The 57,671-nt window shown below is 59.2% G+C and carries 39 protein-coding genes and 10 pseudogenes (1 of these 49 running past the window's edge); 29 read left to right on the top strand and 20 right to left on the bottom strand.

All coding sequences use genetic code 11. The features are described from left to right. The 10 genes and pseudogenes from NKH41_RS24825 to NKH41_RS24780 form a co-directional block, all read left to right on the top strand. Nucleotides 1-60, top strand: a pseudogene (locus tag NKH41_RS24825) (IS30 family transposase) (its annotated part extends 139 nt beyond the left edge of the window); the annotation flags it as partial. Between the two features lie 193 nt (nucleotides 61-253). Beyond that, nucleotides 254-460: pseudogene (locus tag NKH41_RS24820) on the top strand (tyrosine-type recombinase/integrase); the annotation flags it as partial. 3 nt (nucleotides 461-463) lie between these two features. Further along, a pseudogene (locus NKH41_RS24815) lies at nucleotides 464-709 on the top strand (transposase); the annotation flags it as partial. 202 nt (nucleotides 710-911) lie between these two features. Then, a pseudogene (locus NKH41_RS24810) lies at nucleotides 912-1,914 on the top strand (tyrosine-type recombinase/integrase). A gap of 129 nt (nucleotides 1,915-2,043) precedes the next feature. Further along, nucleotides 2,044-2,202 (top strand): hypothetical protein, encoded by a 159-nt coding sequence (locus NKH41_RS24805; RefSeq protein ID WP_352934467.1) that lies wholly within the window; start codon nucleotides 2,044-2,046, stop codon nucleotides 2,200-2,202. 1,199 nt (nucleotides 2,203-3,401) lie between these two features. After that, nucleotides 3,402-4,604, top strand: a complete 1,203-nt coding sequence (gene repA, locus NKH41_RS24800) for a plasmid partitioning protein RepA (protein ID WP_352934464.1) — start codon at nucleotides 3,402-3,404, stop codon at nucleotides 4,602-4,604. After that, nucleotides 4,604-5,647, top strand: coding sequence for a plasmid partitioning protein RepB (gene repB, locus NKH41_RS24795; RefSeq protein WP_352934461.1), 1,044 nt, complete (start codon nucleotides 4,604-4,606; stop codon nucleotides 5,645-5,647). Before repA ends, repB begins: the two co-directional genes overlap by 1 nt. Before the next feature lie 158 nt (nucleotides 5,648-5,805). Next, nucleotides 5,806-7,011, top strand: a complete 1,206-nt coding sequence (gene repC, locus NKH41_RS24790) for a plasmid replication protein RepC (protein ID WP_352934502.1) — start codon at nucleotides 5,806-5,808, stop codon at nucleotides 7,009-7,011. A gap of 88 nt (nucleotides 7,012-7,099) precedes the next feature. Beyond that, entirely contained in the window at nucleotides 7,100-7,531 is a 432-nt protein-coding gene (locus NKH41_RS24785) for an antitoxin Xre-like helix-turn-helix domain-containing protein (protein ID WP_352934458.1), read from the top strand. Then, nucleotides 7,528-8,010 (top strand): RES family NAD+ phosphorylase, encoded by a 483-nt coding sequence (locus tag NKH41_RS24780; protein WP_352934455.1) that lies wholly within the window; start codon nucleotides 7,528-7,530, stop codon nucleotides 8,008-8,010. The genes NKH41_RS24785 and NKH41_RS24780 overlap by 4 nt, the downstream gene beginning before the upstream one ends. Before the next feature lie 36 nt (nucleotides 8,011-8,046). Here the strand turns inward: NKH41_RS24780 and NKH41_RS24775 are convergent. The 3 genes and pseudogenes from NKH41_RS24775 to NKH41_RS24765 form a co-directional block, all read right to left on the bottom strand. Then, a pseudogene (locus NKH41_RS24775) lies at nucleotides 8,047-8,260 on the bottom strand (integrase); the annotation flags it as partial. 65 nt (nucleotides 8,261-8,325) lie between these two features. Beyond that, complete coding sequence (locus tag NKH41_RS24770; RefSeq protein ID WP_352934452.1) at nucleotides 8,326-9,495, bottom strand: site-specific integrase; 1,170 nt, start codon at nucleotides 9,493-9,495, stop codon at nucleotides 8,326-8,328. A gap of 9 nt (nucleotides 9,496-9,504) precedes the next feature. Beyond that, nucleotides 9,505-10,602: a hypothetical protein gene (locus tag NKH41_RS24765; RefSeq protein ID WP_352934449.1), complete on the bottom strand. Its 1,098-nt coding sequence runs from the start codon at nucleotides 10,600-10,602 to the stop codon at nucleotides 9,505-9,507. 227 nt (nucleotides 10,603-10,829) lie between these two features. On the opposite strand from NKH41_RS24765, the gene NKH41_RS24760 reads away from it, so the two are divergent. The 6 genes from NKH41_RS24760 (at nucleotide 10,830) to NKH41_RS24735 (ending at nucleotide 16,040) form a co-directional block, all read left to right on the top strand. Next, entirely contained in the window at nucleotides 10,830-11,948 is a 1,119-nt protein-coding gene (locus NKH41_RS24760; RefSeq protein ID WP_352934446.1) for an RHE_PE00001 family protein, read from the top strand. Nucleotides 11,949-12,107: 159 nt separating this feature from the next. Continuing rightward, nucleotides 12,108-12,563 (top strand): DUF1403 family protein, encoded by a 456-nt coding sequence (locus NKH41_RS24755; protein WP_352934443.1) that lies wholly within the window; start codon nucleotides 12,108-12,110, stop codon nucleotides 12,561-12,563. After that, nucleotides 12,505-12,792, top strand: a complete 288-nt coding sequence (locus tag NKH41_RS24750) for a DUF1403 family protein (RefSeq protein ID WP_352690472.1) — start codon at nucleotides 12,505-12,507, stop codon at nucleotides 12,790-12,792. Before NKH41_RS24755 ends, NKH41_RS24750 begins: the two co-directional genes overlap by 59 nt. Before the next feature lie 7 nt (nucleotides 12,793-12,799). Next, nucleotides 12,800-12,898 (top strand): hypothetical protein, encoded by a 99-nt coding sequence (locus NKH41_RS24745; RefSeq protein ID WP_352690469.1) that lies wholly within the window; start codon nucleotides 12,800-12,802, stop codon nucleotides 12,896-12,898. Between the two features lie 31 nt (nucleotides 12,899-12,929). Beyond that, on the top strand, nucleotides 12,930-13,679 hold the full coding sequence (gene scpB, locus NKH41_RS24740; protein ID WP_352690510.1) for an SMC-Scp complex subunit ScpB: 750 nt from the start codon (nucleotides 12,930-12,932) through the stop codon (nucleotides 13,677-13,679). 3 nt (nucleotides 13,680-13,682) lie between these two features. Then, complete coding sequence (locus NKH41_RS24735; RefSeq protein ID WP_352690466.1) at nucleotides 13,683-16,040, top strand: type I restriction endonuclease; 2,358 nt, start codon at nucleotides 13,683-13,685, stop codon at nucleotides 16,038-16,040. Nucleotides 16,041-16,319: 279 nt separating this feature from the next. On the opposite strand, the gene NKH41_RS24730 is transcribed toward NKH41_RS24735, so the two are convergent. The 5 genes from NKH41_RS24730 to NKH41_RS24710 all read right to left on the bottom strand — a co-directional run bounded on the left by NKH41_RS24730 (nucleotide 16,320) and on the right by NKH41_RS24710 (nucleotide 26,346). Next, a complete protein-coding gene (locus NKH41_RS24730) occupies nucleotides 16,320-19,868 on the bottom strand; it encodes an ATP-binding protein (protein WP_352934438.1) in 3,549 nt (1,182 codons plus the stop codon). Between the two features lie 185 nt (nucleotides 19,869-20,053). Beyond that, nucleotides 20,054-20,902: a phosphoadenosine phosphosulfate reductase domain-containing protein gene (locus NKH41_RS24725; RefSeq protein WP_352934436.1), complete on the bottom strand. Its 849-nt coding sequence runs from the start codon at nucleotides 20,900-20,902 to the stop codon at nucleotides 20,054-20,056. Further along, entirely contained in the window at nucleotides 20,899-24,240 is a 3,342-nt protein-coding gene (locus tag NKH41_RS24720; RefSeq protein WP_352934433.1) for a hypothetical protein, read from the bottom strand. The genes NKH41_RS24725 and NKH41_RS24720 overlap by 4 nt, the downstream gene beginning before the upstream one ends. Further along, the gene (locus tag NKH41_RS24715) at nucleotides 24,237-25,172 is read right to left on the bottom strand and encodes a DUF4007 family protein (RefSeq protein ID WP_352690451.1); all 936 of its coding nucleotides are present in this window, start codon (nucleotides 25,170-25,172) and stop codon (nucleotides 24,237-24,239) included. Before NKH41_RS24715 ends, NKH41_RS24720 begins: the two co-directional genes overlap by 4 nt. Nucleotides 25,173-25,212: 40 nt before the next feature. Continuing rightward, nucleotides 25,213-26,346: a cysteine desulfurase family protein gene (locus NKH41_RS24710; protein ID WP_352934431.1), complete on the bottom strand. Its 1,134-nt coding sequence runs from the start codon at nucleotides 26,344-26,346 to the stop codon at nucleotides 25,213-25,215. Nucleotides 26,347-26,477: 131 nt separating this feature from the next. Here NKH41_RS24710 and NKH41_RS24705 point away from each other — a divergent pair, with 131 nt between their 5' ends. After that, nucleotides 26,478-26,930 (top strand): hypothetical protein, encoded by a 453-nt coding sequence (locus tag NKH41_RS24705; protein WP_352934428.1) that lies wholly within the window; start codon nucleotides 26,478-26,480, stop codon nucleotides 26,928-26,930. Here NKH41_RS24705 and NKH41_RS24700 read toward each other — a convergent pair. The 4 genes from NKH41_RS24700 to NKH41_RS24685 all read right to left on the bottom strand — a co-directional run bounded on the left by NKH41_RS24700 (nucleotide 26,918) and on the right by NKH41_RS24685 (nucleotide 37,128). Further along, nucleotides 26,918-32,248, bottom strand: a complete 5,331-nt coding sequence (locus tag NKH41_RS24700; protein WP_352934425.1) for an FtsK/SpoIIIE domain-containing protein — start codon at nucleotides 32,246-32,248, stop codon at nucleotides 26,918-26,920. The two genes, NKH41_RS24705 and NKH41_RS24700, sit on opposite strands and share 13 nt — an antisense overlap. Beyond that, nucleotides 32,245-33,789, bottom strand: a complete 1,545-nt coding sequence (locus NKH41_RS24695) for a hypothetical protein (RefSeq protein ID WP_352934422.1) — start codon at nucleotides 33,787-33,789, stop codon at nucleotides 32,245-32,247. The genes NKH41_RS24700 and NKH41_RS24695 overlap by 4 nt, the downstream gene beginning before the upstream one ends. Then, on the bottom strand, nucleotides 33,789-35,603 hold the full coding sequence (locus tag NKH41_RS24690; protein ID WP_352934420.1) for a hypothetical protein: 1,815 nt from the start codon (nucleotides 35,601-35,603) through the stop codon (nucleotides 33,789-33,791). Before NKH41_RS24690 ends, NKH41_RS24695 begins: the two co-directional genes overlap by 1 nt. Before the next feature lie 268 nt (nucleotides 35,604-35,871). Further along, a complete protein-coding gene (locus NKH41_RS24685) occupies nucleotides 35,872-37,128 on the bottom strand; it encodes an endonuclease/exonuclease/phosphatase family protein (RefSeq protein ID WP_352690434.1) in 1,257 nt (418 codons plus the stop codon). A gap of 147 nt (nucleotides 37,129-37,275) precedes the next feature. On the opposite strand from NKH41_RS24685, the gene NKH41_RS24680 reads away from it, so the two are divergent. Both NKH41_RS24680 and NKH41_RS24675 read left to right on the top strand, forming a co-directional pair. Then, nucleotides 37,276-37,737: a lipase family protein gene (locus tag NKH41_RS24680; protein WP_352934417.1), complete on the top strand. Its 462-nt coding sequence runs from the start codon at nucleotides 37,276-37,278 to the stop codon at nucleotides 37,735-37,737. Continuing rightward, on the top strand, nucleotides 37,734-38,603 hold the full coding sequence (locus tag NKH41_RS24675; RefSeq protein WP_352934414.1) for a hypothetical protein: 870 nt from the start codon (nucleotides 37,734-37,736) through the stop codon (nucleotides 38,601-38,603). Before NKH41_RS24680 ends, NKH41_RS24675 begins: the two co-directional genes overlap by 4 nt. 373 nt (nucleotides 38,604-38,976) lie before the next feature. Here the strand turns inward: NKH41_RS24675 and NKH41_RS24670 are convergent, their stop codons facing one another. Then, nucleotides 38,977-39,279, bottom strand: a complete 303-nt coding sequence (locus tag NKH41_RS24670; RefSeq protein WP_352934501.1) for a WGR domain-containing protein — start codon at nucleotides 39,277-39,279, stop codon at nucleotides 38,977-38,979. Here NKH41_RS24670 and NKH41_RS24665 point away from each other — a divergent pair. Then, complete coding sequence (locus tag NKH41_RS24665; RefSeq protein ID WP_352690512.1) at nucleotides 39,175-39,414, top strand: hypothetical protein; 240 nt, start codon at nucleotides 39,175-39,177, stop codon at nucleotides 39,412-39,414. The genes NKH41_RS24670 and NKH41_RS24665 overlap by 105 nt on opposite strands. Nucleotides 39,415-39,430: 16 nt before the next feature. Here NKH41_RS24665 and NKH41_RS24660 read toward each other — a convergent pair. Next, a pseudogene (locus NKH41_RS24660) lies at nucleotides 39,431-39,686 on the bottom strand (HU family DNA-binding protein). A 625-nt stretch (nucleotides 39,687-40,311) separates the two neighbouring features. Next, nucleotides 40,312-42,876 carry a caspase family protein gene (locus NKH41_RS24655; RefSeq protein WP_352934411.1) on the bottom strand — a complete coding sequence of 855 codons (2,565 nt, stop codon included), beginning with the start codon at nucleotides 42,874-42,876 and terminating at the stop codon, nucleotides 40,312-40,314. Between the two features lie 147 nt (nucleotides 42,877-43,023). Here NKH41_RS24655 and NKH41_RS24650 point away from each other — a divergent pair, with 147 nt between their 5' ends. Beyond that, complete coding sequence (locus NKH41_RS24650) at nucleotides 43,024-43,344, top strand: hypothetical protein (RefSeq protein ID WP_352642569.1); 321 nt, start codon at nucleotides 43,024-43,026, stop codon at nucleotides 43,342-43,344. A 218-nt stretch (nucleotides 43,345-43,562) separates the two neighbouring features. On the opposite strand, the gene NKH41_RS24645 is transcribed toward NKH41_RS24650, so the two are convergent. Beyond that, complete coding sequence (locus NKH41_RS24645; protein ID WP_352934408.1) at nucleotides 43,563-45,512, bottom strand: C1 family peptidase; 1,950 nt, start codon at nucleotides 45,510-45,512, stop codon at nucleotides 43,563-43,565. Between the two features lie 581 nt (nucleotides 45,513-46,093). Between NKH41_RS24645 and NKH41_RS24640 the strand changes: the two genes are divergently transcribed. The 6 genes and pseudogenes from NKH41_RS24640 to NKH41_RS24615 form a co-directional block, all read left to right on the top strand. Further along, entirely contained in the window at nucleotides 46,094-46,348 is a 255-nt protein-coding gene (locus NKH41_RS24640) for a hypothetical protein (RefSeq protein WP_352934406.1), read from the top strand. A 122-nt stretch (nucleotides 46,349-46,470) separates the two neighbouring features. Continuing rightward, the gene (locus NKH41_RS24635) at nucleotides 46,471-47,991 is read left to right on the top strand and encodes a hypothetical protein (RefSeq protein WP_352934403.1); all 1,521 of its coding nucleotides are present in this window, start codon (nucleotides 46,471-46,473) and stop codon (nucleotides 47,989-47,991) included. Nucleotides 47,992-48,078: 87 nt separating this feature from the next. Beyond that, the gene (locus tag NKH41_RS24630) at nucleotides 48,079-48,939 is read left to right on the top strand and encodes a matrixin family metalloprotease (RefSeq protein WP_352934401.1); all 861 of its coding nucleotides are present in this window, start codon (nucleotides 48,079-48,081) and stop codon (nucleotides 48,937-48,939) included. 64 nt (nucleotides 48,940-49,003) lie between these two features. Then, nucleotides 49,004-49,180, top strand: a complete 177-nt coding sequence (locus NKH41_RS24625; RefSeq protein WP_352690416.1) for a hypothetical protein — start codon at nucleotides 49,004-49,006, stop codon at nucleotides 49,178-49,180. Between the two features lie 725 nt (nucleotides 49,181-49,905). Then, nucleotides 49,906-50,078 (top strand): annotated as a pseudogene (locus tag NKH41_RS24620) (IS5/IS1182 family transposase); the annotation flags it as partial. Beyond that, nucleotides 50,074-50,708, top strand: a pseudogene (locus tag NKH41_RS24615) (IS110 family RNA-guided transposase); the annotation flags it as partial. The pseudogenes NKH41_RS24620 and NKH41_RS24615, both read left to right, overlap by 5 nt. 558 nt (nucleotides 50,709-51,266) lie before the next feature. On the opposite strand, the pseudogene NKH41_RS24610 reads toward NKH41_RS24615, so the two are convergent. From NKH41_RS24610 to NKH41_RS24595, 4 genes and pseudogenes are all read right to left on the bottom strand, one after another. Beyond that, a pseudogene (locus NKH41_RS24610) lies at nucleotides 51,267-51,461 on the bottom strand (integrase core domain-containing protein); the annotation flags it as partial. Between the two features lie 1,094 nt (nucleotides 51,462-52,555). Beyond that, on the bottom strand, nucleotides 52,556-53,299 hold the full coding sequence (locus NKH41_RS24605; RefSeq protein WP_352934398.1) for a 2OG-Fe dioxygenase family protein: 744 nt from the start codon (nucleotides 53,297-53,299) through the stop codon (nucleotides 52,556-52,558). Continuing rightward, on the bottom strand, nucleotides 53,296-54,537 hold the full coding sequence (locus NKH41_RS24600; RefSeq protein WP_352934395.1) for an argininosuccinate synthase-related protein: 1,242 nt from the start codon (nucleotides 54,535-54,537) through the stop codon (nucleotides 53,296-53,298). Before NKH41_RS24600 ends, NKH41_RS24605 begins: the two co-directional genes overlap by 4 nt. A gap of 3 nt (nucleotides 54,538-54,540) precedes the next feature. Then, on the bottom strand, nucleotides 54,541-55,452 hold the full coding sequence (locus tag NKH41_RS24595; RefSeq protein WP_352934392.1) for a DMT family transporter: 912 nt from the start codon (nucleotides 55,450-55,452) through the stop codon (nucleotides 54,541-54,543). An 834-nt stretch (nucleotides 55,453-56,286) separates the two neighbouring features. On the opposite strand from NKH41_RS24595, the pseudogene NKH41_RS24585 reads away from it, so the two are divergent. Together NKH41_RS24585 and NKH41_RS24580 are read left to right on the top strand one after the other, a co-directional pair. Then, nucleotides 56,287-56,563: pseudogene (locus NKH41_RS24585) on the top strand (transposase); the annotation flags it as partial. Between the two features lie 682 nt (nucleotides 56,564-57,245). Next, complete coding sequence (locus NKH41_RS24580; RefSeq protein ID WP_352934389.1) at nucleotides 57,246-57,506, top strand: DUF982 domain-containing protein; 261 nt, start codon at nucleotides 57,246-57,248, stop codon at nucleotides 57,504-57,506. Nucleotides 57,507-57,671 lie beyond the last annotated feature (165 nt).

Genomic DNA, 57,671 nt, shown 5'->3' with positions numbered 1-57,671 from the left:
CAGATCGCCGGCCACATGCGGCTGGAGCGTCATCCGATTTCCGTCAGCTACGTGGCAATTTCCGGGCTAGTACTACAGTTGCGCATTTGAGCGTCGCTTGTAGTGCGCGATGACGGCGTCGGCCTGATGTTGTCTGCGCCAGAGCGGATTTCCGGCATGGTCGGCACCAAGGCGAGCGTAGTGGTCAGGCGGCGATTGACCCGCTTGGACTCGTTTCGTTCGGCCTGCTCCAGGCGGCGCGGCGCAGGTCGGTTTGAGGCACGCCTTCGCCGTGCATCTGTTGGAGGCCGGTGCCGACGTGCGCACCATTCAACTGCTGCTCGGTCACAGGAGTCTCGCGACCACCGCCCCGTACCTGCGGATTGCCTCCAACAACGCGTGCGCCACGTCGAGCCCCTTCGAGCTCTTGCCGCGTTCGGCGCCCACCGTGCCGCCGCCTGCCAAGCCGCAATACTTCTGAGGGGTTGCCGCCATTGCCTATCAGAACAAGGCACTCGCCTACGGCCTGCTCTTTCGCGCCACCGCGGAGACGTTGCGGACGATCGCCGCGTACCCCGCACATCTCGGCGCCGAGATCGGCTTCTTTGCGGTGCTGCACACCTGGGGCCAGAACCTGCTCCATCATCCTCATCTGCACTGTGTTGTCACCGGCGGAGGCTTGTCCCGCGACGGCCATCGATGGATCGCCTGCAAGCCCGGCGTATCTCTATATGAGAAATGGCCATTTTCATCGGTCGCAAGCTTGGAAATCACGCTCAGCGGAGTTCCGCAACTCCCACAGCAAGGCGGCCGCCGTCGAACTTTCCACCGCGCCGACGCCGGCCGACGATCTGCCCGACATCGTCGATGTCTTGCTCGCTATGGGGCAGCCCGCGGACGATCCCGCAAACGACGAAAAGTCCCCCGCCACGATGCCAACGCTTGGCCTGCCGGCGCACCTGGAAAAACTCACCGACCACGCGCGAAAATCTGTCCAGGCGGCAAGTTCCGCCAACACCCGCCGCGCCTACGCCGCCGACTGGAAGCATTTTGGCGCCTGGTGCCGGCGCCAGTCTCTTGACCCATTGACGCCGGACCCGCAGGTCGTCGGCCTCTACATCACCGCCTGCGCGTCGGGGGCGGTAATGGGGGACAAAAAGCCGAAGTCGGTGTCGACGATCGAGCGCCGGCTTTCGTCGCTCACCTGGAACTTTGCCCAGCGCGGCCAGCCGCTCGACTGCAAGGACCGTCACATCGCCACCGTGCTTGCCGGCATTCGCAACACCGACGCCTCCCCTCCCCTGCAGGAGGCCATTCTGCCCAAGGATCTGATCGCCATGCTGAAAACACTCGATCGCGGCACGCTGCGCCGCCTGCGTGATCGCGCCATGTTGCTTTTGGGCTTCGCCGGTGGGCTGCGTCGCTCCGAAATCGTCGGTTTCGAATGGCCGCGATCAGACCGAAGACGGCCGTGGCTGGATCGAAGTTTTCCCCGACAAGGGCGTTTTGGTGACACTGCGGGGAAAAACCGGCTGGCGCGAGGTTGAGATCGGTCGTAGCTCGTCCGACGCTACCTGCCCGATGGTCGCGTTGCAGACCTAAGCTGAAACTGCCACGGATTGGGCACGAACCGCTATTTCGACGCGTCCCAGCCAAGGCAAGGCTGTCGGCGCCGAGCGATTGAACGACCAGGAGGTGGCGCGGCTGGTCAAGCGAGCGGCGCTCGCTGGCGGCGTGCGCGGCGACCTGTCGGAAGGCGAACGCGGCCGAAAGTTCTCCGGCCATTCGCTGCGCGCTGGCCTCGCCTCCTCGGCCGAGGTCGACGAGCGCTATGTACAAAAGCAGCTCGGCCATGCCTCGGCGGAAATGACCCGTCGTTACCAACGCTGGCGAGACCGTTTTCGGGTCAACCTCACCAAGGCGTCAGGATTGTAGAGGACAAAGTCCCCTCCCCCGCCAATCCGGCATACCTCTCCCAAATTCGGTTGCGTGCCTATAGCTCAACGCTGACCAATTCGCCAGCCCGTCGTTGCAAATCAGGAATTGCACTCCGTAATTGCGAGGATGATCAAGCCCCGCATCGAAACGCAACTCGCCGAACTGATTAGACACCTCCCAGCAGTGGCGCTGATTGGGCCGCGCCAGGTCGGCAAGGCTACCCTTGTGTTCGCAATAGCCGAGACACGGCCGTCGATCGATCTCGATCTCGAATCCGCGGACTGAGCCAAGTTCGTGGGAGGCGGAGCTCTATGTCGCCGAGCATGAGGACGAGTTGGTCATCCTCGATGAGGTCCATCGGCTTATCTTCGTGGTTTGATCGACCGCCGTCGCCGCAACGACAAGAAGACCGGGCGCTTTCTGTCGCTCGGTTCCGCTTCCATCGATCTCCCCAGGTAGACTGGCGAGGCGCTCGCCGGCCGCATCGCCTGTCTTGACATGCATCCAATTGACGGACTGAACAACTGACCCCCCTTTGGGTGCGAGACGGCTTTCCCGACAGCTTTCTGGCGGCGAGCGACCGCGCCGGTCAGCGGTGGCGGCAAGCGAGCGCCCTCCGCTTGCGCATTCGATCCGATCCCGCCGGATCATGGCCTGCTGGATGACGACGTGCGGTGCAGGAGCTGGGAGCGGAGTTCGACAGGATGGGCTGGCTTGCCGAGTCCGCCGAACGGCCAAGGCAATGCGGTAGTATGGCCGGCTCGAAGAAGCAGTCGTCAGATAGCGCACGTGCAGTGTACGCGCGAGGTGGACGAGCATCGCCTTCACGCACTTGCCGTCCGCAATTATGTCCGGCAGGGTGCTCCTGCACCACACTATTGATCTCGTGGGTGGCGCGAGAGAGTACCCGGGCGTCCAATCGTTCGCTGCGCTGACCGCTCAATAGCGCGCAACGACATCGTCGAGCTGTCCCAGGGGGTGTTTCTGCTCCACGCTTTCGCTAAGCGGGACGCCGATAGTCCGGTTTAGCCGGCGAACATCGAACGGAGGCATGCTCGTATTTGGGAGCATTTCGCAGGCGGGGAATTGCTTATGGAGATATGCCGACAAAGTCGGCCATGTCACCCGAGGTCCTCGCAATGGCCAGGACGCTGTTTTTCTAGACGCCCAGACCGCACATAGGATTGGGTCTGACCGCATGCTCCCGGAGATAGGCGTTCAAAACGGGTAAGTTTGATCCTGCGTCGCGGCAAGGAGCGAGACTGCGACACGTATGACAGTCTATGAGTCGGATTAGAGGTGACTAGCGGTTGAGTCTCACCAGGCTAATTGAGGCGGCAAAGTTGACTGCAGTCAACTTTGCCGAGATCTGGGCCTCGTTAAGCTTTCGTTAACATTAAAATTCTTGCCGGATCGAAAGAATCGGAGCTACATGCGGTTAGTGGGCCGGAGTGGGCTTCAAATCGCATGTGCGGGATATTTCGATGAATATGAAGCCGACGCTCCCTGAGGAGATCGCAGAGGTCGATGTGCTGTTGACCGAGCAGGCTCGTGAGTTGTCTGCCATGCTTCACGAGCATCGGCTGGAAATGTTCCCTCCAAACGCCCAGAAAACTCTCCGGCCACTCCAGTTGTCTGAGGCGGCGCAATATCTCGGCGTAACAAGTGGGTACCTGAAAAATTTGTCACTCGAAGGCAAAGGACCACAGCCGATAGTAACACCGTCAGGCCGTCGCTCCTACACGGCCGATCAGCTACTGGAGATGAGGCATTTCCTCGACAAAAACAGTCGGACGATGGCGAAATATGTCCCCCATCGTCGCGGGATCGAACACTTGCAGATAATTGCGGCAGTAAATTTCAAAGGCGGCTCCGCCAAAACGACGACGGCCGCCCACCTGTCGCAGCATCTGGCGCTCACGGGACATCGCGTGCTCGCCGTCGACCTCGATCCTCAAGCCTCGCTCTCTGCCCTGCACGGTTTTCAACCCGAAATCGATCATAACGAATCCCTCTACGAATCCCTCCGCTACGATGACAAACGAAAGCCGCTATCAGCGCTTGTTCAGAAGACGAACTTCCCAGGTCTCGACATTGTTCCCGCGAACCTCGAGCTGCAGGAGTTCGAATACGACACCCCCCTCGCCCTGTCGCAGAAAGATGGGTCCATGGGACGCATCTTCTTTGGGCGGCTCGACGACGCATTGGCTGACGTGGCGGAAAACTATGATGTTGTCATCATTGATTGCCCTCCACAGCTCGGCTACCTGACGCTGACGGCGCTTTCTTCGTCGACGGGCATTCTGATCACCGTGCATCCGCAAATGCTTGATGTGATGTCGATGTGTCAGTTCCTTTTGATGATGGGCGAGGTCATGGGTACCCTGAAGCGGGCTGGTGCGAATATGCGGCTTGATTGGCTGCGGTATCTGGTGACCCGCTACGAGCCGACAGACGGACCTCAGAGCCAGATGGTCGCCTTCATGCGTTCGCTTTTCAAACAGCATGTACTAGTAAACGAGATGCTCAAGAGCACTGCTATTTCCGATGCCGGGATCACAAAGCAATCACTCTACGAGGTCGACCGCGCCCAATTCACCCGTTCAACCTATGACCGTGCAATGGAATCCCTGCATCGGGTGAATACCGAGATCACGGGCCTGATCCACAGGGCATGGGGTCGATAATGTCCAGAAAGAATCTGCTGAGCTCGCTGACGGACCGAAAGTTGACTGCAGTCAACTCGGCTCCCGTCGCAGAAAACTCCGTCACTACAATGTCGCCAGCGCTTGAGCGAAACCGAAGCCGGGGTGCCTTCGGGGCCATTACAAGGTCGATTGACGAGCTGGCCGAGAAGGCACAGGCAGCCAAACGGTTCGAAGCCAGGCTTCTCGAAGGCGAGACCGTTGTCGATCTCGATCCCGACACAATTGATATCTCGTTCGTCGCCGATCGAATAGACGACGACAACGAAGCCTTCGAAGAACTGGTAGAAGCCATCCGCCAACGGGGGCAGGACAGCCCAATCCTAGTGCGACCGCATCCCGGAGTGGACGGCCGTTACATGACTGTTTTCGGCCATCGGCGTACCCGAGCGGCCAAATTACTCGGAAGACCAGTGAGGGCCGTCGTCAAGGAGCTTGGCGATAAAGACCATGTGATCGCACAGGGGCAGGAGAACAGCGCGAGGGCGGATCTCTCGTTCATTGAGAAGGCCGTCTTTGCCAGCAACCTGGAGCGCAATAGGTACGATCGCGACGTCATCATGGCAGCGCTGTCTGTCGACAAGACCGTTGTCTCGAAGATGATATCAGTCACCAAGGACATTCCGGACGAAATCATCAAAGCTGTCGGATCTGCCAAGAACAGCGGCCGAGACCGTTGGTATGACCTCGCCAAGAAAATCAGGGTAAGTGGCGTGTCTGTCAGGGAGCTCATTGGATCTCCCGATTTCAAGGCTGCTACCAGCGACGACAGGCTGGAGATATTGGCTCGACATCTGTCAGCAAAGAGCGCGGGCAAAGAGACGCCGCTTGCTCAAAAGGCGTCGACCAAGTCGTGGGTTCCTGATGACAAATCAATTAACGTTACCCTGAAGAAGACCGCGAAAAAGGCCACTGTCACTTTGGAATCCGCTGACGGCCCGCTTTTCGCCGAGTTCATCGCCGGGCAACTGGACGACCTTTATAAGGCCTTCCGGAAGTCCAACATGGAAGCAGCAGGAGAATAGAGACCGCAAAAGAAAAAGGCCCCCGAACGAAACCGTCGCGGAAGCCCTTCTCGTGTTCTAGCAAGCCGAGAATCTCATTTCCGCGAATCAGTGTCAAGAGTTTTAAGCGTCGATTCGGCGGGCGGATTTCTTTTGCCTAATTGAAGGCGAAGGAAGAAATGGAGACTGGTATTGCAACGACGCCCTTTGGGCGGCGGCCGATGTCGCTTGCCATGCTGGCAGCGCAAAACGACTCACGTGAGATCCCCAAAGACAGGGTCGTCGACAAGTGGCAGGTCTACCGCAACCTCTGCGAGGGCAAAAGCATGATCGGCATCGGCGATCGTGCCCTGGCCGTCCTGAATGCGTTGCTGTCATTCTATCCTGACAGTGAGCTGAGTGAGGAAAACGGCCTCATCGTGTTTCCCTCGAACGCACAGCTGTCGCTCAGGGCGCACGGCATGCCCGATTCCACATTGCGGAGGAACCTGGCGGAACTGGTGGATTGCGGTCTAGTCATCCGTCGGGACAGCCCGAATGGCAAGCGTTATGCACGGAAGGGGAGGGGTGGGGAGATCGAGGAAGCATTTGGCTTCTCGCTGGCGCCGCTGCTGGCCCGTGCTCAAGAATTCGAGGTGGCGGCCGAGCGTGTTCGCGCCGACAACAGGGCGCTCAGGCTTATGCGCGAGCGGATCACCTTGCAACGCCGTGACATCCACAAGCTGGTCGAGGCGGCCGTTGAGGAAGACGTGCCGGGCGACTGGGGAGGCCTGTGGAAGCGTTTCCGCGCCGTTGTGGAGGCAATTCCGCGCCGAGCTCGCATTGCCGAGCTCGAACCTATCGTAGCCGATCTGGCCGCGTTGCGTGATGACGTGGATAAGCTGCTGGAAATCCATACCGAATCTACGAATCCGAGCGGCAATGAGTCCCAAAGCGAGCGGCAGCAATCTGATTCAAATACCGACTCTATTTTTGAATTTGAACCTGCTTTGGAAAAAAGCGGGGCGCCGGCCGAGCCACTAACGAGGACCGCAGAGCCGCCGAAAAGCTATCCGCTGGGGCTAGTGCTGAAGGCCTGCCCCGAAATTGCGGACTACGCCGTTGAGGGGATCGGCAACTGGCGCGATTTCATGATAACCGCCGCCCAGGTGCGGGGATACCTGGGTGTCTCGCCGTCAGCGTATGAGGATGCCTGCCATGTCATGGGTCAGGAAATCGCCGCGGTGGTGATTGCCTGCATTCTGCGGCGGGCACATCAAATCGAATCAGCGGGCGGCTATCTGCGCGTGCTGACCGAGAAGGCGAGGGCAGGGGAGTTTTCGGTCGGGCCGATGCTGATGGCCGCATTGCGAGCGAACGGCGCGACTGCAAAGATGACAGGGTAACCGTTGGCGGATCGGTGGGCGCCGATGCAGGGGCTTGTATGGCGCATCATGTGAGGCTATATATTGCCTCACATGATTGGAGGGTGATATGCTAGCGTTCGGAAATGTCGCCGACGTGTTGGGGCTGCCCGTTAAAGAGGTGGCGGCGCGGTCGCCTTTCGGGCTGATCTCCCGGATCGAGGATGGACTTCCCATTGGGGCACTTGAGCGCGTTGCGCATCTTCTGGCACCTGGCGATGCTCAGTTCAAATACCGGCTGATCCCCAAGGCGACCTACGAGCGGCGCAAGACGGTACATCGCCTTTCGTCGGACGAGGGCACACGATTGGCCCGCGTCGCGCGCGTCTGGGGCCTTGCTGTCGATGTCTGGCAGAACGAAGAGGAAGCGCGCGATTTCTTGTTTCGGCCGCATCCGATGATTGAGGACAAGCGACCGATCGACGTCGTTATTCTGAGCGAGTTCGGCGCCGAAATGGTGGTCGATATCCTCGCAGGTCTGAAGTACGGCAGTGCTGCGTGACGGCGCAGACTCTCGATCGCACGCTATCGTCATTTCGCATCGGCGATCCCGCCGGCACCTACCCGATCTTCGACGCGACCGGCTCGACAATCGCGCCAGGGCGATGGAACACGCCCGGAAGTCCTATCATCTACACCAGCGAGCACTATTCGACGGCCCTGTTGGAAAAGCTGGTGCATGGCAGCGGCAGACTGCCGCCCAACCAGCACTACATCGAAATCACAATCCCGACCGGGCTGAGCTACGAGGTCTTTTCCCAGCCGTCACTGCCCGGCTGGGACACGATGCCTGCGACGGTGAGCAAGGGATTTGGCGAAACCTGGTGTTTAGAACGGCGCAGCGTCATCCTGCTGGTGCCGAGTGTCGTGGCGCGTCTCGATTGCAATGTGCTGATCAATCCGGCGCATCCGGAGTTTTCAAGGATCCAGACAAGTCTGCACCAGCCGGTCTACTGGGACCGGCGGCTGTTTGGCGCGTAACGGGGAGAGGGGAGGGGAGGGGCTTTCTGTCGGCCATAACCCCGAGGCTTTGGTGAGATTGACGCGGAACGGTCACGTCGGCGCTGATATTTGCGTGTCATCTCGGCCGCGGCATGGCCGAGATGCTTTTGCACAGAGCGTTCATCGACCTCGGCCGACGAGGCAAGCCCGGTGCGCAGCGAATGGCCGGAAAACTTTGGCCCGGTTCGCCCTCCGACCGGTCGCCGCGCACGCCGTCGGCAAGCGCGGCTGCCTCGGAACCAATAGTCCTGGAGCTGAGGCCGCAAGCTGTGATGCGTCGGATCGATCTGCGACTCAGACGATGATCCGCGCCGCCCGCCCGAGCGTGCGCTCGGCGTCATTGTAGTAGTTCGACGCCTGTTGCACCGAGCGGTGCTGCGACTGCTGCATGGCTTCGGGAAGCGGAATGCCGCGGCGGGCGGTTTCGGTGAGGTAGCCGGAGCGCAGGCCGTGGGCGGAAAACGCCATCGGATCAAACCCGGCCTCGGCGATGCGGCGCTTGAGGATCAGATTGACCGCCTGCGGCGTCAGGGCTCGCTTCTCCAAATTTCCCCAGCGGTCGATGCCGCGAAACACGGCGCCCTCGCTGATCCCGGCGCGCTCGAGCCAGTCTTTTAGGACCAGCACCGGGCGGCCGACGAGCAGCACAAAAGCGTCGGTGTCGGCCTGTGTCGTCTTGGTGCGGCCAAGCCGGATTTTTAGGCAGGGCAGTTTTGGCCCCTCTGGATCCTTGGGATCGGCGGGCACCGGCTCTTCTTCGATGATCTGCTCGACCCTGAGCGAAGCAATCTCGCTGCGGCGGCGGCCGCCGGAGGCAAAGGCGGTGATGAGAAGGGCGCGGTCGCGCACGTCGACGAGACGGTCGCCGGCGCAGGCTTTTAGGAGCGCGGTCAAAATGTCGGCGGTCACCGCCTTCCTGCTCTTGCGGCCGCGCGGGCGGGCGCTGGCGCGCACCGCCAACTTGATCGCGCTCTGAAGTCCCGGCGCGTTGAATTTTCCTTTAAGACCGCGCCATTTGGTCAGCGTCGACCAGCTGGAGAGACGCCGGCGTACGGTGCTGGGCGCGTGCGGTCCGTCGACGCGCAACAGTTTGGCTGACTTCAGCGCGGCGGTCACGTCTTCCGGCATGCCGTGCGAAATGTCGGTTTCACGCTTTGCAGGATCCCACAGGTGATGGGCGACGAATTTGATCAGCAGTGCCTCCGGCGCCGGCCAGGGCAGCGAAAAACCGGTCGCGGCAAGCGACCAGGCTTCGAGGTAGCCGAGATCCGAGGCCAGCGCCCGCAGCGAATTCTCGCCGATGCCTTCTTTGGCGAGATGGCGCAGCGTTTCTACGTCATCGTCGGTGAGCAGTTCGGCCAAAAAGTCCCTGCGGTCGAACGGCAGCACGGACTCCAGCGCATCGAGCGCCTCCGCACGGCGCAGTTTCTGGTCGGATCCGGGTTTTGGCAGGCGAAGGTCCATGACGGCGCCTCAGAACAGATATTTTCTGTCGGCCCACGCAAGCAGCACGGTGGCGTCACGATCGGCCAGCCGCACGCGCCCGGCGCGCAGGCCGTCGGCGATCGCATCGCCGACGTCCGGATCGACCCAGTGCCCGTGGGTCATCAGAAAGAACCAGGCGAAGGGCAGGCCGATTTCGGTTTCGATCGCCTCGGTCCGCTCCATCAGCCGATGCACCGACACGTCCTCATGGGCGAGCAGCCGCTCGGCCGGAGTCTTCAGCGGCCGCGGAATGAACCCGATCTCGCGTTTTTGGCCGGGACCCTCAAAATCGTGGATGTCGAAGGCCCAGTGGTCAAAGATGCGTACGCTTGCGGCACTTGATCGCGCCCAGTCGGCAAAAAAGCGGTTTTCGCGCGGAAAAAAATCGAACCAGTCCGGATTGGCGTCCAAAAACGCGGTGTCGCGCGTGCCGTCGGAGCCGACCTCGTGGATGACGCGGCTTTCGAGTTCGGGCCGGGTTGCCTCGCGCTGCTCGCGTTCGATGCGGGCCCGGCGCGCCAAGAAACTCCGCATGTGGACGATGCCGCCGCCGGTGCGACCGCGCAGCCGATAGACCGGTCCGGCGAGCTGCCGCGCCGCAACCGCGGACTCGCGAGTAACCCAGGTCGGCTCGAACAGATGGTCGGCACTGTTGGGGCGGTAGTCGCGATCGACCACCGGGCCGACCAGGAACTCGATCTCGCGGCCGAGCGAGAGCTGGACGAAGTCTGCCACGCCCGGCCCGGTCGGCGCAAAGGCGAAGGCGCTGGTGCCGCGCCATTCGGTGAATTTTTCGCCGCTCTCGCGATGCCCATTCCAGAAGGCGGTGAGGTCGCCGCCGACATCGGCCAGCGCGCGCTCGACCCAGGCGCGATGGTCGCCGAGGCGCGTGCCGTCGGCAGCGACGACAGCATGAGGGTTGCACCAGTAGGGGTCGTCGATCCTCGCGACGGTGAAGGCGAAGCCCGGAAAAGCCTTGTTGAGGGCCTGGGCGAGCTCGGCGTCGGCCGACTGCGGCTGCAGAGCTGCGAGCACGGTTTCGACGGAAGCGGGATCGGGCAGGCGGACGGTTTTTTGCTCGGACATGCCGGGTGCTTCTCTATTGGTCTATTGGCCAGAAAAGGCCGCCCAGAACGCCGACCGTACGACGCCGGCGGGTCATCTGCACGATTCTGGCTGATTTGCGGGTCAAAAACAATCACTATCGATAAGAGGTCATTATCGATAGTGATGTTTGTCCGTGAAGAAAGACGACGTAAGTCCAGTGATAGCCTCACTAGCTTGACCAACGCGAATCAGCCATCATGAAAACAATGGCTTACACGCTCGACAAACTGCCCCTGGACACCCTCATCGGGCCAGTTGCCCGCGCGACCGAGGTTTTGGTCCGCCTCGACGAGCGGGTCGCCCGTTCGCCGCTCCGCGACGGCTTCGTCGAGCGCCAGCATTTTGCCGACGCGGCTTCCGCGCTCTGGCTCGGGGGCGAACTCGTCCACCTCGAGGACCTCGTGCTGCACGACGCCCACATGGACATCCGCACCCCGACCCACGAACTCACCCGGGCGCACGCGGTGCTGCGAACCCGCCGGCGGATTTTTGCGCAAAAGCCGGACTGGGCGCTCAGCCGCGACGGTTTTTTGGCGCTGACCGGTCGCGGCGGCGCCATGCCGTCGGCGGGCCAAAAAAGCCGGGACGGGGAGGGGACAGGAACTGCCTCTGTGGAAGCCGACGATCGCGATGACGCCGAGGCCGATCTGCTGGCCGAAGAATTTGCCGAGATCGATGCCGTTCTGGCGCGCTCGTCAAAGATTCTCAGCGGCGCCGACGTGCCGGCGAAAGCGGCGCGCCCGGACGACCGGCCGGATCTGATTTACGATCTCGACTGGAATGAGGAAGAACGGCTGGCCGAATGGCACGCTGTGCTCGCGGAAACGCGGGGGCAACCAGTCGTCCTGCGCGCTGCGGTCCTGCTCGAAGCCTGGTCGGACATCGAGGTGCTGCAGCATGCCACGTGGCTCGGGCCGCTGCTGGTTGCCGCGCTGCTGCGACAGGAAGGACTCGCCGCCCACCATCTCGCTTGCCTTCATCTCGGTGCCAAAAACATTCCGCGGGAGCGGAGGCGGGCGCGCAAGCGCGGCGATCGGCTGCTCGCCTTGCTTGATGCCATTCACGACGCAGCAGTGGCTGGCCTCAAGGAACACGATCGGCTGGTGCTGGCAAAAAGCCAGATGGAGCGGCGGCTCAAACAACGGCGCGCCAGCTCGAAACTGCCCGACTTGGTCGAGCTGGTACTGTCGCGGCCGCTGGTCTCGACGGGCATGATCCAGGAGCGGCTAAAGGTGACAAAACAGGGGGCGCTCAATCTGGTCGGCGAACTTGGCCTGCGCGAGATGACGGGCAGGGGAAGGTTTCGCGCCTGGGGAGTGATCTGAAACGAGCATCGAGAGGTTGCCGCCCTTGTCGTGGGCTATGACAAGAGACTAAGGCACTGATAATGCAACATTATCGTTCGTTTTTTCAACATGACAGGCTGTGCGGAAAATGGTCTATCTGATGGCCGAAAGCGCACAGGCGATTTATCATGATCCGGCGTGATTCGAGCTCCCACCTCGCCTTTTGTCGCCTTGGCTACACCGACTGTGTCCGGCTGGGCGATCCCGCACGGACCAGTCGCGACCGATGCCGCGGCTGCCGTCATGGCAGGCGCGGCCCTCAACGCGCTGGACGTGCTGGTGCGCTCCGATCCGCCAAGGGTGGGCGCCTGGCGACAACGCCTGGCGCTGAGAAACGCAGTCGCGGCGGTGCGGCTCGCTGGCCGCATCGAGGACGAGGCAGCGTTGCGCGACGTCTGGAATTTGCCCCCGCCTGGGGCTGATTTGTCGGCAATCGGTCCCGCAGGTGGTTGGCTGCTTGGCGTCGGCTCGTATCGAGGGTGCCCGAGCTCGATGCCGACATGCTTGCCGGCATCGTCGATTTGTTCGGGTTGCGATGGGGCGAGTTTTTTGCTCTGTTGCCGACCAGGTCGTTCATCTGGTGGTGGACGATGACGGGAGACCGGCGCCGTACTCCGCCGCGGCGATCGTCGCTTACGTTTATCGTGCGCGTCGCGATGCCGAGCCGCTCGGTTGGTGGCTAGCGGACCTGGTGCTGGCGCGAAAGCTGCGTTGGCCAAGGCCGGTTCCGCTTTTGATGGCGCAGGTTTTTACGCCAGCCTTCCAGGCAGAAGGCGGGGCGCGGGATCGCGACGAGAATACGGCCCGGGGAGCAAAACTTTGAGCGGGCTGTGTGCCTGGCGCTGGCGCACGGCGCCACCGAGGCGTGCCGACTGGGAACTGAACTTGGCCGGCGCGCCGATAGGCTGTTGGATCCCAGCAACATCTGAAAGGAGCAGTGACATAAAGGAAAGCCAGCCAATGCTGGTCGACACCGAACTTAAGCATTTGCCGGCGGCGTTGCGATGGCGTGAATGGATGGGTCGCGTCGAAGCGGTGATCTTCGCCGCAAGCGAACCGGTGACGCGAGAGGTCCTGGCGCGCGTCGTCGGCAAGAGCTGCAACATCGATCTGATCATTGACGACATCCGCGACGAATTGCGCGGTCGACCCTACGAACTCGTCTCCGTCGCGGGCGCCTGGCAGCACTGGACGCGGAAAAATTACGCGGACGCCATTCGCGCTGCAACGGGCCAAGGTGCCGGCGGCAGTGCAGGAAGATCCCTGTCGCAGCTGGAAAATCTGGTCCTCATGTGCATTGCCTATTTCCAACCAATCACCCGCGCCGAGCTGTCGTCCTTCTTTGGCAAGGAAGTGAGCCGCGACCTGATCGGTGTGCTGCGTTCGCAAGACTTCATTGCGTCCGGTCCCCGAAGCCCCACCCAAGGGGCACCCTACACCTATGTGACGACCAGGACGTTTATGTCCCACTTCGGGCTCAACACGCTGCGAGACCTGCCGGACTTTGATGCGCTCGAGGATGCCGGATTGCTGTCGAAGGAGAAACTGCTTGCAGGAGAGAGTCCCTTCGGGCTTCTGGGTGCGAGGACCTGTCTGATGGCGAACCTGCCGGGGTTGAGGAAATCGGCCAAACAGAGTGACGGTCTCGGTGGCATTGGCCAGCAGGCCGCTGCCAACGAAGAGTTGTGGGTCGAAGTACCTGGAGTCTAGAAAATGGATGATGGAACCAAACCTCAACAACCCAAATCGGTGAGTGAGGCCACACTGGAGGCGCGTCTTGCGAAGTTCGTCGCCGCGACGTTTCCCGGGCTGGCGATCGACCTTCAGGAAACATTCACAATCCGTCTGGGCCACTCGGATCACGCCATCGGAAGCAAGCAAACCTGGGCCGGGGGGCGGGCCGACATTCTTGTTCGGAACGGCGGCAAGCCTCTCGCGGTCATCGAGCTGAAGGCGCCAGACGAGAGCATCGACAAGGATGCGGTACGCCAGGCGCTGTCCTACGCGCGCTTGGTCGAACCCATGGCTCCGCTGGCAATCGTCACGAACGGTGTCGAGACCTCCATACTGCGAAGCTTCGACGGAGCGGTCGTTGATACCGAAACATTCGACGAGGCGGCGGTTGCGGCAAGGTTCAAAGATGCAAGTCAGCTTGCGGGGGCGATCTACGACGACGCCGTGAGGGACCTGCTGGCCCGTGATGACATCGTCTTTGCCGATCTGCTTCGATCGGCATCGGTGCGCGCTCTTGACCAAATGACCGGCGACGTCAGGGATCTCACGCGGCCTCTATGCAAGGAATTCTCTATACCACGCACGGCCGTTGAGGCCCTTGCAGAATCCGTCCAGGCTGGCAACCGAGTGACGGTGCTTGTCGGTCCGGCGCTTTCCGGGCGCACCAACGTACTCGCTCAGTTGTGCCCGCGCGGCGATCTTACGCCAATCTTTATCGACGCGGTTGCTGCCGACCATGGCCCGATCCGGTTCATGGCAAATGTCATAGCAGCCAAGCTGTTCCGGTCGGCCAGCGAGGACACAGTCCGACACTGGCTTCTGCACCGGCTCCAGCAACCAGCCGCTCATCCAATCGCAATTGTCGTTGACGGCTGGGGCGGTGGATCGGGAGAGCGAACCCGACAGGACGTCTCGGAACTCATTCAACTCTGTGAGGGTAACGGCATTGCAATTGTGACAGCGATTGACGAGGCCTGGTTTGAAAGTCTGGCCATCACCGGGTCGGGGCAGGTATCAGCATTTGGGCGCGAGGCTGTCAGGATCGACCTTGATCCTCTTTCTCAACCCGAGTTCGCCACGGCAGTCCAACTGATGGCCGAGGATTGGAACCTTCATTGCGACCGTGGTTCACAGTTCAACGCAGACTACCGTCAGCCTCGCATTCTCCGTCTCCTGATTGCAAAAAAGCCATTGGGCTCACCGCCAATCATCGACGAGCAACGCATGATGATGACCATTACCCGTGTCCCGACCGTCACTGGCCCAAGCCTTCTTGACGGCGCCTGGGAGAGGATAGCGAATGGCACCATGAGGGATGACTTCCTGCGCTTCGCAAAGGCGTTCATGGAAGACGAATCCGGGCAGCCGGGCGACCCGCGTGCGATCGTGCTCATCAAAGGCCTTGGTGCCATTTCCCTGCAGGGAGCTGAGGCAAAGCTTGGCGAACCAAGGATCAAACGACTCGTCGATAGCGGTTTGGTTTCATACTTGTCGATGCCTGACGGAGACCGTTTTCTGTATCCGCGCGTGCCAGAGATTCTCGCCAAAGCGGCTGCGATTGTCATCGCTCGCGACATTCTAGGGGCCAACATCAACTCGGAGGAAGAAGCGAACGATCTGTACGACATGTTCATAGCGAGCTGCGCTGGCCTGCCACTTCCCGATGTTGTCGGCGCAGCAGTGCTGCGGGAGATTGCTTACCACAATGGCGATCTGCTGCCTTGGTTCATTGAAACAATGCTGGAAGACAGACCAAACGTCACGACAATTGGCGATGGTGCGACGATAATCATTCGAACACCCGATGGCATTTCGGAAGAGTTGGAGGTTCCTTTCGGTGCAGGCGGTCCGGCGATCGGCAATGATCTCCCATTTCTGATCCTGTCTCAGATTCTCGCGCTGCCCATGGCCCGGAATGAAGTTGGAGACATCAATGTCAATCTCGCTCTGGAGATCGGAGCATCCCCAAACTTCCTGCTTCGCGTCGATGAAAGACTTCAGGAATGGCTCGGCCTTGAAACCCATGATTTGCCCGGGGGAGGTTCCGTCATTTGTCCGAACGCTGGCGTGGTCGAGCCAGTGGTGAATTCGATAATCCAATTCGTTCAGGCGCCTCAGCTTCGCAGCAGGGCTCCCATGATGATTGAGCAGATGGCCAACCATGCGGCGGCGGAGCCGCCGCATCCTGCACTCGCCCTGCGCCTATGGACTGCATTCGGGGTGCTTGAAACCTCGATTGAAGAGTCGATCGCAGCTGCCGCAACGAAAGCGCGAGCGGAGTTTTTGAAGCCTTTGTTCGAGAGGCTTGCGTCAGACATCCACCCAAATGATAGGTGACAGCCCCGAAGTATCTGCAGATGTTTCGAGCCGAACGATACTCGATCCCAACTGCAGGCTCGCATCCGTGGCGTCATAGGCAGGGTTGGGAATGGTGTTCTCAAAGCCCAGACGGACTTTGCCAGACTATCGAACCTGACGAGATTTCCCATCATCGACATATTAGTTACAACAGGGGTCCAAACTGGTGACAACAGGCGATTGAGACCATGGTTGTCCCAAAGCGCACGGCAGCTTAGCCACGAGAGAGCGACACCGCCTGGCGCTCGATGGAACCCACTAGCCCGCTGCCTCACCACCAACCTGGGCCGCGACGGCTTCCTCGAAGACGGCAGTCTCCGCTATTGGCGCGGAGACGTTGGCGGCGATGAATATCGAATCGTGCTCCACCGTTATGAGTACTCCGCCGTTCTGGTTATTTTGCTTTGCCTTTGGGTTTCTGGTGATAAAGCCCAAAAGCGGAGGTTTTGTGCCGTCCGCGGGTTTCTCGTGCGAGCGGATCTCGCCATACCCGCCAGCCAGCTTGCTGAGTGGCAGGCCCCTTTGCAGAAGCCGGGGTAAAGTGTCGGTTGTTTTGAGGGCTTTGAGCGGGTCCTTTCCCTTCGGAATGACCTTGTCGTCAGGAATTGCCGCAACCGCGGCCATCAGTTCATCGATAGCGGCTTCAGTCATGACGAGGCGGGCATTCTCGGCATTATCCTCGTCACGTCCGAGGTAGCAGACGGCTCCATCTTGAGCGAGCGTCGGCAGGTTGAGGTTCTGCAGGGTCTTTGTATCGTCGAAATACGAGACGGTGACCGTCACAGGAAACGTCGCCGGCATTTTGGCGGGTAATCCCACCCGACCAAGGCGCGTTAACAGCGATTGTTGCAGGTCGAGCGCATAGTTTTCCCGCATTCGCTGAAACAGGAAATAGGGTCCGTTAGCCGCAAGCAGTTTTCCAATAGCAGCGCGATTCTCGGATCGCAAGTCTTTAGCATCCCATTCCAGTCGAATGGCGCTGCCGTCCTCTAAGCGGCCCAGAGGCGTCGTCAGGGAATTGCCGTAGTCCCACGACGTGTGCGTCAACGGGCTGACGTCGCCGGCAAGCAGCAGAATTCGTTTCGTACCCTCTTCGCGCACGAGATCGCATGCCGGCGTCATCACGATGAATGCGTCGCGAAGGTCTGTTTCCTGGCTGGGCGCGGGATAGTCGCGGCGCAGGAAAACATCGCCGAAAGCAATTGAGGGTTCGAGTTTGTTGGTGGCCACGCCAAGCCGTGCGCGATGCTGCCAGACGGTCTGGTGAACGAGATGCTGGAGGTCACTGGTTCCGGCAATATGGGGAGCGGGATAGAGACTAAGGTCGACCTCCTCGAGTGCGCGGGCCGCCTCGATGGTCGGGCCATCAGCCTCGATCTCAAACTGGAGGGCGCTATCAAACACGTCGACAAGGTAGCTGCCCAGCGGCTGCCCTTCGAAGTTCAAGAGCAACTGACTGATCTCACCATAGTCGGAGAGATCGAGCCGTCTTACGGTCTTGAAGAAACGAGCCGCCGCCTCTTTGAGGCTCCCTTCGTAATTCGATAGGAAAGTTGCGATCTTTACCGCATCAACAAGGTGCGTCGCTAAGCGCTCTAGCGTACGTGGAAGATTGTCCGCCTTAAGCAAATCGTCCTTGCGGTAAAACCTAAACAGGGCGCCAAGGAGCTTCGCTTGGTCCCGGAAGTCGGCTCGCTTGTCATTTAGTAAATGACTGCGTGACATGAGCACCACGGGCGGCGGCGAGGCTTGACGTGCAACCATCAGCTCCTTCACCAGCGTGATTGACTGCGCAATGTCATCAGGCTCCTGCACGCGAATGGGATTTTTGGGCTTGTTGATCTTAAGCAACACGCCATGGCGCGCAAATTGCGCCGCGTGGCCCTCTTGAATGTCGTCGAAGAGCTCTGCGAGATCGAATGTTTCGGAGCGCTGGCGACCGGAAACGCTGAGCTGATCAAGTACGCGAAGCCGCTTGGACACACTTTTCATTTCGGAGCGCAAGGTGTCGAGGCGCGCCTTGAGCTCGGATGGCAGATCTCGGCCTTTTAGGGCCTCCAGAGCTTGTAGTGCGCCCTCGGTTGCGCGCGCGAGCTCATGAGCCACGACCTCGACCATCAGGCCCACGCCGGCCATTTGAATCATTTGCTTGCCATCCGCTTCGACTTCTTCGATGCGTTTCTGAGCTCGTGCTGTGAGATCTTGGAACTCGACGAGTGCATGCTGAAGGTCATCGACGACATCCTGTTCGTCCTTGGGAACCAGCCTCCGAACTCGGGCAACCGCGGCAGAGGCGCGCGATTTCAGCTCGTCGATTTGCGATCTCATGTCGCCGAGCTCAACTGGGGTGAGCTTGTGTCGCCTGTCTACGTCCTTGAAGAAGCCCCAGAGTAGGTCCTTGATGACATGGCCCAGGACTTGAACGAAGGCAGCTTGTTCTGGGTTGACCCGGAGACCTTCGCGATTGGTTTGATCGAGCAGGTGGGGGTTGCCTGCCCGCGTGATCTGAACGTGTCCGACAAACTGGTTTTTGTTCAGGACATATCCGGTGCGGCCGAGCGCGCGCCTGTCTAGTCCGAGCCAGTCATCCTCCTCATCGCCATAGGGAAAAACGCGGAAGCCATCGCGAAAGAGCAGAATTCCACTCCAAGTTTTCTGCAGGTCGCGAACGTCATTGCGAGTACCGATGCCGTCGATTGCGGTGAAGTGACGGCGATTGTACCAGTAACCTTCGAAGTAGAAGGGCCCAACGGAGACAAGCGCAGTCGATGGAATTTCTCCCGAGGTTCCGGTGAGGAGACCCTCAAGATCGGGCTCCGTGAGTGTCAAGACGTCCGACTCTCGCGGATGGGGGTAGCCGAGGTTGACCGCGTCCATTCGGACAAACAGCTCGGGCTTCCCCTCCTTGAGCTCATATCGGCCCGTAAACGAGGCGTGGGCGGCTTCCAGAAGCGTCTTGTCCATAAAGTCGATAGGGATGCGCGTTCCATTCCAGGAAAGGACAATGCGGGGTCGCTTTTTAGGGTCAAGGAAGGGATCAGTAAGTCGCGCGAAGTCGTACCGAGCGAATTGCAGTAGGCGCGCCTCGGTCCAGTCCTCCCGGAGGTCACCAATGGTTAGACGTGTGCCGCTCCAAGCCCCATCCGGCTTAGAGCCGCCAGTACGGGGTTCGAACTTCACGTCCTCGATCATGGCATCAAGATCAGCGAAGGCCTTCCAGTTGATGTCTAGAACGTTGACAGTCCGATCGTCGGATTTCGCAGTCTCAACTCTTAGGCGCTCACCCAGCCGCATGGCGGAAAGACGCCCGATGCCCTTCTCACCCAAATAGGGCGTCGTCGCCCGGCCGGTGGCGATCGAGCTGTCGACCTCGTGTTTGCGCGAAGGGGTTCCGATAGTCAGGTAGTAGCTTTTCAGTTCGTCCATCGACATACCGTCCCCTGTATCGGAGACGGTTATGGTGTTGGCTTCGGCGTAACCGTCATCAAGGTTGGCAATGAAATCTTCGATGGACTTGCTCGCCAGAGCTGGCGCGAATGATGTGCGAGCGTTGGCGGCCGTAGGGTCGAGGCGACTCTCGAGATCGCTGCGAAGGTCACTGAGCGCCTCGGCGCTGCTCGCCTCAAGAGCACGAGCACGGATCTTAAGATAGGAGTTGCGCCGAAGCGGGACATTGAATACCAGCTCCACCCCTTTCCGAGAATGAGCGTCGATGGCATTCTTGATAAGTTCGTAGAAGGCAATGATATCCGAGCTAATTAGCTCGGCGCCCAGCTCCAAGACTGTGCGGGCAGATATTTTGAACAAGTGGCCCCCTCGGTCGGCAATATCCAGGCAGAACTGACTGCTCTAAGTCCCCAGCAGCTTAGCATCAAGCGAAGGTGTCAAGAACCTCCCTCTGACCTCCGGCCCAATGCCGGTGACTTTGCCGTCTACAGCTCTTTTTGGCAGTGGCAATGCAAGGGTTTCCCGGGCGATTACGCGACACCTCGTCACTTGTGGCAGATCACACATCCTGCCGCAGCCTCGTCAATTCCGTAGACGTCATCGATCGTAGGCACAACATTGCCGGCGAGCGGATTCACGCGGCGCCGCGCCAATAGTCGCGCGCGGCGCTGCTCGAACTCCCGCTCGATCTCGTCGACCCGCGCCGGGGCGCTGAGCTCATCTAGGCCCTCTCCCTGGCTCCAGGTGAAGGGTGAGCCGTGATCGCGGGCGGTCTTCTCATATCCCTTGGCCTCGTCGAACGCGTCGGGGTGCTCGCGCATCAATCGCACCCACTCGATTTTTTGCTGGAAGAAACAGAATGTGCAGCCCGAACGAGTCCGCCATCGATAGTACTCGGGTTCGCCTAGGCCGGCGCTCTCGAGCGTTTCGATCACACCGGCCCTACTGATGCCGTCCTCTCTCAGAGGGAAGTGCACCTGCATGTTGCCATGGGTCGCCTGATAGCCCTCGCGACCGGGTTCATCAGCCCGGATGGCCACGTAGGAATGCACGACAACCCCGGCATTGAGGTCCTCACGCAGCCACTGCTCGAGCGGACGGAGCTTGAGCTGCCGCGTGCACCACCGAGTTTTGGGGGAGGGCAGGAAATGATTGTATTCCTTAAGCCAGAAGTCGAAATCCCGGTCCGGATTAAGCCGGGTGATCGGTTTTCCCAGGAACCCCTCAAGCTTGTCGAGGAACGAATACACCTCTTCCAGCTCTTTGCCGGTGTCGGTGAAGAAGTATTCGAGATCGACCTCTGGCCGGGTCTGCCGCATATGGACGGCAAGGGCCGCGCTATCGCGCCCCCCTGATATCCCAAGGATATGACGCTCACGCACCGGAATCGTCATGCTGGCTCCAATCCCTTGCCTTCGGAAAGGCGTTCTACGATGCGCGCGAGAGCGGCAAGCTCTACGGCCGGCCTCATGCCCTTTAGCCGAAGCTGCGCCATCAAGTCGTCTGCCGCTTTGTCTGCAGTCGCAAGCTCCTGTTTCGACACCTGGAAGGTATGGAAGAGTGGCTTCTCCTTGGGGTCCAACCCTACCATGACCGAAATGGCTTGGGAGGTTGGGGAGCGGCCGCGAACCGCGGCGAATGTCTCTGCCTCGCGAAAGCGCAGGCAGAGCTTAGCCATTTCGAACATGGCCTGCTCTTGCTCGCGGTCGGACCAGTTGCGCGGCGGCTTGTGAACGAGCAGGCTCGCCAATCCTTCGATGTCGCCGCTGTTTCCCTCGAAAGCGCCGGCGCGCATGATGAAGGCGTCGACGCGCAACTCTGCTGACACCCCCGACGCCGTAGAGGAGCGCGGCCCAATCCCCTCAAATGTCTTCGTGTCGACCCCAAGATGCTCGGCGAGATTCTTGCGGAGTTCCTCCAGCATTTTCGGATAGGCGGACTCTGCCTTGTTCAGTGCGGCGACCACGCTGACCCCGGGATCGGGTTCTCCCTCAAGCGCGGACGCGAGGTCTGAAAACAGCAGCGCTTCAGGGTCGCTGGCTTTCAACACGATGTCCCTAACGTTACGAACACTTTCGGCCAGCGTCTGAGTGCGCTGCGCCCACAGCGGAAGAGCATGAAAGCGCTGATAGAGCGCCGATGCGACCGGCAACGCCTTCGCTTCAACGGGATTTGCCTCGGTCGAAAGGAGGGCGGCGAGCTGCTGGACGAACGCGTCGTCCCGCTTGGAGCGCGAAATTCGGCGAAACTCGATGGCTGCCGGATCCTGCAGAATGCGGTCGGCGATGATATCGTCGATGGCGGGCTGGAAAGCGCCGTCGACATAAACCGCAACCGCGTTTCTATGCGCCAGCAGATAGGACAATACCAGCACAGGCATGACCCCGCGCTTGATGCCATATGGCCGCGCGGCCCAGGTGTCGAAGAGTTCGGCCAGATTGACCAGCTTCTCACCCAACACCGCCCAGGCAGGCTTGAGTGTCTTGCCCGCCCCGTCATCGGCAGGATCGGCGAAGCGCCACACGCCCTTATCGTCCTGCCGATGCAGCCCCAACGGCCGAACAATCGTCAGATAGAGCCCACGCTCGACCGGGAAGTTCTCAATCCCAAGGTCTGCCACATCCGACTTCGAAACCATGGCATGCATCAAGGTCCTCAGGCCTGCCATGGCGGCAGTCGAGGGCTTGTCCCGATAGAGCAACTCCGATTGGATGGCGGGTGCGCTGCTGAAAGCAGCGCTCGCAAGCGCCGACGCCAAGACGGTCAGTTCCCCGCCATCGAGTTTCTTGCCGGCTGCATCCTTTGCCCTGTCACCGAATGCCCACCACCGGGCCAAAGAGAAGGCCTTCAGCAAGTCGCTGCGAACAATTTCGGCGATCAACGATTTGCGTGCCGACAACTCTCGGCGGGCGATCCGATCACCTTCGAGCTGCGGATGCGTCTCTTCGATGCGGTCTAAGGCATAGAGGTCGCTCGCATGATCCCTTAGCAGATAGACCTGCTCGCTGGCGGCTACACCGGCCAGGACACCCAAGTTTTCCAATTCGAGGCTGAGTTGCTTGGCAGCGACCTTAACCGGCGCCTCGAAGCTTCGCGCATCGGGAAGCAGCATTATGAGAAGACCTGCCGACCGCCGCTTCGTCTTGGCCAGCGACACAGCGGTTCGCTTGGCCCACGCAGCGGGGCTTTGCGGGCTCTCGTCGGCAAACTGAATGACGACATCGAATGTGCGCAGTGCACCGGTCGCGAAGTAGTGGCTCTTGGCTGCGATCGGTCCCACGCCAAGCCGTGAAGGCAAATCAGCCAGGACATCTGCGTCCAGCTTCAGCGCGACCTTGGAGATGGCCTCGTCGAGGTCGAAATCGCTGCCGGCGAAGAGGGCATATCCGCCAAGCCGCGGCTGCCGAATGAGGATAGCCCGGTTGACCAGCTCGTCGATGGCCGCCGCGACGTCGGCCTTCTTCGCTTCTGGTGCGCAAAGGGAAAGGATGTCGTCGGCAACCGCGAGTCCGGAGCCGTTCCTGAACAACTCGACGACCGCTGCGGCCTTGGCGAGCTTGGCAGCCAGCGAGCCGTAGAGTGCAGCCTTCTCCACGGCCTCCATAGCAAGTGTCATCCGATTGCTTTCAGGACCAACAGAAAGCGCGCTGCCGAAATTTGCGACCAGATAGTCCCAAAGCTGATCCGGCCCATACCAAGCGTTTCCGCCGACCTCGGTCCGAGCCAAGTGCGCCTGAAATCCGTTCGGTTCAGATGATGATAGAAAGCCGAAAACGCTTCGCTCGTTTTGTGCGAACCGTTGGCGTGACACGGGCCCCAACAAGAGCGCCGAAACCGGGTGCAATGGCCACGTTTGGGTGAGGATTTCCGTCAGCACCACGACATCGACCGGTCGACGGTGGGAGATCGCCTCCGCCGTCAGTCCAGCGATCGCTTTGGCGCTGGCCGGAGCTTGGTCGCTGCCAATGGCGCGAGCAATGAGCGCCGCGACCTCATCGGCTTGCGCAACGAAGGGCACGTTCTGGTATCGGCCCTGAACCTTTGCCCATTCGTCCCGGCCAGTCCGGCTCAGCCGGTTGGCGTACTGCTCAAACGACTGATGCAGGATGCCGACAACCACCAGCCTACCGTCAGAGCGTGCTGCCCGCTCGGCGAGATCCTGCAAAATATGCACGTCGCCGGCAGAACTCGTCGCATGCTCGAGGAACTTGCCGAGCTCGTCGATGACGATCAGCAAACCGCCCTTTTGACGAGCACGCGCTTCTAATTGGTCGATAAGTGCTCGTTCGTCGCGCGCTGCATCCCGCGCCGCCTGAGTCCACTCGAATTGCTCTGCGGCCGCATCCGCCAACGCGCCCGCCAGGCTCGTGCGCCGGCCGGTCAGTGCAACTACATCCCACGAGCGTCCTCGGCCAGGAAACGCCGAGGAAAACTGCTCCGCCAAATCTTGCCCAACGATCCCTTCGGCGAGAGCACGCTGTTTCTTGTTGCCGGCGACCAGATTAGCAACAAGCAGCGCCGCACAAGATTTGCCGCCGCCATACGGGCCGGTCCACGTGAAGGCGAACTGCGACCCATCGGCGATCCCCGCCAGCATGGCCAATAGCGACTTGCGGACGCTCGCCTGCAACACATACCCGGTGAGCGGCGGTGTTCCATTGAGATCGGTGTCGATCCGAGCGGACAGCGCGAACCGGCGTTCGACCTTGACGATGTCGGCAAGCTTGGTCATGCCGCTCTCCGACCACGGTAACCGGCTTTGACGAGATCGATCTCGTCAATTTCCTCGAGATGGCCAGCCAGAGCGATCTGACGGAGTCCCGCCGTATCGGTCCACACCATTTTCCCGCCGGTGGCGTCCCCGATGCTCATCAGCCGTGCCACTAGGCTATCCTCGTCAAGCTTGAAGACACGCCCGGGAGACCCGGGGTCATACTGCACCTGCTCTACGGAGAGGGTGGGGGACAACGAGTGCTGCCGCTCCCAGAACTGCTTTAACACGAGCGCAAATATGCTGTTGTCCAGTGAAGGCTTCTGCCCACGGACAAATTCGAGTTGGCCTGTCGACCGCTGCTCCCGCAACAGGCCGAGCTCGACTAGCAACGGTTCTGCCGCGTCTTCCCCTGCATCGGAGTGACGGGGCGCATAGCTGCGTACGAACACTTCAACGTCGCGCTTGAGGGTCTCGGCGGTTGCCCTTGCGGTTGCACGGGCTTCGACGATCGCTGCCATGGCCCTAACGAGATCGTCCCTGGTAAAGGCAATCTGATTGAGCAGGTTGAACGCGTAGTAAAATGTCGTTGCGGCGCGCGGCTCACTCACGAGGTGTGCATGCATCAACCACAGAGTGGACGGATGCTCGAGGTATGGGTCGAGCCCGGTGCCGTCGGCGAAGATCAACCGCCCTAGATCAGTGGCGTGAAGATGGGTGGGGCTGTCTCTCAGAATCTTCGTCGCCAACGCCCAATGACGCATGGAGAGCGCCATATTTTTGCCGACGCCGAAGGTGGCGATTGCGTTTTGTTCCTGAAATGTTCTACGATCGACTCCGTCCGGGTCGGATGCGTGGTCGAACGCCTTCTTCAGCCAAAGGAGCCGAAGCGGGAAGGTCTCGTGGCCCGAAACGCGAATCGCGGTCGCCGGATCATGAAGGTCGTTCAACATGGAGGGGATGCTACTGGAGAGTGTCGCCAGTTGGCAATCCCTAGCGCGCCACTATTGCTGATAGCACCGCTGCCGCCTCCATGGCGTCCGCCTCGCTATTGTAGCGAGAGAAGTATAAACGGACAGTTTCGGTAGCCTCTTGGTGAGTAAATTCCATCGCAAGTAGGACGTGCGATGCGGTGATCTGCCCACTCGTGCAAGCTGATCCTTCGGAAATCGAGATACGATCACCGGCCTTCGCTATTATCGACATGGCTTCATTACCGGGAAATCTCAGACTCAAACTTCCGGGTACCCGAATCGGCGCGGAAACATTCTCGATGAATTGCACTTGCCTGCTGCGCAACTCTTCGAGGAACAGAGCCGACAGCCGCCCTGAATGGGCGGCGTCCGCTACGAGCCGTGTCCTGGAGACCTTGGCGGCCGCGCCAAACCCGACCACGAGCGGCGTCGGTACGGTTCCAGGCCGCACGCCAGCCTCCTGACCGCCGCCGAACAACACCGGCAACGGCCGGAGAGAAGCGGCCGATGATATGAACAGCGCACCGATGCCCATTGGGCCGTAAATTTTGTGCGACGAAAGGCTCGCTAAATCGAACTCCGCACAGTCGAGAGGAAGTTTGCCCGCGCCCTGTGCAGCATCGACATGCACGAGCGCCCCCGCCGCACGGGCAATACGAACGACATCGGCAAGCGGTTGGATGGATCCCACCTCGTTGTTGACCGCCATCACCGACACCAAGAGTGTCTCAATGCCGACCAACCGTTCCAGAGCTGAAATATCGATGATGCCGTTCACTTTTACCGGCGCTTCGATGATGCGGAAGCCGGCACTCCGCAGCGAACTCGCGGACGACAGCACACTCTTGTGCTCGATGGCCGATACGACAATGTCACGCCGCCCGATGCCACCTTCAAGCGCGGCGAGAGCAATGCCCCTTATCGCGATGTTGTTTGCCTCGGTCGCCCCCGACGTGAAGACGAGTTCCTGTGGATCCGACCCGAGGAGGGACGCGAGTTCCGAACGCGCAGTTTCAACGGCCTGTGACGCCAGCATCCCACTCAGGTGAGGCGAGTGCGGATTGCCGACCTGAGCATGCCACCAAGGTGCCATTGCTTCCATCGCCTCCGGCGCCAGCGGTGTTGTCGAGTGGCCATCAAGATAGATCGGCATATGCGCATCTGACTCTGTCTTCGGATCAAGCTCAACCTAATCCGGAACGGGGAAAATTCGAAATCGGTTCACGATCGAGGCTCAGCCAATTTGCTGATAGCATGCCTGGGCGAACAGGAGATGCGTATCCCATGACCGAAAGCAACGACGTCAGCGTCAAAGAAATCTACAAGGAGCAATACGCTCACTTCAGAGCGATGAACGACATCCTCTACAAGATTCCCCCGCTGTTCTCAGTGGCAATCGGCGGCTTGTGGTACTTCGCGGCATCCCAACTCAAGAGCGATCGGCTCATCGCCGTCGGCATTTTCCTGTTCGCCGCCGTCGTGAGTGTGGCCAGCGTTTTCATCATGGGTCGCTTCAGCCAGGCTTTCAGCCTCTACATCACCAATTTGAACAAGCTCGACGGCGACTACGCCGTCTCGCTCAAGAACAAGGACAAGAAATGGCCGCCCTCAACGGTAAAGATCATTCAGTTCCTGTTGTGGGTCGCGGCCGCGATGTCGTGCGCCGGGGTCATCTATGCCCTCGTCCTCCTGCTCGGTCCTGCCCCGCCCCCGGTTTTGCCAGCTCAGCCGTCCTGAGCAGCGATAGCCGACACGACGTCTTCTATATCCTCATCGGACAGGAATGGTGCCTGTGCGAAGACGGTCGAGGCCTCGCCGCTCAGCCGCGCGGCCAGGTGCCCGAGGCCGAGCAGGTTTTCTGCGCCCTTCATCCCGAGTGCGATCTCTGAGGTTCCGATGCTCGCGACCTTCAAGATCAGCCGATTACCAAGATTGTCACGCAACTGAACAGGCATGACCCCGGCATCGGGCCGTTGTGCCGCAAAGACGAGGTGAATACCGGCGGCTCGCGCCTTCACCCCCAGCCTCGAAACGATCGAGGTAACGGCACCCTTGTAGTCCTCGGTCAGCATCCATTCTGCGAACTCGTCGTGGATGAGAAACTTCATCGGCAGCCGTGCTTCTGGCGCGGCCTTGATGTTGAACGATCGAATGTCGCGAGCCCCGCTCTGCCTGAACAGCTCGTACCGCCGGTCCATCTCGACGACGAGCCCCTCCATCATTTCGATCGCGGACGCCTGGTCAATGATAATCCCACCCTTCACATGCGGCAACCGCTCGATAGCGGAGTAGTCGACGCCCATTTTCGGATCGATCAGGTGAATGTGTACCAGGGCGCTAGGATTGGTCGCGGCGATGTCGAGGATCAGCGCCTGGATCAGCACCGATTTACCGCTGCCCGTCGCGCCGGCGATGAGCGTGTGCGGGTCGTGTTGTGACACGCCAGCGAACGGCCCACCCAGGTTGAGATAGAGAATTTCGCCGTCGAGCTCGCGCAGACCAAGAAGGAAGCTCGTGTTGAGACCGGCGGCATTGCGGTTCAGGGCACGGCGCTCCCAGAGATCCCACATCGAGACAATCTGCCGCTTTGCTCTTGCCACCCCGACCACGATCTCGCCGGGCAGCGGCGAGATCGAGATCACTCGCAGGCCATGTGTGGTCAGAAGGGCGGACTGTTTAGCTTCGATGTCTTCGACGCGCAGGCGGTCGCTGCCGACAAATCGCACCAGGGCGGCGTTTGGCGTCAATCGCATCCCAGCGATCTTGGCCTGTAGATTGTAACCCATAAGCGCCGTACGCAGCCGGCCGGCCGTCGCTTCGAGCCATTGTTCGTCCTCGCCAGCCGCCGACTGCACCTGCCCCGCTTTTCGAGACACCAAGCCGGCAAAGCTCTCGCTACCCGCTGAGATCGGTTCGGCCCCGTCGTGCTCCTCCCGATCAGGCGCGGCGGGGCGGGCAGTGGCATTAGGCTGAGCCTCGCCGGCATCAGCAACACGCGCTGTTCCCGCGCTCACGTTGGGCTCGGGCGGAAGAGGCATGGGTCTCGGTGGCGGAGGGCTTGGCGGAGCTGCGTCCGGCTCGGGGCCGGCACCACTGGCTGGGCCACTCTTGGTAGTCCACCGAACGCGTGGTGCCGGCGCGCGAAACTCAGATGTTTCCCACGGCCTGCGATCTCCCAGCGCGCTTCTGATCGGCATCAACGGTTCAGAGGCCTCATAGGCCTTGATCAGTAGCCGCAGACCTTCGCGCGTGTAGATCTCCTGCAATCCCCGAACCTCGGTCACTTCGTCCTGATCGCCGGGCGAGCCACCCGCGTGTGCGGGTCCCGAAACGAAAATATGGGAGTAGCCCTTTAGATCGATCTCCACCGTGCCATTTCGGATGCCATTCCTCACCTCCTCGAGCGAAAAGCTCGCGCTTAGAGCCGACGGTTCATCGAGCAGGATGTCGGCAAGACGCGAAAGCCATAGGTCACGGTCAAGCCGCCCCGGATCGCCGAAAAGCGCGTCCTCGATCCGACGCGTTGTCTGTCGCAACTGCTGGCTGGAATGACGTTTGGCTTCCGCCAGACCACTGGCCTCGACATACTTCGCTTCGGTTACAACAGCGCGAAGCCTTGGGTGCCCTTCAGGTCCCGGGTCGACGCTGAGCGCAAGGATGTCGGCAATTCCTTCCTCTCGCTGGCCCAGCCATTGCGCGTAGTCGTCGAGGAGGAACCACGATGCCGGACGCTTCAAAAGCTCCTCAGCAACAAGTGCGCGACTGAGAACCAGGCCTATCAACTCCCCCGCTGATACGCCGCGCTTGGCCGCACGCAATATGACATCGCCAGAGATGGCCGTCGCATCGGCTATCATTCTCTCGGCAAGCGCCGATAGACGGTCGTCGCTAAGCCCGAGGCTGAGTTGATCGAGGCGTCGACGGACAAGCACCGGCAGGACGCGCAGGTCCGAGGTCGAGGACACCACCATGTTGCGGCCGTGAGTGCGTTCGCGCCGATATCGGATGACCTTGATGCCCTGCGCCATGAGCTGCCGCTTGTCGAGGAGGTCGTCATAAGTGGCGACCCACTCCGCCAGGCCGTGAACATCCTTGAACATGGCCTCCAGGCCATGGTCCTGCAGCGAAATCTGACGCGCGGGCAGGTAATGCTCGTTGTCGCGATGCGACTGTTTGCGGATCACGGCCGCTAGTGCGTCGAGATAGGACCAGCCGACCCGAGGTTGGCGGGGCGAAACCAGATAGCTGGTAGCGGTGAGTTGTTCTTCTCCCACGACCCGGCGATACGACCAGCGAGGCGGCACGTGGTCGGCAATTGAAGGGTCCGTGTCGTCGTTGCGCGGGACAGAAAACCAGGCCTCCCTGGCGTGACGCGATACGACATCATGCAGGAACGCGACGTCCACGCTTCGCTCGTCAGGCGCGCGGCGCCCCGTGCTGCCTTCAAGCATCACCCCTATTCTCAGCTTCGACATGAAGTTGAGCGAGGTTTCACTGACGACGATGGCGTCGGGGTCGTTGCCGGATTGATCCAGCAGATCGGTATAGACCTTGTTGAGCTTGGAACGGTCTCGATGGCGGACGAGGACGTTGCAGTGGACCTCTTCTTCGTGGACCGACCCCAACGTGTTGACCGTGGCCAATGGCAGGCCAGCAGCATCGCAGTTGTAGAGCATGATGCTGAGATTGGCGCGCTCATGCGGCTGCAAGTCGAGATAGCGGCCGATCAGCCCGCGGATCTCACGCGCAGCCTCTGCCGGATCCACATCGGTGGACGCTTCCGAGGGATCGCGAACCGGCCGCTCCATGAAGCTGTAGTCGTTGAGCGTGCTCGTCTCCGTCAGGAGAACCGCTTCGCCACCGGTGAAACCCGGTACTGCCTCCGGATAGTAGGGGTGCGCGAGCTCAGATCGGAGATCGGCAAAAAAGAGCCGCTGGTCGCCGAAATTGACTTCCTCCGCCTTGAGCAGGTGATCGATCAGGCCGCAGAGAGATCGCATCTTGACCGCCGTTGCGGCCATTCGCATCGGGTGCCACGGCGCTACGATCGCAGCCGGCGTCGAACCGGCAATCTGAACCGTGCCGATCCTGAGGATCGGTTCCCACAGGTCCCGCCGGTTTAGGTCCCCTGGCGCCGAGCTCCGAAGTTGCTCAAGCAGCCTGGCGTACAACTCGGCCTGTTCCAGCTGGGGTGTTCCCCCCATGCCGTTCGTTCGCCAATCTTCGATGGCAGCCGAGTAGCCCGCGACGAACGCAGTCCATGTCTCTCCAAGGTCCGCACCGGCAGGCGGCATCATGCGACCGCCCGCGACGGCTGCCTTGATGGCCCTGGGCAGGACCTTGCTTAAGTCTTCGACATTGGTTGATCGTGGAACCAACGATCCCGCATCCTGGCGGAACGAGGGCTGCAAAGTGCCTACGTCGGCGAGCGATACCGACTGCATCGCTCCCTTCTTGCTGACCAGCATGCGTGACACTTCGGCAATGCCGAATGGGTTCTTTTCGAGCCGGGCCAAGTCATCGGGCAACGCCAGTCCGATCGCGTTTGGCTCGGCCCGCCAGATCAACTGGACCGTGTTTTTCTCCGCACCTGGGCCGCTTCCCACTGTCAGAGTGAGGTCGAACTTGATCTGAATGTTTGCGCGCGACGTCGAGACGTTCTCGCGGAATTTGCGGCTCTTGCTTGCGGCATCGAGCAGCGCCTCAAACTCGAAAATGTGCGGCGTGTCCCAGCTAACCGCCTGTGGGAGAACTTGACGCAGGGCATTGTATTTGAGGCTGAAGGCGCGGGCCACGTCCGCATTCATGTCCAGCCATTGCGTCTTGGTCCGGCGTGAAGATCGGATCTCGATCCGCCGAGGCATCTTGAGCGTGCCGAGCTGGGCAAAAAGCCGCTCAATGCTGCGGACCAAGCCATCGAGGAAATCCGTGCACTCGATAGGGCGTCCGTAGACGAACTTCTCCCATTTGGCGCGCAACTGTCTGTTGGCCGCCAAATCCTCCCGATGAGCTTCGAAGAACTCGCGATCGTCCTCTCGGGATTCCTTGAGGGATCGACCCTTGAGATCGCCGAGATACGCCTTGTCCGGATCGCTCAGGCGATCGGGACGCTCGTAGTCGAAAAACTGAGCGGTCTCTTCCGGAAGCTTCAGCTTCTTGAGCTTGAGGCCCGAGAAGATCAGAAGAATATTGTCCTGCTCCCACTCGAGGTCAGCGAGCTTTTCGGTCGCTTCGCGCCACCCGGCTGGCGAATCGACGAACGCCTCGATCACCGAGTGCAGCTCGGCGGCGATCTCTTCTCGAACCATCTCGAACTGATCCCGCAGCTCGTCGGCTTCGATCGGCTGGCGATTGGGCCGCTGCTTGGAAAGCAGCGGTCTACGGTCAGTGATGAGTTTGTCGTAAAGGCGTCGCCAGCGGCTTTGCTGCTGCAGATCCTTTGGCCGCTGCGATCGGAAGTATCCTGTGTCGCGCGGCAATTGCAGTGCCGGCAGCGCCCAGCCAAGTGCGTCCGCGACGGGCAGTGACATGCCGTCGATCGCCGCGCGTGTCATGGCAACATAGTTGCTGAGCTGCGCGAGTGGCCAGTCATCGACACTGGACAAGGCCTTGAGGGCTATGTGCCATGGTTCGATGTGCTCTTCCGGAAGCCCGAGTCCATCGGATGCAGGGAGCACCCAATAGGCGGGTCCCTCTTTGAGTTCCTTGGCACCGATCAACGCCACATCGTGCAACGATGCGCCCTGATCATCGTCGGTGTTCGCGATAAGGAGCGCAGGACGGTCGCACTCGGCATGCCGCCACGCCACGGTCCTCTCATCGGTGATCACGGAGTCGGGCAGACCCTGGCCGTCGACAAGCGCGCGGGGCACAGCAATCTTGACCTGGGACTGAATCGAAACGTCGGAAACCAGCTGCCTGACGATCGCGGCAACCTGCGGTCCGGTGAGGCGATCGAGCATGAAACGAGCGGTTCCGCTGTCGGCCCCGAGGCCCTGCAGACGCTCCTGGAGCGCCGCAGCGCCTGCTGTGCCGATCAGATCGAGGGCGTTCATGCTCGCACCTCGCGGCGAAACGGATTTTCCACATAGGCGGCCGAGTCCGACAGCCGGTTGAGGAGGCCGAGGCTAATCAGCCGTTCCTCCAGCCGCCGCGCATTGTCGGAAAAGTCTTCCTGATCGGCTTTTCCGGCGCCGATGATGCTCGCGGCCTGTTGATCTCCGATCACAAAGCCATAGCAGTCGTGTAGCGCGGCGAGGAAGTCCTTGAACTCCATACGCTCGCTCACGCAGCAAACAACCAGCGTCTTGAGCAGCCGGTCGGTCGGTGCGTAGCGCACGCGGCGGCTTGACCGACGCGAGCTCAACCCGATCTGCCGCGCCCAGGTCGAATGCACCTTGCCTACATGTTGCGCGTGTCTGGTTTTCGCCCTGCCGACGAGTTCTTCGATCAGGTCGCCGGGATTGCTCATCCCGGTCGGTAGGTCGTCGGGGTCCGGCCAGTCGAACTGGCGTCCCAATACCTCCGCGGCGCTGAGAACGGCATCGTCCGATTTAACGGCGTGCTGCCACTCATGAGAACATTCGGCACTGCGGACGTAATGCTCAATGGCAAGACCCGGCAGCGCATTGTTCGCCTGAAAGGAGTCCGCCGCAAGGTCACGGATCACGGTCTTTCGTGGCGATACGATCTCGCAGATCATCGTGATGGGCACCGAGTCCAGGAGTTCTCGCGCCCGGTCAAGCTGGTACCGAACAAGATTGAGCCCGGTGATGGTTACGATGTGTGGCAGAGCGTCGAACACCGAAATCGGGCTATCCAGAATAGCGATCCAATCCTCGGCAAGTTGATCGAAGATCGGGTGGGTCGAGCAGGGCAAGTATGAACCCGGCCGATCACGCTCGGCAAGTTGTGGCTCCCCTTGCAGCGCAGCGACCAACCGATCGTAGACGGTTGGTTGCTCAAAGAGCTTTGCGACCAGCCGTTCTTTGAGCTCGGCGGCTCGCTTGGACCGGCAAAGCATCAGGTAGAGAACTTCGCCGGTTCGAGCGAAGAAACGTCTGTCAGTCGAAACACCAGACGCCGTCACAGCGGCATCCTCGTAAAGCGCGCTGGGACCGAAGGGGAAGACGAACTTTGAACTCCAGCGTTTATTGCTGGTGCCTTCGATGGCGGAAGACTGCAAGAACCCCACCACAGAGGCGAAGTCATCGAAGCTGTCGAAGCGGCCACGGAGGTAACTGAAGTCGCGGCTCTCAAGGCCGCCGGCGTTCTGTTCCATCAACTCCAGCCATTTGGTCCAGGCTGCATCGTCGGAAAGCTTTTCGGCCCCGATGGTCAGAAGATACGGATTGTTGAAGATCAGATTGCGCAGTCGCAATTGCGTCTGCGGACGATAGGACAGTGCGTTGAACTCCTCTTCCGCCAAGGCGCGGCCGGCAACGTGCTCCGATCGAAGCACGCCAAGGAATTCAAGCAGAATCAGCCAGGGCGTCTGTTCGTCATGCAGGCGATGCCCCCAGATCGCTTCATCGACCCAGAACGCGGGTCCAGTGCGATCCTCATGGGAAATTGGGCGTTTCAGGATCTCCATCATTAGAGCCTCACCGTCACGCTACGCGATGATGCACGACCATCGGAATTGAGGTCGATGAACTTGAGGACGATCCCGTCACTGCGATCGTCACCGTCAAGGACCCTCCGCCGTTCGACGGCGCTCAGAAGCCGTGCCTTGAACGCAAGAAGGTCCTCGTGGCACTCGAGCGAAAAACTCGTAGGCAATGCGCCCTCGGCCACGCGGCCCAAGAACTCAAAGCGGGTCGTCGACAGTTGCAGCGTGACTTCAGGCGGATCATCACGCGCAAGCCGAACCACCAGCCTCATGCCTCCATCCCCGTCACCGAGCAGCGCCACCTCCTCACCAGCACGACGGGCGACCGACACAAATTCCTCAAGCAGGGGACTGGTTCTCGACTGCGATTGGCTTCCCGAACTTGCAAGCACCAACTCGTCCTGGTTCTGGATCAGCATGCCGGTGAACACCCGATTTAGCCCGCGCACGAGCATGGGCATCACCTGCCGCGGCAATGCTCGTTTCTCGGCAAACGCGCGACTGGTTTCGAGATAGAGCCCGGCGTACCGAAAGACGGTCAGGTCCCAGAGGTCCAACGTGTCTGCCAGGTCGTCTGAGATGGTAAAGAACAACCGCTGACGCTGCCCGCGAAGGAGCCCGAGAAACCGGGCGACAGCGCTCGGATCCTCGCCCTCGAGGTAGGACTGTTGCGCCCGTTTATAGGCTGGCGTCTCGCCGTAAGCCTGATCGGTTTGCACGAGGGCTCGGTAGGTTTCCACCAACGCCGGATCGTCGGCACCGTAGACCAGCATATTGTCGACTTTGTTGCTCGTTTCCGAGCCGATGCCGAACAGGTTGAGCTTGCGAAAGGGTTCGGTTCTCTCTGCGCGGCTTGGTTTCAAATTCCCGCCGAATACATTGCAGTAGGGACTGGCACGCTCCGCCGTTCCCGCGGCTGCCAATTCGGCGACATCGGTGCACGCCATTAGGCCGTCGCGCGCATCGGGATGGCCAAGAATGATGTTCGTGACAAGGGATAGAACCTGCCGGATGGTAAAGTGACCACCATTCTGTTCGCTGGCTTCGACCAAGTTGCCCAGCCGTCGCCGGAAGAGACCGTTGCCGTCGGTCCCGATCAGCCGTTCACGGTTCTCGCGGATCGGACAGGTTGCCCCATTCAGCGCCGGGCAATCCCCGCAGCCGCTCCAACCGGGGTGCAGCGTCACCGCGTCAATGACCTGATCGATCATCACGGCGGCGGCAGACCGGCTGAGATCCCTCAAATCGAGCTTAATCGCAGAGTTCCCACTGCGGCCAACGACCAGGAGATTCTCGACCATCTCGACCAGAGCGCTTGTCGTCTTGTCGCTGCCGGCGGTCTTCATTTTTTCGAGAAGCTGGCCATGATTGGCTGCCATCAGGTAGACCCTGGGGGAATTGGGGTCTGCGACATCCCACGCCATCTGCTCAATCAGCGGCTTACTCTCGTCGGAGCGAAGCTCACTCAGATCCTTGACGACGATGAGTTGGCGAGACCCCAAGCTGAGGCGCTGGATCTTCTCTCCGGCGTTCCAGTCCTCAATCGTGCCTCCGAGCTCAAGCCACACGCGTCGGCAGTGATAGGTCTTTCCGTCGCCGGCGGTGCCCGTGAGGATGATGGACTGGCACTCGTCCGACCTGAAATTATCGACCAGCCACGCAAGATGCTGGGCGGGCAGCTCAATAGGCTGCATCTTCAAGCGAGCCAACGCCCGCTGAATGGTCTCGTCGTACATATTGTCGTTGGTCGGAATGGGCCCGTAGTTCCGAAGAAACCGGATCCAGTTGTTGGTCGGCATGCGCTATCCCCCCACGACTGCCGCCTTGCGCTGACGACCGTCCTGGAATTCCAGCGCAGCCCCATGAAAATCAGTCAGTTGCACACTACTGTAGAACTCGTGAAACGCAACAATACAACACCGAGGGGTCGGCGAACGCCATCTCCTCACCCCTTCGCGGCAGGGTTCCAAAGATTGGGGCCCCGTTAAACGCAGGGGATAAGACGTCCTTATTCATCTGTGCGACCATGAAACCGGCCAAGCGAAGAACGCGCCGAGTCTCTCAGACCTAAAAGCTAAAACTTGCGATCAACGGGCAATGGTCTGCGATGCCGAGCAGCGGCTCGGGATTGTCTTTGTTGGGATGACGACTCCCCCCGAGTCTTCCAATCGAGGTATGCGTCGCATCACCTCGAGGGACAAGGCCCGGTCCCAGCAAGATGTGGTCGAGCCCGATGGGATTTCGGCACCCAAGATAGTTGTGAAACCTCAAGACATCGACTTCTGGCGTATCAAGTGCCCGCGTCTCACCCATCCCGCACAGAAGCTTCCCAACCTCATTGAGAGGACACAGCTCCTTGAGCATCGTGAAGGCGCTCGATGCAGGCTTGCCGTCGATGACTTCCTCAAACAGGGAGCTCACGCGCACGCCGGCGGGGAGTGGGGTTGTAGGGTCGCTGCCATCACTTCGCACCGCTCGGGAGTCCTCAAGCTCGTGCCAGAGGTTGCGATTGAAGTCGCCCAGCAGGATGGTCTTGTCGGTGACCGCCGTCTCTCGGTCGATCCAGGTCTCTAGGGGGACGATCTGGTCGTGCAGGATCTGGCAAGCGGACGCATCTCCAGCCAGTGGGTTTCCACCGATGGGGGAGACGCAGCTCGATTTCAGATGCACATTGAGGACTTGCAGACGCGTTCCGCCGATATCGATGGCCAAGGACAGCCCTGGCCGGGGCTGATCCTTGGGTGGCCTGACATCTTTGAGCGTCAGAGGGTCTTCGGTCGCGCAAGCGATCTGGCTGCCCAGAGACCTCTTCCATGCGATGGCAAGACGTTGGACCTTGAAGGTCGTGAAGGAGCAGACCTCCCAATCGGCAGCGCCGTTTGGCAAAACCTCAAGAACAGCTTCTTTGCCGCTTACTTCCTGAAAGGCGATGATGTCGGCCGGAACGCTGTTCGCGATGAAATTTTGTATTTGGGTGCGGCGTTGCTCGTACGCGGCGAGTGTGACCCGGACGGTGGCAAATCCGACTCCCTGCTTATTGGCTCCGTAGACATCGCAAACAGGAAAGCGGGCGGCATCCCAACCCTCTATATCGAATGCGTTGATGTCCCATCCGAACTGCGCACCGATCTGTGTCGATGGGCGGTATCTTTTTGTGGCCGGGTCCAACTCGTAAGTTGCGGTGCAGGCTTCGATCCAGTCCGTGACTGTCGCGCGATCCATGTGCCAACCCAGATTCCAGGTGGCAATGCTGATATCACGCGCGGCAGCCGCGCCCGCCAGACTCGAAAACAACAGGCTCAGAAGCACAAATAGGCGACGCATCAATGACCCCCTGAATTGGAATGGGCTAGCACCTACGCACAAGTCGGAACGTCTTGCGGCAAAGCGGCGGCAAGCATAGCTTGCGCAACCACAATCCGTTGGCTTCAATCTTATGCAGTTTCCATGACAAATTGACTAGGGGCCACAATGTATCGCGCGCTAAGTGTTGTCTGCCTGTTTCTGATGTTCCAGACGAACGTGTTCAGCGCTGAGATCGACCCAGCGCCCATTCCCTCCGGTCGCCTGATCGTCTTCGTGAACGGGATCAACTCAGACATCGAGGGCACGTTCAAAAATACGATCACCGGCGCCTTCTGGCCCAGCCTCACACGCGATGATGAGGACAACGTCTTCGACCGTGCCGACATTCTGGTTTATCCAATCGTGACGGATTTCGGCGGGGACAGCCCGCGCATCACGGATATCGCTCACAAGCTCGCCACTGACCTGAACGACACGCTCAAGCCGTACACGAGCGTGCTCTTTGTCGCGCATAGCCTGGGTGGCGTGTCCTGCTTAGATACCTTCTGGTCGAAAGCCGGAAGGAAGGCGGGGGCATCACCTCGGACAACCGCATCAAGGGACTCCTGCTCATGGGGACGCCTATGAACGGCGCTGGCATAGCAAACTTGGGAAGCGGCATATTCGCGAGCAAAACCCTTTGGCAATTGGGCGAGAGCGACGATCCGGATTCCTTTCTCGACACGCTGCGCGACGAGTGGATCGATGAGGGAATGGTGGCCCGCATCCCAACAGAGTGCGGCTATGAGACCGTTGGCGTGACCGTCCCATTCCTATGGTGGGAGGTGAGGACAGGCGTCACAGTGGTCACGCCGGACAGCGCATCAACGCTTTGCACGACCGGTGTCACCGGACTTGCGCAACTAGACCATTTCGGCATCGTGAAGCCCGCTAATTTCGAAGCGCAGCCATATGGGTTGGCCGTCCGGTGGTATCAGGAGCTCTTTGACGATCCTGAGGAGAAAATCACCTCCGGCGACGTGGTCGTCGCCAATTGCGAAGTTGATCGCTATGGCAAATTGCTTTTCGATAAGCTGGCAAAGTTGCTCTATGACAACAGCATCAGCATGCGCGTTTCTCTGCGGCTGCCGCAGGACTGGAGCACTGACACGCCGAATTCGTCGATTTGGACCGGGACTGAGCCAAGACTCCTTGTCATCCACTACTCCTGTTTTCAGGACGAGGACGGGGTCGATGATGATGTGCTGGAGGAACGCCGCGTAGATTTCAACGAGCTGTTCGCAAGCCTGGCAAACACCGACGTGAAAATCCTGATATGTTCTCGCGCATTCTGGGACTATCCGACCTTTGTGCAGGAAAACATCACCAGGGCGAACCGCGAGGCATTCAAAGACGGGCGCCTCTTGATGCTGCCCCTGCGGCATGGCGTTTCCATCGGGCCGGACGACATCAAACGGTTTGAACGGTTGGTCGACCAGGCCCTCGCGAACTAAGCCAAAGGTCCGTTTGGCCCCTACAAGATGGGACTTCTCGCCGACATCGACGCCAAGGGCACTTGCGCCCTTGCTAAGCGCTCTCCTGCCAGAGACGCCGTGAGGCGGCGGCGCCATGATTGTGAAGAGAACGGATGGATCAAGTTCGAATGACGATGTCCGACGGGCGCACCGGCGTCGTTCCCCTATGATCGGGCCACCGTCGAACGCTTCCGGAACAGTTTTCCCCGTGCTCGCTGGAGCTATGAACTCAAGGCCTGGTTTGTCCCGGGAAAGATCGCGGCTCGGCGCTTCAATCGTTGGATGGAGCAAGAACTCGCCGGATCGAGCGTGCATGCTGACAGCAGAGGACGCGACGCCTACGCCTTCGATCCTATCGTTTCCAAGTACCTGCTCGTCCAACAGGATCGGCTGGAGGTGCAAACACCATATTCTCGCTCGGTGGTAAAAGTAATGCGCGAAGTGCCGTTTGCGTCCTGGGATCCCGAAAGGCGGGTTTGGACAGTCCCTTAGCCGCGCAGCCGCTTGCCGTGCAACAGCTCGAGGGCCTCCCGCTCATCGTCGAACACGAATGCTGGACGGTGCGGCCGGTCGTTCCGATCCGCCCCCATCGGCGAACCAGGCAGGCGTGGCCGAACAGCGTTTCCTCGATCGACAGCGCGTAGAAGCGGGGCATGTTCCGGCCCACGTCACGGCGTTCGATATAGAGGCGATACTGCTGCGCGATCATGGCAAGCAGAATCGCGCAGCCGGAATCCGGCGTCCAATGATTGGTTTGAATCACCGGACCCGGATCGATTCATTTCTGTGATGTGTCGGCGCGAACGTCAGCCGTTCAGCGCATCCTTAACCGCCTTCGCCGGTGTAAAGGAGAGCTTCTTGGAGGCCGCAATCTTGATCATGGTGCCGGTCGAAGGATTACGGCCCTCGCGCGCCGGCGTGTCCTTCACCTTGAACTTGCCGAAGCCAGCAATGCTGGTCTCCGCACCCGAACGTCTCTGAAATCTCATTGAACACCCTTTCGACGACCGCCTTGGCCTGCGCCTTGGTCAGGTTCTGCTCGGCGGCGATCTTGTCGGCGATTTCATTTGTTGCCGTGTTAGGTTCGACCTTCTCTGTTGATGGGCGGCGAACCTAGAACACTATTGTCAAGCTGACGATACCGACAATCTGCTTCATCGCCATCGTCGATTTCAATACGAGAATCGAGATTGCATTCGTCAGCCGATGGCTACGAAATGCGCTATCGGCAAATCAGAGTTCGATCTCAGCTGGATCCAGCGAGTCGATCATCGCAGGCGGGTCGAATCCCTCCGAAAAAACGGCGATCTCGGAAAGCGTGATCTTGTGGGCGGCAAGGGTCGCGAGCGGGCTAATGCTAGCGGCATGCCTTGTATTCCTCCAACGCCGTCTGAGGCCCGCGGGACAGGTAATGCGTTTCGATGCTCCTGAGCCACTCGTGGTAGGAAGCCCATTTGGGTGTCCGATAGCGATGGAATATCTCGTCTGGACCGACGTGGGTGATCCGCACCCACGCGCTCCATTCTCGAGATGCCGGATAAAGGCCAGAGCCGCCTCAACGTGGCCCTCCGCGACTCTTTTAAAATCTTCGGCTACGCCGCTCGAGGCTATCTGAGCCCACCGAGTTCGAGGAGAAAGCCATGCTAGCTTAATTTAACAGCGTGTCCGAGAAACCGGCAGCAGGCCACTATTCGCAGAAATGATCCAGTTCAAACTGGTAATCGCCAAGCTGCTTGCGCGCGGCCAGGACCGCATCGAGACGCCAGAAACCGGGACCCTCCACGATACGAGCGTCTTTTAGCCCGTCGAGCTTCGTTGCGATCGACAGGGCGCGTAGGAGAACTGCCCGTGCCTGTGTATCCGATTTCGAGTCCTGGAGCGAACGCGCGAGGTCAAGGCCGGTTGGATCGTCCATCTGTCGCAGCTTGTGCGCCAGCGCGCGATAGACGATGTCAAGGCCCGCATAGGAAAAGTGGTTGGACGCGTACCTTTTGAGCAGGTCGATTGTCGCCGACGTGCTGCCGTGATCGCTCTTCAGCGACGCGGACAGCGCCTGCGCTACGGAGACGTCGGTGACTTCGATGATTTGTACGCCTGTCAGTGGATCGGCAGCGCGCGGCGGCGCTATCTGTACGTCGTAGGCGACGCCTCTTTCCAGACCTGAGACCCAGCGATCGGGCATGGGCGCCCAGCATGCAAGGTCGATCATTTCGGATGCATACGCCGCGATATCGCGCTCATCCTTGATGCTATCGTCGAGTCGCGAGACCAGTCGGGCCAATGCCGCGGTGCTGAGGAAGCGACCCTGCGCGGCAAGCACGCGTGCAGCTAAACCAGAATCGAGAGGGAGGCAGCGCGGGTCTTTGCCTGTTGTGTCAAGCGCACAGTTCCACAGCGCAGTGGTCCACTCTTTGCTGAGGGGAACCACGCGCGCAAATCTCGGCAACCAGATGGCGTCTGGATAGAACATCTCGTCATTAAGGACGAACAAGCCAAAACGCCGAATGATCAGGTCGAGGTCTCGTTCGTCGAGTTCGCCGCGGCGAGCAAGCAACAGGAGGGGCGGGAGCGACCATGAACGAGTGGCGTCCCCTTCCGCCGCCTGTCTCTCAGAGTCTTTCGCCATCAGCCACATCATCAAGCCTGCCGCGCTGCCCATGCCGGAGGCTTCCGGGCCCGCGGCAAAATATTCGACAATTTTCATCGACAGTTCACACCAACTCATTCCGCACTTGGCCAGACGCGGAAACACTGCGGTGTTAGGTGCGACGGCAAGCTTGGGGCTTCGTGCCATCTCCTCGACGAATCGCAATAAGGCAAGCCAATCCGCCGATTTGACCGCTCCGCGTTCAGCGCGAACGGAGATCAACAATACTGCCGCTTCCAGTGAGCGTCGCCTCGTGTCCTCATCCCCGAGCTCACGATAGGCCAAGGCAAGGCCCGCCAAATAAGTCCGTATTGCCTGGTCGGAAAGCCCCGAAAGCCCGTAGTCGGCGATCGTCTGCACGTCTTCGACGGCGTAGAGGTCGACGATCTCGGGGCCATTCAAAAGAAAATAAGTAGGGGGGCAGGACCGTGCCCGATCGAGCAACGCAGCTTCGAGTGCAAACTGATATTCGCGGATTCGATCGCGCCGAATGTTTGTCGCCTCGCAGATACTGGTCATGTCAATGCGTGACGAGACGAAATCCATTCGGCGGGCAGCTTCCTTGGATAATTCGGATGTCAGCCGAAACTCCCAGTTTTCTTGATCACCTACCGGGTGATTGACCAGCCCGCCTATGCCGCCGCGCATCAGGGCGGTTCGGGCGTTGATCCGCTCCTCGTCCCAGCGAGGCGAAGCGGGCTCAAGATCGTCGACTGCGACTGCCAACTGGACACCCGATCCTACCGCAACGGGAAGCAACGAGGACATCCAGGCCGGGCCGGGCCGCAACTCGATCCAGCCGTTCGGCTGAACAGCGATGTGGTACTGCAGGAAGTAAAGCAACAGGCCGATTGTAGCGGCGATCGTTACACCCCAGCCAAACACACGTCTGATTCTGCCGGCCAGCGCTCGTCGCGGTTCCGGTGCAGAAGGAGGACCGATTGTTGCATCAGACCAGGAAAGCTCAAGATGGCCAGCGCCATGCAGCTCCGGCGTCTGCATGCAACCGCCCGCAAATAGATAGGCGAGCTGTTCGGTGCGCTCCCTTGCGAACACAAAAAGCCGCGACAGGTCACTCGATAGCGATACGTCAAACGGCGTTGCTATTGTGGATTTGCGCAGTCCGGCGAGCGCGAACAGTCTCTTGTCGACGAGTGCCTCGTGCAGCGCGATCGTGAACAAACCCCTGCCAAGGGCAGGGTGCTCGTAGGCCAGTTGCCGCGTGGATGCGCCAGCAAGGATCAGGACATTTTCGTGGCCAATTTGTTTTGACAAGGACGCCTGAAAATCTTGCGCGACGCCGCCGGCATGGCAGAAGTCAAGTACCGCCGATACCTTGGCCGGTCTGGCAAGCATGACCAGATCGGCAAGATCGCTGCCCGCCAGGTCAATCCCATCAGGACGAGCGTCATAGGTACAGAACCAAGTCTCTTCCCCAGTCTGGTCACCATGACCCGAGAGCACCAGAATGAGTTCGCATGCTTGCTGCCCCTCCCTGGACCCTATGTCTCGAAACATGGTCTCCAGCGACTTGCGCGTAAGATCCTCATCATGGAGACCGGTGGGCGGATCGCTGGAAGAGAGAACGGCAATTGCATTGGCCAAGGAAAAGGCTCCCTCCACAGAATAACGCAGCCGAGACCGCGAACTCATGTAGATGGGACTGGAAAAGCGATCGGCAGCTATACTACAAACATATCTGGACTGGTTGGCAGTCGAACTGGAGGATTGGACATGAGTGGCGGAGTAGCGTTGACCACTGCGCTGAGCGTTTTCCTGGTTGGCCTTTTTGGGGGCTTCGTCGCCGAGCTTGTTCATTGGTATGGCCTGAAGACAAATCCACGGTTTCCAGAGTATCTAAAAAGTGCACCGTACTGGATTATCACAGCGCTGATGATATTTGTCTCGGGTGCTTTTACTTGGTTGAATTTTGGAAGCCAAGCGCAGGCATTGACGGCATTCCAAATTGGACTCTTGACCCCTCTCATACTACAGAAAGTAATCTCTGGCGCTGCCGGCGCGGAGACCGCGCGCTCACCACGGGCCAATCTGATGGATTTCTTTCGCGGTTGAAAGACCCGCCTAGCGGCAAAGCTCAATGTAAGCCGAGGCGGCCCCCCGCTTCTTGCCGATCCATAGTCGACGATCACAGCGAGCGGGAAGCCGCAGGCAGGTGGCCACCAAGTGTTGCGGTTCGTGGAGAGTAAGCTCCGTGAGCTCTGAACTCCGTAACATATCCAGGCGTATCAGCGTAGACGGACTGGCCCACCGGGACTTAGGAAGCATGGGTTTCACTTCGCTGCGGAAGGCTGGCCGAGCTTTTGGTCGAGGGACTGCCTGAATTCTCGCTTTTGTATGTTGGAGCCAGTCGGCCTACGCTTCGCGAGATCCTTGGCTATCTTGGTTACGGAACCATCGAGCACTCGATGCAGCGTTGACAGTAATGTCCCTTCGTCGTTATCGAAATCGCCGTGGTGCCTTGCTTTAGAGGCTTGACCCGGAGCTAAATTCCACTGCTTGGTTGTTCCGTCGAATAGCGTCCCCAGCGCATCTTTGGCAAATCTTTCCATGCCGAGGATAGGGACTCCGTCCTTTAGAGCAGGGATGTGAGGTGTTGTTTCAAACGCGTTGCTGACAAGATAAAGCAGCGACTTATGATAGATGCCGGCGCAATCGTCGTCCTGCTCCGTTGGGTCGTCAAGCGTATAAAGATCGAATTTCTCGATCATTCCCTTCTTGAGCGCTGGCAAATAGGTCTCATTGAAGAGCGCGACTGTGCACGCAGGCGCCCAAAGACTGACAGTTTTTAAGGGGACTTTGGCCTTGGCGAATTTCGAAACGACCGGGGCATGAAATATCGATCCGGCGCTATGTCCGACGAGATGGACCTCATCAATCTCACCGTCCTTGTGGAGCTTGATGAGATGGTCGGTTACCAAGTTCGCCGAGCCAAGTTTCTCTTCCGTCGCCATCCGCGCGTTTTCTTTCATCTCGTCCCACAGCGCTTTACCTCCGAGGTTTCGCGCGCCGACCTCCAGAGTGTCGTCTAGCCTGTCGAGCATGAAATCTTTGGCTTTGTCCAGGAGGCCTTCGTCCCGCCGACGCCCAATTGCGTCCCTCAATATGTTTGACAAAGTCGTCCAAACGTCCGAGCGCCAGATGAATGAGAGAGGATAGACCTGCGATTGAAGCAACGGCGCGAGATTGCTTGAAACCGTTTGCACCGCAGCGTCCTGACCGACCAAACCGCCGTGAGCATAGAGCAGCACACGCTTAGTTTGCCATGAAGACATGGCGCGCGGCATCCGCTCAGTTATCAGAGTTTTCAACCCAGCAGGGGTTAAGCCATAGGTGCCCTTGTCGTCCAAGACACCATTGTTCTTTGATGTGATGATGTATGGACGAAGGTCTGCATAAACCTGGCTTTGGTAGCTGCGCGGAGCGTCCGCTCTCATGTTTGCGGTAGCAAGCGACGAGGTCAGGTCGACGGGTGCGCCGAGTGACGCGACCCATACGTCTGTGCCGTTCGCGAGCCAGTCCGTGTAGGACAGGTTTGCCAGCCCTTTTGCGCCCCACTTTTCCCCCCAGCTGTTTTGAACCCAGAAGCCTCGGCGATTGTAACCTACGATCGCAAAGGCGTGCCCGCCAATCTGCCCGGGACGATATTCAATATTCTCCTGTTCCGGCTTGACCGACTGCCATCCGTCGTGAACGCGCGCCGTGGCATACAAAATGCCGGTTTCGTTAATCGCCGCGTGCATGCCGACGAGGTCTTTGTGATTCACGCGAAAATAAGCGCCGAGCGGACGAGCAAGCGCGTCCGCCGACCGCTTTTCCTCAACAGTGGGATCGGGATCGCGTTCCTTCCAGAGCGCATAAGCGCAAAGACCGTGCTTGAACCATCCCTTCATGGCTCCCCTCGCACTGGATCCCTCGTAATTTTGCCCGGGCCACTCATCATAACGCTTGGCCATCGCGTAAAGCATCCAGGCACTTACTTCGTCGGCCGCCGGATTCCTTTCTCGGACCCTCAGGAGATAGTTTGCGACCGTCGCCAAACCGAAGCCGGTGCATGCGCCTTCTCGGCCCTGATCCAGGACGGGTATGCCAAGGCCATAATAGGCGCTGATATCACTTTCGGGTGCGACACGGATAAGTGTCGGCGTAAAGATTGCATCTCGGAAGTCAATCGTGTCAGGCAGTGCGTCGAAGGTTCTCTTTGTAGCTGCAGCCCTTGCCATTTCCCCACCCATGATCCCGGAACGTAAGTGTGCGTCAGTCGCCGGTCGGCTCCGCAATATTCGGTGAATGCATTGACATTTTCCACATAGATCTGCGCCCGAGGGCCACTCCCGTTGTAGGGGGTAGAATTTTTGGAGGCAGATATCAAAGTCGCACCACTGGCGGTCCCGAGAGAACTGCTCGTCTGGCTTCACTCCTTGCAAGTCGTACTTAAACCTTCTGTAGCCGTTGTAGACCCCGCGGACTATCCGAATGACGCTGAAGCCTACGCGTTTTTATTCGCTTCTTCGATAGGCATCGCAGTGAAATCAGGTCCGAATGCTTGGGTGTTTCTTGGGAAGGCGGTCCGCGGTGCGCCGCAGTAATCGCCGCCTGCGTGAAAAAAACATTAACGTTAGACGATCTCGTGGACCGACATCTCGTCAATCCAGCTAAGCATCTCCTGGCATACGATCGCGCATAAATGCTCGACCCCGTAAGCCTTGCGGTCCGCCACAATACTCACGCCAAACGCAAGGTCTGAACGCAGTTTATTCTGCAGAAAACGTAGCCCTCGAACATAACTAAAGAACGAGTCCCAATGAAAATCAAGACCCAAGCCATCTATGACAACATGAAGACGGTGGTATGGACAGTCGTCGTCGGCAAGGACCGCAACACAACAGCCGCTTCCGAATCCGAGACGGCCTCCACCCGCCTGAGCGTCTGCAGACACGCCGGCTTCAGCTGTTCTCGCGCTACTCCCGGACGTTTGGAGCTCGCTCATCATACATGTCGATTTCAGAGAAAACCCTCGATGACGCTCATTCGCAAATTCATATGGGGTCTTAACTGAATCTAGTGCGCTGATTTGTTCAAGGTGCACCCGCCAACTTCGACATTACGACAAATAGGAGTCGACTCGCCAAGCTTTATTGCTAATATAAGGAAGCGGAAATGAATGGGTGGGGGGCGTCGATGGGTATCAATCTAGATATCCCTGGCATCTGGACGTACCGTAGCTTTCTGAATGTGCCGGGGAATGTTGGCGATTTTGGCAAACTGACAGTCTGGGAAGCCGAACTATCCCTCGAAGTTAGCGAGGACGGGCACATCTATGGTTTATTGGGGGAGCGCCCAGATCTTTGTGTAGGTACCGAACCCTACTTACTCGTTGAAGGCACCGTTATACCTGGCAACCCTGCGGTGATCAGCTGGCGTGCCAAGGGCAAGCCTCAATCCGAGTATGACGGCTGGATCTACGACTACCGGGGCTACCTATCCCCCGAGTGGCCGGACGCACCGCGCAATCGCCCAACGATCGTAGGGACCGTGACGCGCACCGTGGCCCATAATGGAGCGCCGGCGGGTTCAGTGTTCTCTTTTGTCGCGGTCAAGTCGGATTTCCTTGAACCACGCAAAACGATACCCCTAGCGAAAAGCATCATCGACATGATGAGCTCGGCAGAGCATCGCTACCATCATGCGCTTTGGCACGCCTCGCGCGACACATGGGACAACCTGAGCGACCCCAAGAAGGAGGCTGTGCGCGCAACCGGTTGGCAGCCTGGCCCAAAAACCAAAGAGCGAGCAAGTCTGGCGGCCGATCGACTTGCCAACGGTTCGGGCGAAGATTTTTTCTACATGCACCGGCGCATGGTGAAGGAGGTTCGAGCTATGGATCCCTCTGTCGGGACCTGGCGACGTCTGCCGCAGCAGCAGTTCCCCTCGTCGTTTGCGCCCGAAACGAAGGCGTCGCAGATTGGCAATCTCGACGGATACTCCCTGCCGCCAGCGTGGGTCGTGCCGGGTGACCCTGACACGACGAATTGGCTGTTCGAATTGAGGAAAACCTCAACGCTTTATGGCCGATTCCAGGCATGGGAGGCGCTTTATACCTCCGCGGACTACCTCGCCTCCCTGTCGCTCGGCGAGCTTGGTTCACGGATTGAGTTCACCATCCACAATTGGATGCATATGCGGTGGACCTCGGTGACCCGCGACCCTACCGGTGATGTGGCCAGGCGCGGTTTGCCGCTTCCCAACGGCCGCGACGCACTGGACTTCGATGAAAAATGGCTGGATCCCGAGTACGACTATCTAGGCGAGACTTTTTCATCGCATATTAATCCGATTTTTTGGCGGCTGCACGGGTGGGTCGATGACCGCATCAACGACTGGTATCGCGCCCACGAAGCTGTGCGACCTGGAGTGGTCAAGCCAATGACCCTTGACGGTGTGGAATGGTTCGCGGTCGACGGGACTTGGGTGAAGAACGACGAGCCGTGGGAGGGAGCGCGTGCGTCATCATCCCCAACCCATCACGCTGGGCACAATCATGCTGGTCACTCGGGACGGGTCTTGGATGTGCCGACGATGCAAGCGGCCTTAAGGATTATTTACGGCCCCGAACCGGACGCTGCGCCTTCAGCAATGGAAGACCACGGGCAGGCTTTGCCCGGGACGCGGGCAAGCTGGTTTAAGAATGTCCCAGCGTAAAAGGGTTTAGCGGGGCGCTGCAAGTCGGGAACCCGGCAGACCAAGATCGCCGAATGCGTTTCATCACGGATGGGGAGAAACTTTCATATGGCACGGACAAAAGAAAAGACACTATCGCCCGCGAAGTCCACCAAAGCCAGCGTTTCGCCGGAACTCCGGGACGATAAAGCCGCCGAGCGCAATACCAAGCCCCTTGTCCACGTCATCCGCGAGGGTGTCCGCTGCGACACCGAAGAACGCGGGCACAAGACCCCAAAGGGCAAATCCCCGTTAGAAATCGTCGTCGACGCCTCAGAAGGCTTTATTCCTTTGTGGGCAAAAGGAACAACGCTGCGCTGGAAGTTCCGTGAGAGCTCCGTGCAATCGTTTGCAGATCCCGCCAAAGTCAAGGCTCAAGTTGAGGATTTGTTCGCGAAGGCCATTCTTGGTTGGGGCGATGCAGCGCCAATCAAGTTCGCGCAGCGAGACGACGCCTGGGATTTCGAGATTGTGGTGAAACACAGCGACGACTGCGACGTCAACGGTTGCGTACTGGCCAGCGCGTTCTTCCCCGACGGCGGGCGGCACGTCGTGACTATCTATCCCAAGATATTCGAACAAGACCCGACAGAGCAGATTGAGACCTTAGTTCACGAAATCGGTCACATTTTTGGACTTAGGCATTTTTTCGCGCAGGTCAGTGAGACCGCTTGGCCCTCCATCATTTTTGGGACGCATAAGAAGTTCAGCATCATGAACTACGGCGCGGACAGTAAGTTGACCGCAGACGACACTGCCGACCTGAAGAAGCTCTATTCACTGGCTTGGAGCGGCCAGTTAACAGAAATCAACGGAACCCCGATCAAATTTATGACGCCGTTCCACACGAGTGGCGAGCCGACAGAAATCATCTCGGCCATGGAACCTGCGCAAACCTTAGCCAGGGTACAGCAGCTTTTGTCGCCCTGAGATTGATACGGCCAACTTCTATCATTTCGAGAACCTGCGGCCTTAGGTGGATAGGAGCAGTAATATGATTTCGCTCGTCGTCTTTGTCGCATCGGTCGCTTTGGCGGTTGTGATTTTGACGCTCTCACCGATGAAGGTCTTGCAAAAGGCCGTCACAGTCGGAGCGGTGATCTTATTTCTCGGAAATATGTTACCTCCCTGGTGGCGCTTTCGTCAGTCCCTTCGCGCTTCCCTCGAATGAAGCTATCGGTGTGACCAGCGATGTCATCAATCTGGTAGCTGTTCTGATTGGGACCATAGGAGCGGTATCTGGGGAGCGTCTATTTTAAAGGCGGTGGCACCGCAAGATTACCGTTGCGAGTTTCCTGCCTCCGCTTTGCTGCGCCCCGCTAACCCTGATTCCAATTCTTAAACTGATTAGCGGGAAGGACGACTTGACGTTCCTCGGTGTAACGACGCTTGCTGTAACTGCTTATCAAGCGCGATTCTTCTGGGAACGCTTGCTAAAAGATCAGGGAGAGATGGGCGAGGCACCATGATACTGCGGGCAACTGTCCAGTTTTCTGAGGAAGCTCCTGCGCGCGACATTCGACCCTGCGGCCCAACCTCTTCGTATCGTGCTTATTGCAGGGGATAGATCATTGCCCGAATTTTTCGGACGGACAGCAATCGCTTGAGCCAGCTGCGCATGACTTCGTCTTGCTGACGAGTCTATATAAGGACGCGCGGATGGGCTCGATCCCGACACCGGCAATCCGATTGATTCGCCTCTCATTTCCGCCATGCACAGTTCCGTCTGTGAGAGTCTGGCTGGGGGCCCAGGCGAAAAATCTGATTCAGATCGATAGTGTTGAAGAAGTCGGCGATGAAGCCGTGGATCCACTCGCACCGAAGCGTCTTGATTAAGGTCGACGCGACCTCCTCGCCTTAAGTGGCTCGGACGTTTGTTCCGAGGGTGCAAATCTCTTCGTCAATGAGCTGCGCTCGATAAGGGTGACGCCGCACGTGGCGCAGAATATGGGCGTCCGCAGTTCCGCGATCGACGGGCGCACGACGCGGCATGGCGGCTATGCCGTCAGCCAGCGCGTCGCATCGAAGAGGCATTCGGTTGGATCAAGGTCGTGGCCGGCCAGCAATGAAATGCGGACGATCGAAAATGTCGTCAGGGCGATTCTGCGGGAGGCCGGCATCAAGCTCGGCATTCCAGGCCGCGCAGCTTTCGCCCATCGCGTGCGCGAACTGATTGGCGCAGATACGGTTGTCATGCCTCTGGTCGAGCCACTGCTGGTGATCCTGGCCACCATGCTGCGCGAGTTCGGGCGACTGACGAAGCAGGTCCTCATTATCGCCCGCCAGGAGCAAGTCTGCCGGCGACTCATGAGCGTTCCAGGTGTGGGACTCATCACCGCGCTCGCCTTTCGTGCCACGATCGATCAGCCGGACCGCTTTCGTCGCTCGAGGGATGTCGGCGCGCATCTGGGTCTGACCCCGGCACGCTACCAATCTGGCGAAACGGACATTCAGGGTAAGGTGAGCCGATGCGGTGACGAACTCGCCCGCACGGCCCTCTATGAGGCGCTCATTCGCTGCTCGTGCTGAGCAAGAAATGGTCGAGCCTCAGAGCGTGGGGCATGAACGTCGCCAAACGGCGCGGTATGGCTCGAGCCCGAGTTGCTGTTGCCCGCAAGCTCGCTGCCATTCTGCATCGCATGTGGAGTGATGCAACAGAATTCCGCTTCGGCAAGGCACCCGGCCGCGTATCAGCATGAAATGAGGATAACGGACCAACGAAGGAGGAGTTGATTCCGCCCGAAAGGGCGTGATCCGGATCGTTCCCGTGGGGACGATGAGCAAGGTGATCTCGTTAGCAGGCACGATCCTGGGACGAACTTTCCCAAGGTCGTTCAACAGATTGAGACGCCTCGCTCTACTGACCCCATCATGCGGCGGCCTCACGTCGACCGCGAAGAGAAGCGAGTGACCCGCGGGGCGATATGGTTCGGAAAAATATCAGGAGGAGCTTGACCTCAACGACCCCAATCAGAGAGGCCTGCTAGTTTACTTCCCTGCCGAAAACTTCCCTACCTTGGTACATACGGAAAATGAGATCGTCGCCTACCGCGACTAGTCGAGGGAGGCATCGACCCCAAGAATATATCTCAGCACAGTTCGGACAGTCTGGTGAGCGCTATGCGTCCAGCGGATCAGAACGGAATGGCACGGATCGGGTTGGCGCAGGAACTCTGCTCTCCTCTTCGGACTATCGCCGTTGCTCCAAGCTGATCGGCCGGGGCGAGGTGAAGACTGCTTTCATTCTTAGCTAGCCTGTGGAGCCTCAGCAGGTTGTCCCGATCGAAGCCGACGCGGCTGATGGATGGTTTTGATTGTAAGCTGCCATGTGGCCTGTGCCAATTGTAGCGATGAATCCACCATGGCAGTTCGGCGGCGCGTTCATGAGAAGTGTTGTAGGCTCGGGCGTAAGCCCATTCACGCAGGCTCGTCTGGATGAAGCGTGCCTTGCCAAGCCTCTGGACCGCAGCCGAATGATCCCTTCTGGCGCGAAGTTCAAGGCGGTGAGAAACCAGACTTCTATGCGCCAATGTTCACGCTTCGTGCCTCAAAAGTCGCATAAAAGGGCAGTCTGGAAGTTGAAAGTTCAGGACCCAAAAGGCCTCATTTCATTCCATTGAACCGGCCTTGGCCGGATAACCTTTGCGACGTAGCTAAGAAGGCGGCTTCATAGCCGAGCGCGATGGCGAGGATGCGCTAGTCTAAGTCTAGCATGCATCTGTGAATTTTTGCATGCGCATCGCTGCCGACACCGCCTGGCATGATTGTCGTGCTCGAAAACGGCTGCGGCGATCGCGGCAAAGCGATCGCCGCGATGATGGGGATCAACGCCTGGGCGTTGCATCGATGCGCGATACAGAGGCCTCCGCCTGGCATCGAGCAACATGCACGGAGGTACGCAAAGCGCAAATGCATCAAGTATTTGAAAGCTAGAAGCGCGCCGGCAGCCTGGGCGGGGGGCTTGGGGTTAGACTGCCGGCGCACGCCACTCATGAAGAGCGGCCCCTTTTCGCGGTTCGGACACCCATAGTCAACCCGGCAGCGTCTGGATGCCCGCTGTGCTCTTTTCAGAGCGGCGCGCGATGCCGGCCATGTCGGCCGATCCTGCCTAGGATGGTGGGCCACTCTCGTCGGCCGAGTTGATGCTCCAGCCAGTATCGCCTCGCCGACCGGCATGAGTTCGCCGTTAGCAATCCTTCGTCGCGAGCTGATGCTATCGTGCACATGTCGCAGCACTCCGGGCGGCTATATCACCTAAGACAGCATGAAGAAGCGTTCCAAGTTCCTGTTCGGCGAGCCCGTGTGGTGACTCGGACAGTGGACGAATTCTCTTGGCGGTACTGCGCCGGAAGGCACTCGCGTCCAACGGAATCAAGCCTCGAATATAGTCCCAAACTACACATCACAAGAGCGGTCTTCCACCCGTTTGCAGATTATCCGACTGATCAGGCGGCGTTTGATATGTCCGACCCTGCCTCAAGCATTCCCACAGGTATGGACAGCGATCTCGCTATTGGTCGCAACGTGCTTGGGATCAAGACTTGATTCATAGTTTCTCGAAGGCGATGACAAGGACGTCACGATATGAGAACGGCATTTTCGGATTTTCGGTCACGATCGGTGATACATCATGAAACGTCTTGCGATCGTTGCAAATCACGAAATCATTTGGAAGGTTCATTTCGACATCGCCGAGGAACCGCTGCGAGGCATCAGTAATCGTGCTCATACCGCCGGTCACGTTAACCCGCCCGATCATGTAAGAAACGATGAAATCCACCCCGTCCTGATGAAGGCCCTCGGGTGCTGGTTTGCCGTTTACACCGTCGCGTGCAACAATCCGGTAGGGATGAAGCTTAATATTCCAACGATCATGTCCTGTGGTTTCACAAAGAATTCTGCAGAAACCTGTCAGAATCTTGTTTAAGACAGTATGATCTATAAAGGATTGTTCAAAGGGCTCGAAGTAGCGCTTGAAGCCGCCATTCAAGTGGTTGATGGCTTTCGATTGCTCGTAAGGGGCATGCGGCAGGAGCCGAAAAATTCCGTCAACTGCGTCATATTCAAACGCACCATAGCGCCGGTAGCGATAGGTCCCGCCGTCACGCATGTATTCATCGAGAAGCAGTCGATTCCAGTGGTCAGCAAAGTTCTTCCAGCCAGCATCAATTTCGATGCCGAAGCCGGCTTCGGTGCGCTCACCTCTCGAAAACCACCATCCATTCGTCACCAGATGATCAGTGCATTCTTGACTGAGGCTGCATAGCGCCTGGGGTGCGACCTTTTTCATGGGTGTCTCCCGTCTTGGTAATTTGGCGAGGGGGAAGTTTTAAAGGACGCTTGGTGGCTCGCGGCTTGGTGTTCCCAAAGGTGGCGGTCCGTAATGTATTTCGGCGTGCTGGCTATGATGGACCGAGGTAAAAAGCGCGTATTATCGACTATGTAGCTGACGCTCCCGCTGACGCCCTCGAGCGCGGACGCTATGGCCCGTTCGCACATCTTGTGAATAGTACTGCCCCATGCACCTGAAACCGCCTCCTGGGACCAGGCTTGCTCAAGCCCTTCCTTCAACACGATTGATCCGACGCCAAGGGAAGCGGTTTCGAGGTGCCGCAGCGCGTCCATTATGATGGCCGCTGCGGGGGCCTCGCGGACTTCGAGAACCTTTTCACCGGTTGAGATGTGTTCGAGCCCGACAAAGCGGCCGTGTCCGAATTTGCCAACTGTTTTATTCAGGAGCGGAATTGTGTCGGTCAGTGCAACATCACGGTCATCAATTGACACGAGATTTCCGTCGATAAACCCGAGTTTGATCTCTACCGGCTGCTCTGCGGCAGTGTTGCGCGTCCAATCAAATGCCTCTTCCGGGATAGAAAAGTTCTCGGGATCTTCCAAAGGTCCAGACTCGAATTCCCGGCACCAGAGGTTTTCGTCTCCGCTCCAGGTGCGGTCCGTCACAAAAGTCAGCCCGAACTTAGAGAGGGCGGCGGCCTTCTGCTGCCGGGAAATCACCGAGCATTCATACGGACTGCCGAAGTTGCCGGAAAATCCCGAGCGCTTGATGCTATTGTTAAGGCGCGGAAGACTATTTTGCGAAAGACTTGCTGTATGAAGAAGCAGCCGTGAGCCGATTGATGTCGCATGATCAACAATCAACGAGGCGATTACGGGACGGCTCAAGGAACTGCTTAACGGATAGTTACCAAGGTACTTGGCGTGGGCCCGAATGGCGGGTTTCACGCCTTGTTCGACAAAAGCTTCCCGCCCTTCGAGACAGACAAAGCGCGCGCCGAACCCGGCTACCGTCTGTTCCAGCAAAGGCTTATCGATGGAAGTTCCGACATCCACCGCGACAGCTTCAATATTCGCAAAGCCAAGGCTTTGCAGCTTGTAGAGAAGGTAGGTGCTGTCGAGACCACCGCTGAACATGGTTACAACTGGTGCGTTTCGGTCCGGAAAAGCCTCCAGATCTTCGAAACTCAAAATGCCGCCGGTAGATGGTTTGATCGAAGTTGAGACGGGGTTCATTTGTCAGGTCCTGCTCTCAAAAAAGATGCCGGCAAAGGTTCCGGCGAGGATGAGGCCGACACCTGTCAAGCCCGTTGCGGTCAAAGATTCTGTCAGGAGAAGGTGCGCGAGGACGAAACCAAAAAAGGGTTCTGTTCCCATCAGCAAGCCAACCCGTGTCGGCGTGGATTTTCTGACCGCGGCGTTTTGAATGTAGAATGCAGCGATCGTGCAGAAGAGTGAAAGGAAGGCGACGGCGCCCCAAAACTGAAGGGGGGCCTTCACAATAAGGCCGTAGATTCCGAATTGACCCACGGCTAAAACGAAAGTGAGTGTTGCCACCGCCGATCCCTGGATGGCCGTCAGTGCCGCAGACGAAATCTGCCGGCCGGCCAGAAGGCGTTTGGTGGAAACGACCATAATTGCTCGCAGAATCGCAGCCCCCAGCACAAGCGCGTCACCCGGACTGAACTTGCCGATCCCGCCAGTGAGAAGGCCGACACCGATGCAGGATATGGCGGCACTTGCCAATATGCCCGGAGGTGGAAGTCGCCTCGATAGCCCAGAGTCAATGATCGGGGTGAAAATTACACAAAGAGAAATGATCAAGGCCGTATTCATTGCGCTTGTTGATGCAACACCGTAAGTTTCAGCAATAAAAAGTGAAAAAAGTATTGTCCCCAATACGAGGCCACGGATGCAATCGCCCCAAGAGATCGACGCGATCTCATGTCTTGCCACCACTGCCATAAAGATCGTGGTAATCAGGAAACGATAAAGAATGAGGATCAAAACCGGCGCATAGAATAGTGCGCTTTTCGCGACCGGATAGCTCGCGCCCCAAACGAATGCGACACCCAGTACGGCCAGGTCGGCCGAGAAGGATGAGGTCAGTGACCTCCTCGCAGGTATTGAAGCACGTTGGAAAACGTCCACGTTCAAGTATCCTTTGTGCTAGCCATCCATGCTACTGTGCAGAACGAGTCAAAAAAGATTAAGCCGTCCCTGTAACGTTGGTATCGCGGAACTGTCCGGCCTTCCGCGAGGCGCTCATCGATGTCCCACCGCTGGACTTCATTAAGCGGCGGACGATCGAGCGGCTTTTGTCCAGTCGTCGCCCGCGTCGCGAGATTTTGGCGTCCCCACATGCAGTAGGGGGAGTGTTTGGTTACAAGCTCGGCCCATTCCGATTGCAACCGGAGGCGGATTCGCATGCACAAATCTTGCTGTAGTGACTGCCTGAGGCTGTTCATGGAGGAACTCCTGCAGGTTCGTGCCTATTTGTGATTCAGCAAAGCAAATGCCGTGCCAATCCAGAAAACCATTTTTAGACAACATGATCGTTTTGATAGTGCAGTGTTTCATACCCAACATTGTCAGAAGGCCGACAATGAGTCCGACTGCCGGGCATGCCTGACAGGTTTCCCGCTGCAGCCCGGCTTGGCAATTCATCAGGGCCTGTCGCAAATGAGAAGTCGAAGGGCAAGGCGGCTTCGGGCTCGCAGAGCGGTCCGAACGACCTCGGCGCGGTCTCTAAGCCTCGCCCCGATGCAGCTGGGCCTACATACCGACGATCTCGTTGACTACGCCGCGCGCAAGGAAACGCGGCACGCTAGCACCTTGCCGTAGTTGCGGACGCTGTACAGCTTCGTACTTTCTCCGGGCGGTGCGCGCGAACTGAAGGAATGGCTGTTTCGGGAAACCGACTTGCAGTGTCGAACGAGGATATTGTCCGTCGCTTCGTGGCCGACTGCCGTCGCACCCGCACGGTTCCCCGGTATCGGTCCGGTAGGGGTTCTAGCATTGGCTGCATCCGTTGCCGATCCGGGGCAGTTCCGCTCGGGTCGGGAGTTCGCCGCCTGGCTCGGGCCGACACCTTCGCAAAACTCGAGGGACGGCAGCGGATCCTCGGCTTGTCGCGTTGCTCGCCAGGAAACCCGTGCGCTTGGCGAGTGTGGCCATGGCGAACAAAATGGCCCGTGTGGTCTGGGCGATCATGGTACGCGCGAGACCTCAAGCTCGTCATGCCGCGAACCTTGCGGTGTAAGGTTGCGAACAAGATAAATTTTAGGACAGAGAACAGGCGGGCCGATCGATCGGCTACCAGTAGGTTGTGAGAGCGACGCGATGTGATGGCGAGACTGGTCAGGCCGGGAACAGGGACAACCCGTCGAATGTCCGAGCACCATAGCCTGATAGGCAGATTGAGCTCCAGTTCGCCGGTCCCATCAGGGCCAGCAGTCTCGGATGGCTGCATCAACAGGCCGGACAGAAGACACTGCACCCGCCCAACGCGCCGTTACGTCCAATTACCTCTTGCATCGCGGGAGCCATCCACAGAGGACGTTTCTCGGAGAAGGCGACGGCGCTGCATGCGGAGTACCACCGACCGGCGATCTGCCGACCGCCCGCGCTCGTGTCGGTAATGTCGAGGCTTCCTTCAGCGAATAGCGACCAACAGGAGAACTTTGACCGATCGCGGGTGCGAAGCCGCATTGGCATGTGAGCGCCCAAATAGACTGCCAAGCCACGCTCGAGACAGCGTGCAGATCTTTGCCCAATGGCCGAGGTGATGGGCTGCCAAACCGTGACTCTCAAGCTCCCCTCCGAAGACTGCACCAGAGGACGTGAACCGTCATCGCTCTGACAACACATTCTGCAATGCTCGGCGGATGTCGATGAGGCGGCTCATCACGCAAAGTAGGTATTCAGCAGGTCGGGAGGAATGAATGAACCCTGATGCTTTCCGCAGCCCAGTTTTCGTTAAGCGTGCAACGTACATCGTGCAAGAAATTGCCAGCCTGGCCGACGCCATCGATTTCCTCAACGAGTGGCCAGGAGACCGCAGAGACTTGATCCACGAAGCCGCCCTCAAGGCGTGCTATGATGCACATGACGGGCGAATACCTGCAAGCGCAGCGCGCAATGCCTTTTTCGGCTTTGCGAAACGGGCCGCTATATTGCAAGATGCAACCGCCCCGATGCAGTAGCTCGCTGCCTGCAAGTCGGCAGTAGAAAAGTGCAAGTATAGGCGTAGGCGAAATGTGCGAGGCTGGCGCGGGCAGCACGCCTAGAGCGGGATGACTTGAGGCTGAATCGGCGTGGGATTCCCTTGGGCGGGCAAATCTGATTCAACCTTCTTGCTGGGCAAGGAG

This window comes from Mesorhizobium sp. M1169, from assembly GCF_040318345.1.
Taxonomy (GTDB): domain Bacteria; phylum Pseudomonadota; class Alphaproteobacteria; order Rhizobiales; family Rhizobiaceae; genus Mesorhizobium.
Note: the sequence above shows the minus strand (reverse complement) of the source record. Positions and strands in the feature narration are given on the sequence as shown.

What these genes read in the sequence shown, in the direction of transcription:
- NKH41_RS24805 (WP_352934467.1), top strand. Translation starts at nt 2,044, where the DNA reads ATGATCAAGCCCCGCATCGAAACGCAACTCGCCGAACTGATTAGACAC.
- NKH41_RS24670 (WP_352934501.1), bottom strand. Translation starts at nt 39,279, where the DNA reads ATGCCCCGCTTCTACGCGCTGTCGATCGAGGAAACGCTGTTCGGCCAC.
- NKH41_RS24760 (WP_352934446.1), top strand. Translation starts at nt 10,830, where the DNA reads ATGGCTTACACGCTCGACAAACTGCCCCTGGACACCCTCATCGGGCCA.
- NKH41_RS24715 (WP_352690451.1), bottom strand. Translation starts at nt 25,172, where the DNA reads ATGTTGAACGACCTTCATGATCCGGCGACCGCGATTCGCGTTTCGGGC.
- NKH41_RS24700 (WP_352934425.1), bottom strand. Translation starts at nt 32,248, where the DNA reads ATGAACGCCCTCGATCTGATCGGCACAGCAGGCGCTGCGGCGCTCCAG.
- NKH41_RS24640 (WP_352934406.1), top strand. Translation starts at nt 46,094, where the DNA reads ATGAAAATCAAGACCCAAGCCATCTATGACAACATGAAGACGGTGGTA.
- NKH41_RS24685 (WP_352690434.1), bottom strand. Translation starts at nt 37,128, where the DNA reads ATGCGTCGCCTATTTGTGCTTCTGAGCCTGTTGTTTTCGAGTCTGGCG.
- scpB (WP_352690510.1), top strand. Translation starts at nt 12,930, where the DNA reads ATGCTGGTCGACACCGAACTTAAGCATTTGCCGGCGGCGTTGCGATGG.
- NKH41_RS24695 (WP_352934422.1), bottom strand. Translation starts at nt 33,789, where the DNA reads ATGATGGAGATCCTGAAACGCCCAATTTCCCATGAGGATCGCACTGGA.
- NKH41_RS24600 (WP_352934395.1), bottom strand. Translation starts at nt 54,537, where the DNA reads ATGAACCCCGTCTCAACTTCGATCAAACCATCTACCGGCGGCATTTTG.
- NKH41_RS24765 (WP_352934449.1), bottom strand. Translation starts at nt 10,602, where the DNA reads ATGTCCGAGCAAAAAACCGTCCGCCTGCCCGATCCCGCTTCCGTCGAA.
- repC (WP_352934502.1), top strand. Translation starts at nt 5,806, where the DNA reads ATGGAGACTGGTATTGCAACGACGCCCTTTGGGCGGCGGCCGATGTCG.
- NKH41_RS24680 (WP_352934417.1), top strand. Translation starts at nt 37,276, where the DNA reads ATGTATCGCGCGCTAAGTGTTGTCTGCCTGTTTCTGATGTTCCAGACG.
- NKH41_RS24635 (WP_352934403.1), top strand. Translation starts at nt 46,471, where the DNA reads ATGGGTATCAATCTAGATATCCCTGGCATCTGGACGTACCGTAGCTTT.
- NKH41_RS24690 (WP_352934420.1), bottom strand. Translation starts at nt 35,603, where the DNA reads ATGCCGACCAACAACTGGATCCGGTTTCTTCGGAACTACGGGCCCATT.
- NKH41_RS24735 (WP_352690466.1), top strand. Translation starts at nt 13,683, where the DNA reads ATGGATGATGGAACCAAACCTCAACAACCCAAATCGGTGAGTGAGGCC.
- NKH41_RS24750 (WP_352690472.1), top strand. Translation starts at nt 12,505, where the DNA reads ATGGGGCGAGTTTTTTGCTCTGTTGCCGACCAGGTCGTTCATCTGGTG.
- NKH41_RS24725 (WP_352934436.1), bottom strand. Translation starts at nt 20,902, where the DNA reads ATGACGATTCCGGTGCGTGAGCGTCATATCCTTGGGATATCAGGGGGG.
- NKH41_RS24710 (WP_352934431.1), bottom strand. Translation starts at nt 26,346, where the DNA reads ATGCCGATCTATCTTGATGGCCACTCGACAACACCGCTGGCGCCGGAG.
- NKH41_RS24665 (WP_352690512.1), top strand. Translation starts at nt 39,175, where the DNA reads ATGCTGGACGGTGCGGCCGGTCGTTCCGATCCGCCCCCATCGGCGAAC.
- NKH41_RS24705 (WP_352934428.1), top strand. Translation starts at nt 26,478, where the DNA reads ATGACCGAAAGCAACGACGTCAGCGTCAAAGAAATCTACAAGGAGCAA.
- repA (WP_352934464.1), top strand. Translation starts at nt 3,402, where the DNA reads ATGAATATGAAGCCGACGCTCCCTGAGGAGATCGCAGAGGTCGATGTG.
- NKH41_RS24785 (WP_352934458.1), top strand. Translation starts at nt 7,100, where the DNA reads ATGCTAGCGTTCGGAAATGTCGCCGACGTGTTGGGGCTGCCCGTTAAA.
- NKH41_RS24675 (WP_352934414.1), top strand. Translation starts at nt 37,734, where the DNA reads ATGAACGGCGCTGGCATAGCAAACTTGGGAAGCGGCATATTCGCGAGC.
- NKH41_RS24720 (WP_352934433.1), bottom strand. Translation starts at nt 24,240, where the DNA reads ATGACCAAGCTTGCCGACATCGTCAAGGTCGAACGCCGGTTCGCGCTG.
- NKH41_RS24580 (WP_352934389.1), top strand. Translation starts at nt 57,246, where the DNA reads ATGAACCCTGATGCTTTCCGCAGCCCAGTTTTCGTTAAGCGTGCAACG.
- NKH41_RS24625 (WP_352690416.1), top strand. Translation starts at nt 49,004, where the DNA reads ATGATTTCGCTCGTCGTCTTTGTCGCATCGGTCGCTTTGGCGGTTGTG.
- NKH41_RS24770 (WP_352934452.1), bottom strand. Translation starts at nt 9,495, where the DNA reads ATGGACCTTCGCCTGCCAAAACCCGGATCCGACCAGAAACTGCGCCGT.
- NKH41_RS24645 (WP_352934408.1), bottom strand. Translation starts at nt 45,512, where the DNA reads ATGGCAAGGGCTGCAGCTACAAAGAGAACCTTCGACGCACTGCCTGAC.
- NKH41_RS24630 (WP_352934401.1), top strand. Translation starts at nt 48,079, where the DNA reads ATGGCACGGACAAAAGAAAAGACACTATCGCCCGCGAAGTCCACCAAA.
- NKH41_RS24605 (WP_352934398.1), bottom strand. Translation starts at nt 53,299, where the DNA reads ATGAAAAAGGTCGCACCCCAGGCGCTATGCAGCCTCAGTCAAGAATGC.
- repB (WP_352934461.1), top strand. Translation starts at nt 4,604, where the DNA reads ATGTCCAGAAAGAATCTGCTGAGCTCGCTGACGGACCGAAAGTTGACT.